Annotated in this window: 49 protein-coding genes (2 of these 49 cut by a window edge); 14 read left to right on the top strand and 35 right to left on the bottom strand. The window is 66.8% G+C overall.

Annotated elements, in window-relative coordinates:
• From AC1C2N_RS02160 to melA, 3 genes are all read right to left on the bottom strand, one after another.
• A protein-coding gene (locus tag AC1C2N_RS02160; RefSeq protein ID WP_483405384.1) for an ABC transporter substrate-binding protein crosses the window boundary here: on the bottom strand, positions 1 to 290 show its 5' end (the start). The gene continues 1,045 nt to the left of window position 1, outside the view; the window shows 290 of its 1,335 coding nt (coding positions 1-290); the start codon lies at positions 288 to 290; the stop codon falls past the left edge of the window.
• Positions 291 to 341: 51 nt separating this feature from the next.
• The gene (locus tag AC1C2N_RS02155) at positions 342 to 1,295 is read right to left on the bottom strand and encodes an SIS domain-containing protein (protein ID WP_495432677.1); all 954 of its coding nucleotides are present in this window, start codon (positions 1,293 to 1,295) and stop codon (positions 342 to 344) included.
• A 175-nt stretch (positions 1,296 to 1,470) separates the two neighbouring features.
• Positions 1,471 to 2,799, bottom strand: coding sequence for an alpha-galactosidase (gene melA, locus AC1C2N_RS02150; protein ID WP_483405382.1), 1,329 nt, complete (start codon positions 2,797 to 2,799; stop codon positions 1,471 to 1,473).
• Positions 2,800 to 2,903: 104 nt separating this feature from the next.
• Between melA and AC1C2N_RS02145 the strand changes: the two genes are divergently transcribed.
• Entirely contained in the window at positions 2,904 to 3,719 is an 816-nt protein-coding gene (locus tag AC1C2N_RS02145; protein WP_495432675.1) for a DeoR/GlpR family DNA-binding transcription regulator, read from the top strand.
• A gap of 148 nt (positions 3,720 to 3,867) precedes the next feature.
• Here the strand turns inward: AC1C2N_RS02145 and AC1C2N_RS02140 are convergent, their stop codons facing one another.
• The 4 genes from AC1C2N_RS02140 to AC1C2N_RS02125 all read right to left on the bottom strand — a co-directional run bounded on the left by AC1C2N_RS02140 (position 3,868) and on the right by AC1C2N_RS02125 (position 8,176).
• Positions 3,868 to 4,884, bottom strand: a complete 1,017-nt coding sequence (locus tag AC1C2N_RS02140) for a LacI family DNA-binding transcriptional regulator (RefSeq protein WP_495432673.1) — start codon at positions 4,882 to 4,884, stop codon at positions 3,868 to 3,870.
• Positions 4,885 to 4,910: 26 nt separating this feature from the next.
• Entirely contained in the window at positions 4,911 to 5,804 is an 894-nt protein-coding gene (locus tag AC1C2N_RS02135; RefSeq protein ID WP_108390236.1) for a carbohydrate ABC transporter permease, read from the bottom strand.
• 1 nt (position 5,805) lies between these two features.
• Positions 5,806 to 6,798, bottom strand: a complete 993-nt coding sequence (locus AC1C2N_RS02130; protein ID WP_232528894.1) for a carbohydrate ABC transporter permease — start codon at positions 6,796 to 6,798, stop codon at positions 5,806 to 5,808.
• A gap of 70 nt (positions 6,799 to 6,868) precedes the next feature.
• Positions 6,869 to 8,176, bottom strand: a complete 1,308-nt coding sequence (locus AC1C2N_RS02125; protein ID WP_483405378.1) for an ABC transporter substrate-binding protein — start codon at positions 8,174 to 8,176, stop codon at positions 6,869 to 6,871.
• A 234-nt stretch (positions 8,177 to 8,410) separates the two neighbouring features.
• Here AC1C2N_RS02125 and AC1C2N_RS02120 point away from each other — a divergent pair, with 234 nt between their 5' ends.
• The 5 genes from AC1C2N_RS02120 to AC1C2N_RS02100 all read left to right on the top strand — a co-directional run bounded on the left by AC1C2N_RS02120 (position 8,411) and on the right by AC1C2N_RS02100 (position 13,382).
• Positions 8,411 to 10,399 (top strand): beta-galactosidase, encoded by a 1,989-nt coding sequence (locus AC1C2N_RS02120; protein ID WP_495432671.1) that lies wholly within the window; start codon positions 8,411 to 8,413, stop codon positions 10,397 to 10,399.
• 284 nt (positions 10,400 to 10,683) lie between these two features.
• On the top strand, positions 10,684 to 10,968 hold the full coding sequence (locus AC1C2N_RS02115) for a hypothetical protein (protein WP_483405376.1): 285 nt from the start codon (positions 10,684 to 10,686) through the stop codon (positions 10,966 to 10,968).
• Between the two features lie 288 nt (positions 10,969 to 11,256).
• Positions 11,257 to 11,919: a cyclodeaminase/cyclohydrolase family protein gene (locus AC1C2N_RS02110; RefSeq protein ID WP_495432670.1), complete on the top strand. Its 663-nt coding sequence runs from the start codon at positions 11,257 to 11,259 to the stop codon at positions 11,917 to 11,919.
• A gap of 3 nt (positions 11,920 to 11,922) precedes the next feature.
• Positions 11,923 to 12,579 carry a putative glycolipid-binding domain-containing protein gene (locus tag AC1C2N_RS02105; RefSeq protein WP_495432669.1) on the top strand — a complete coding sequence of 219 codons (657 nt, stop codon included), beginning with the start codon at positions 11,923 to 11,925 and terminating at the stop codon, positions 12,577 to 12,579.
• A 56-nt stretch (positions 12,580 to 12,635) separates the two neighbouring features.
• Positions 12,636 to 13,382 carry a CPBP family intramembrane glutamic endopeptidase gene (locus AC1C2N_RS02100; RefSeq protein ID WP_495432668.1) on the top strand — a complete coding sequence of 249 codons (747 nt, stop codon included), beginning with the start codon at positions 12,636 to 12,638 and terminating at the stop codon, positions 13,380 to 13,382.
• Positions 13,383 to 13,450: 68 nt separating this feature from the next.
• Here AC1C2N_RS02100 and AC1C2N_RS02095 read toward each other — a convergent pair whose 3' ends face one another.
• Genes AC1C2N_RS02095 through AC1C2N_RS02065 form a run of 7 tightly spaced genes read right to left on the bottom strand, consistent with a single transcriptional unit; the run spans position 13,451 to position 21,330 of the window.
• On the bottom strand, positions 13,451 to 14,542 hold the full coding sequence (locus tag AC1C2N_RS02095; protein WP_495432667.1) for an Lrp/AsnC family transcriptional regulator: 1,092 nt from the start codon (positions 14,540 to 14,542) through the stop codon (positions 13,451 to 13,453).
• Positions 14,470 to 15,384: an alpha/beta fold hydrolase gene (locus AC1C2N_RS02090; RefSeq protein ID WP_495432666.1), complete on the bottom strand. Its 915-nt coding sequence runs from the start codon at positions 15,382 to 15,384 to the stop codon at positions 14,470 to 14,472. The genes AC1C2N_RS02095 and AC1C2N_RS02090 overlap by 73 nt, the downstream gene beginning before the upstream one ends.
• 47 nt (positions 15,385 to 15,431) lie before the next feature.
• Positions 15,432 to 16,628: a M24 family metallopeptidase gene (locus AC1C2N_RS02085; RefSeq protein WP_495432665.1), complete on the bottom strand. Its 1,197-nt coding sequence runs from the start codon at positions 16,626 to 16,628 to the stop codon at positions 15,432 to 15,434.
• 7 nt (positions 16,629 to 16,635) lie between these two features.
• Positions 16,636 to 17,541, bottom strand: coding sequence for an ABC transporter permease (locus tag AC1C2N_RS02080; protein WP_483405370.1), 906 nt, complete (start codon positions 17,539 to 17,541; stop codon positions 16,636 to 16,638).
• The gene (locus tag AC1C2N_RS02075; RefSeq protein WP_108962439.1) at positions 17,538 to 18,500 is read right to left on the bottom strand and encodes an ABC transporter permease; all 963 of its coding nucleotides are present in this window, start codon (positions 18,498 to 18,500) and stop codon (positions 17,538 to 17,540) included. Before AC1C2N_RS02075 ends, AC1C2N_RS02080 begins: the two co-directional genes overlap by 4 nt.
• A 17-nt stretch (positions 18,501 to 18,517) precedes the next feature.
• Complete coding sequence (locus AC1C2N_RS02070; protein ID WP_495432664.1) at positions 18,518 to 20,122, bottom strand: ABC transporter substrate-binding protein; 1,605 nt, start codon at positions 20,120 to 20,122, stop codon at positions 18,518 to 18,520.
• Positions 20,122 to 21,330, bottom strand: coding sequence for a dipeptidase (locus AC1C2N_RS02065; RefSeq protein ID WP_483405368.1), 1,209 nt, complete (start codon positions 21,328 to 21,330; stop codon positions 20,122 to 20,124). Before AC1C2N_RS02065 ends, AC1C2N_RS02070 begins: the two co-directional genes overlap by 1 nt.
• 177 nt (positions 21,331 to 21,507) lie before the next feature.
• On the opposite strand from AC1C2N_RS02065, the gene AC1C2N_RS02060 reads away from it, so the two are divergent.
• Together AC1C2N_RS02060 and AC1C2N_RS02055 are read left to right on the top strand one after the other, a co-directional pair.
• Positions 21,508 to 22,518: an ABC transporter ATP-binding protein gene (locus tag AC1C2N_RS02060; protein WP_495432663.1), complete on the top strand. Its 1,011-nt coding sequence runs from the start codon at positions 21,508 to 21,510 to the stop codon at positions 22,516 to 22,518.
• Complete coding sequence (locus AC1C2N_RS02055) at positions 22,515 to 23,540, top strand: ABC transporter ATP-binding protein (protein ID WP_495432662.1); 1,026 nt, start codon at positions 22,515 to 22,517, stop codon at positions 23,538 to 23,540. The genes AC1C2N_RS02060 and AC1C2N_RS02055 overlap by 4 nt, the downstream gene beginning before the upstream one ends.
• Before the next feature lie 72 nt (positions 23,541 to 23,612).
• On the opposite strand, the gene AC1C2N_RS02050 is transcribed toward AC1C2N_RS02055, so the two are convergent.
• From AC1C2N_RS02050 to AC1C2N_RS02010, 9 genes are all read right to left on the bottom strand, one after another.
• Entirely contained in the window at positions 23,613 to 24,197 is a 585-nt protein-coding gene (locus tag AC1C2N_RS02050) for a hypothetical protein (RefSeq protein ID WP_495432661.1), read from the bottom strand.
• A gap of 91 nt (positions 24,198 to 24,288) precedes the next feature.
• Complete coding sequence (locus AC1C2N_RS02045) at positions 24,289 to 24,852, bottom strand: hypothetical protein (protein ID WP_495432660.1); 564 nt, start codon at positions 24,850 to 24,852, stop codon at positions 24,289 to 24,291.
• Positions 24,853 to 25,315: 463 nt separating this feature from the next.
• Positions 25,316 to 26,689 carry a hypothetical protein gene (locus AC1C2N_RS02040; protein WP_495432659.1) on the bottom strand — a complete coding sequence of 458 codons (1,374 nt, stop codon included), beginning with the start codon at positions 26,687 to 26,689 and terminating at the stop codon, positions 25,316 to 25,318.
• A gap of 97 nt (positions 26,690 to 26,786) precedes the next feature.
• Positions 26,787 to 27,611 carry an ABC transporter ATP-binding protein gene (locus AC1C2N_RS02035; protein WP_495432658.1) on the bottom strand — a complete coding sequence of 275 codons (825 nt, stop codon included), beginning with the start codon at positions 27,609 to 27,611 and terminating at the stop codon, positions 26,787 to 26,789.
• 70 nt (positions 27,612 to 27,681) lie between these two features.
• A complete protein-coding gene (locus tag AC1C2N_RS02030) occupies positions 27,682 to 28,761 on the bottom strand; it encodes a FecCD family ABC transporter permease (RefSeq protein WP_495432657.1) in 1,080 nt (359 codons plus the stop codon).
• A gap of 595 nt (positions 28,762 to 29,356) precedes the next feature.
• Complete coding sequence (locus AC1C2N_RS02025; RefSeq protein ID WP_483405360.1) at positions 29,357 to 30,391, bottom strand: FecCD family ABC transporter permease; 1,035 nt, start codon at positions 30,389 to 30,391, stop codon at positions 29,357 to 29,359.
• Between the two features lie 18 nt (positions 30,392 to 30,409).
• On the bottom strand, positions 30,410 to 31,444 hold the full coding sequence (locus AC1C2N_RS02020; RefSeq protein ID WP_483405359.1) for an iron-siderophore ABC transporter substrate-binding protein: 1,035 nt from the start codon (positions 31,442 to 31,444) through the stop codon (positions 30,410 to 30,412).
• A gap of 113 nt (positions 31,445 to 31,557) precedes the next feature.
• The gene (locus tag AC1C2N_RS02015; protein ID WP_495432656.1) at positions 31,558 to 32,544 is read right to left on the bottom strand and encodes a siderophore-interacting protein; all 987 of its coding nucleotides are present in this window, start codon (positions 32,542 to 32,544) and stop codon (positions 31,558 to 31,560) included.
• A gap of 121 nt (positions 32,545 to 32,665) precedes the next feature.
• A complete protein-coding gene (locus AC1C2N_RS02010; protein ID WP_495432655.1) occupies positions 32,666 to 33,220 on the bottom strand; it encodes a hypothetical protein in 555 nt (184 codons plus the stop codon).
• Positions 33,221 to 33,434: 214 nt separating this feature from the next.
• Between AC1C2N_RS02010 and AC1C2N_RS02005 the strand changes: the two genes are divergently transcribed.
• Complete coding sequence (locus tag AC1C2N_RS02005; protein WP_483405356.1) at positions 33,435 to 34,352, top strand: DUF808 domain-containing protein; 918 nt, start codon at positions 33,435 to 33,437, stop codon at positions 34,350 to 34,352.
• Positions 34,353 to 34,452: 100 nt separating this feature from the next.
• On the opposite strand, the gene AC1C2N_RS02000 is transcribed toward AC1C2N_RS02005, so the two are convergent.
• The 7 genes from AC1C2N_RS02000 to AC1C2N_RS01970 form a co-directional block, all read right to left on the bottom strand.
• Positions 34,453 to 35,073 carry a thymidine kinase gene (locus AC1C2N_RS02000; protein ID WP_483405355.1) on the bottom strand — a complete coding sequence of 207 codons (621 nt, stop codon included), beginning with the start codon at positions 35,071 to 35,073 and terminating at the stop codon, positions 34,453 to 34,455.
• 67 nt (positions 35,074 to 35,140) lie between these two features.
• Positions 35,141 to 36,646: a S8 family serine peptidase gene (locus tag AC1C2N_RS01995; protein WP_495432654.1), complete on the bottom strand. Its 1,506-nt coding sequence runs from the start codon at positions 36,644 to 36,646 to the stop codon at positions 35,141 to 35,143.
• 16 nt (positions 36,647 to 36,662) lie between these two features.
• Entirely contained in the window at positions 36,663 to 38,891 is a 2,229-nt protein-coding gene (locus tag AC1C2N_RS01990; protein WP_495432653.1) for a glycosyltransferase, read from the bottom strand.
• The gene (locus AC1C2N_RS01985; RefSeq protein ID WP_495432651.1) at positions 38,888 to 39,484 is read right to left on the bottom strand and encodes an acyltransferase; all 597 of its coding nucleotides are present in this window, start codon (positions 39,482 to 39,484) and stop codon (positions 38,888 to 38,890) included. The genes AC1C2N_RS01990 and AC1C2N_RS01985 overlap by 4 nt, the downstream gene beginning before the upstream one ends.
• 13 nt (positions 39,485 to 39,497) lie before the next feature.
• Entirely contained in the window at positions 39,498 to 40,859 is a 1,362-nt protein-coding gene (locus AC1C2N_RS01980; protein ID WP_495432650.1) for a wax ester/triacylglycerol synthase domain-containing protein, read from the bottom strand.
• Positions 40,849 to 41,853 (bottom strand): glycosyltransferase family 2 protein, encoded by a 1,005-nt coding sequence (locus AC1C2N_RS01975; RefSeq protein WP_495432649.1) that lies wholly within the window; start codon positions 41,851 to 41,853, stop codon positions 40,849 to 40,851. The genes AC1C2N_RS01980 and AC1C2N_RS01975 overlap by 11 nt, the downstream gene beginning before the upstream one ends.
• A complete protein-coding gene (locus AC1C2N_RS01970; RefSeq protein WP_495432648.1) occupies positions 41,837 to 43,216 on the bottom strand; it encodes a glycosyltransferase family 4 protein in 1,380 nt (459 codons plus the stop codon). Before AC1C2N_RS01970 ends, AC1C2N_RS01975 begins: the two co-directional genes overlap by 17 nt.
• Positions 43,217 to 43,449: 233 nt before the next feature.
• Between AC1C2N_RS01970 and AC1C2N_RS01965 the strand changes: the two genes are divergently transcribed.
• Genes AC1C2N_RS01965 through AC1C2N_RS01945 form a run of 5 tightly spaced genes read left to right on the top strand, consistent with a single transcriptional unit; the run spans position 43,450 to position 50,898 of the window.
• Positions 43,450 to 44,364 (top strand): YveK family protein, encoded by a 915-nt coding sequence (locus tag AC1C2N_RS01965; RefSeq protein WP_495432647.1) that lies wholly within the window; start codon positions 43,450 to 43,452, stop codon positions 44,362 to 44,364.
• A 6-nt stretch (positions 44,365 to 44,370) separates the two neighbouring features.
• Positions 44,371 to 45,909: an O-antigen ligase family protein gene (locus tag AC1C2N_RS01960; RefSeq protein ID WP_495432645.1), complete on the top strand. Its 1,539-nt coding sequence runs from the start codon at positions 44,371 to 44,373 to the stop codon at positions 45,907 to 45,909.
• Positions 45,906 to 47,189, top strand: a complete 1,284-nt coding sequence (locus AC1C2N_RS01955) for a glycosyltransferase family 2 protein (RefSeq protein ID WP_495432644.1) — start codon at positions 45,906 to 45,908, stop codon at positions 47,187 to 47,189. Before AC1C2N_RS01960 ends, AC1C2N_RS01955 begins: the two co-directional genes overlap by 4 nt.
• The gene (locus AC1C2N_RS01950) at positions 47,186 to 48,862 is read left to right on the top strand and encodes a lipopolysaccharide biosynthesis protein (RefSeq protein ID WP_495432643.1); all 1,677 of its coding nucleotides are present in this window, start codon (positions 47,186 to 47,188) and stop codon (positions 48,860 to 48,862) included. Before AC1C2N_RS01955 ends, AC1C2N_RS01950 begins: the two co-directional genes overlap by 4 nt.
• Positions 48,863 to 48,897: 35 nt before the next feature.
• Entirely contained in the window at positions 48,898 to 50,898 is a 2,001-nt protein-coding gene (locus AC1C2N_RS01945) for a GDSL-type esterase/lipase family protein (RefSeq protein ID WP_495432642.1), read from the top strand.
• A 614-nt stretch (positions 50,899 to 51,512) separates the two neighbouring features.
• Here the strand turns inward: AC1C2N_RS01945 and AC1C2N_RS01940 are convergent.
• From AC1C2N_RS01940 to AC1C2N_RS01920, 5 genes are all read right to left on the bottom strand, one after another.
• Positions 51,513 to 52,334: an endonuclease domain-containing protein gene (locus AC1C2N_RS01940; protein ID WP_495432641.1), complete on the bottom strand. Its 822-nt coding sequence runs from the start codon at positions 52,332 to 52,334 to the stop codon at positions 51,513 to 51,515.
• A gap of 752 nt (positions 52,335 to 53,086) precedes the next feature.
• Positions 53,087 to 54,058, bottom strand: coding sequence for a glycosyltransferase (locus tag AC1C2N_RS01935; protein WP_483405342.1), 972 nt, complete (start codon positions 54,056 to 54,058; stop codon positions 53,087 to 53,089).
• A gap of 39 nt (positions 54,059 to 54,097) precedes the next feature.
• Entirely contained in the window at positions 54,098 to 55,666 is a 1,569-nt protein-coding gene (locus AC1C2N_RS01930) for a sugar transferase (RefSeq protein ID WP_495432640.1), read from the bottom strand.
• Between the two features lie 170 nt (positions 55,667 to 55,836).
• Positions 55,837 to 56,565 carry a polysaccharide pyruvyl transferase family protein gene (locus AC1C2N_RS01925; RefSeq protein WP_495432639.1) on the bottom strand — a complete coding sequence of 243 codons (729 nt, stop codon included), beginning with the start codon at positions 56,563 to 56,565 and terminating at the stop codon, positions 55,837 to 55,839.
• A gap of 68 nt (positions 56,566 to 56,633) precedes the next feature.
• Positions 56,634 to 57,671, bottom strand: the 3' portion of a protein-coding gene (locus AC1C2N_RS01920) for a glycosyltransferase family protein (RefSeq protein WP_495432638.1). It continues 186 nt past the right edge of the window; 1,038 of the gene's 1,224 nt are visible here — the last part of the coding sequence; its start codon lies beyond the right edge, outside the window — the gene reads right to left on this strand; the stop codon is at positions 56,634 to 56,636.

Below are 57,671 nucleotides of genomic sequence, written 5' to 3'. Positions count from 1 at the left end.
GACAGCTTCTGGAGCAGGTCCTCGGTGGACGAGGCGCCGGGCGACAGATCGATGGTGACGTTCGGGTGTTCTTCCTCGAACTCCTCGGCCAGGGACTCCAGGATCTTCTGGGCGTCGTCGGTCTGTCCGCTCCACATCGTGATCGTGACGTCAGCGTCCTCATCGAGCGTCGTCGCGCCCTGGGAAGATCCGCCGCAGGCTGTCACTCCGATCAGAACCGCGACGGTGCCGAATATAGCGGAGACGCGCCCGATACTCCGGGCAGTGCGTGTGTGGCGTCCGATCCTCATGGTGTCCTCTGTTCCTGGTGGGTTGGCGTGTGGGGTAACGAGCGGGGCAGCTCAGGTGAGCACGATTGAACGGGTGAGATGACGGGGAGCGTCGGGGTTGAGGCCGCGTGATTCGGCGAGCGCAACGGCCAGTCGCTGGGCCTGAACGAGTTCGACCAGTGGGTCCGCGACGGAGGTGACGACGTGAGCGCCGGTCGCTTCGATCTGCTCGACGAGCGCAGGATCGGTGTCACCGAAGATCCAGACGACGGATGCCTCGCTCGCGACGGCCAGAGGGCCGTGACGGAAGTCGAGAACGGGATACGACTCCGACCAGGCCTGGGCGGCCTCACGGATCTTGAGCGCGGCCTCCTGGGCGAGGCCGTAGGTCCAGCCGCTCCCGAGGTAGACGAAGTGGCTCTTTCCTTCGATGCTGACCGGAAGAGGTGCGCTCAATGCGGCCTCGGCCTGCTCGACAACCCCGGAGATGTCGTACCCGAGCGCGGCCCGTGCCAGAAGGAGGAATGTCGTCGGGAATCTGGTCTGGACGACGGATTGCTCATCGGCGAAATCAAGGCCGAGCACCGTGTCAGCGAGCTCGGTGACCGGGGATTCCGAGACCCCCGTGACCGCAATGCGGTGGACACCGGACGGAACCTCGCGCAGTGCGTCGAGTACTTCGGTCGTGGTGCCCGAGCGGGTCAGCGCAATCACGGTGTCGTAATCCCGCCATGCCCGCGGTTCTGACGCGTACGCGGCATCCGTTCGCCCCCAGCCGCCCTGCTCACGCAGTGCCGCAAACGACTCGGCGACGTACGCCGACGTGCCGCACCCGATGACGAGAACATTCTCTCCCCGGCGGCAGAGCGCATCGCGCGCCGCGTCGAGGCCGCCGAGGGCTTCCCGCCACGTGGCGGGCTGACTGGAGATCTCGAGCTGGGTGATCGTCATAGAGAGTCCGATGGTCGAGGGAGCGATCCGTCGAGCGAGGGAGAGAGCGTCCTCGACCCGTCGTTGGGTTGTCACACAGTCTCGGGGAGAACTGCTCACCTGACAAGAAAAATGTCTGAGTTAATCATTTCGAGTGATTGATTGCTACAGGAAGGTTTCGGCGGGCGAAACGGGCGCGACAAACGGCGCCTCCCCTTCCTCGATCGATCGATCGTGGAAGGGGATGACGATTCCGACAATGCGGAGTCGGTTACGCTCCGACCGACGTCAGGTCGTGGTCGAGGGTGCCTCCGAGTTCACGAGGCAGGTATTGCGCGTGCGCCGCGGTGAGCTCGTCGCACAGCGCCCATATCTGCGCCGGGGTGAGCGTCGAGGAGGCGTTGGGATCGATGAGGACCGCCTGCCGCACCCGCTCCGGATCGCCGTGGCGCGCGGCCTCGATTGCCAGGGCAGCGACGGAGAGGTAGGTGCGGTTGAGTGCGGCCCCCTGCTCGGCGATCGAACCGACCGCGATCGGGTGCACCCCTTCCGCGTTCACGAGCGCGGGCACCTCGACTACGGCACCCTCGGGCAGGTTGTCGATGAGCCCAGCGTTGACGACGTTGACGTGGATGACCCGCTCGGTCCCTGTGAGGATCGAGTGGATCACCTGTGGCGCGTACTCGGCCGCTCCGTCATCGAGTTCGAGATCAGCGCCGGAGTCGAGCGCCTCGCGGGCGGCGTGGAACTCCGCGACGTTATCGTCGCTGATGCCGATGTACTGCAGCGGTTCGATCCGGAAGTGTTCGATCTGTGCCGGATCGCGCAGGAACCACGACAGGTATTCGGACGAGTGCTCACTCGTCTCGGTCGGATAGAAGCCGATGCGCCGGAAGATCTCGGCGCGCACCCGGCGCTGCAGCTCGGGGTCCGACTCGATGAGCGCACGGAGTCGTGGATAGAGGTCTTCACCGTTGTGCGACCACTCGTAGAGCCAGGACTGGTGGTTAACCCCGGCCGCGCGGTAGTGGGTTTCCTCGAGCGGAACACCGACGAGATCGCAGAGATCGTTGACGGTCCAGTAGACGCTGTGGCAGAGGCCGAGCGTTTTGATGTTCGGCGCGACCACCGACGTCCACCAGACGTTCATCGCCATCGGGTTCGTGTAGTTGAGGAACCAGGCGTCAGGGCACAGGTCCTGCATGTCGCGGGCAATCCCGCTGAGCACGGGGAACGTGCGCAACGCGCGGAACACTCCGCCGACGCCCGTCGTGTCGCCGATTGTCTGGAGCAGGCCGTGCTTCGCCGGGATCTCGAGATCGACCTTCGTGGCGGCGACGCCTCCGACCTGAATCATGTTCACGACGAAGTCCGCACCGGCAAGCGCAGCTCGACGATCCTCCGTGACCTCAAGGTCGAGCGCCCTGCCGCGCCGGCGCGCGACCTGACGCGCTGTGCCCTCGGCGACAGCCAGGCGCTCGGCGTCGATGTCGTGCAGCACGATGTTGAGCGTCGGCAGGTCATCGAAACGCAACAGGTCGTTGAGGAGCTGGCGGGTGAAGACGACGCTTCCCGCGCCGATGAAAACAATTCGAGGCATGCCGAGAGTCTGGCCCGCCTTGCGCGAATCGTGCAACCAATTGAGCGAAAAATGGCTAAAGTGAACAACCGTACTGCTCGCTCATCGACCCGACGGAGGTTCCCGTGACACTGCCCTGGACAGGAACTCCGCGGCTGCGAGCCGCCTCAGGCAAGCGATCGGAGCGCATGCTTTCCATCCTCGAGGTCGTGTCAGAGCGCGGAACGATTAGTTTGAGCGATCTCGCTGAGACGCTCGATGTCTCAGCCGCGACTGCTCGGCGCGATCTCGCCGAGCTCGAAGCCCAGCGACTCTTGCTGCGCACCCACGGAGGAGCGGCCGCAATCGAGTCTCATCCGGAGCTTCCCGTTCCCCTTCGCGACTCGAAATTCCACGAGGCCAAGCGCGCGATCGCAGCCCACGTTGGGAGCCTCATCCCGAATGGCGGTCGCCACGCCGTCGCGCTCTGTGGCGGCTCAACGACGTCTGCCGTTGCCCACGCGCTCTCAAACCACCGTGAGCTCACCATCGTCACCAACTCGCTCACCATCGCGGGACTCATCACGACCTACCCACAGCTGAGCGTGGTGATGACGGGCGGAACGCTCCGGGCCGAATCGCTCGAACTCGTCGGTGTGCTCGCCGAGCGTACGTTCAACGCCATGAATGTGGGCACCGCCATTCTCGGGGCCGACGGAATCTCGGCATCCGGTGGGGTGACGACGCACAACGAGACCGAGGCGCGCACGAACAACGCGATGATTCAGAACGCGCAGTTCGCCATCGTCGTCGCCGACGGGTCGAAGGTTGGCAGGCTCGCCCTCGCCGAGGTCGCGCCCATCACCGATATCAACCTGCTGGTGACGGATGCCTCCGCTGACGCAGACGCCGTGGCGGCGATCCGCGCTGCCGGTGTCGATGTGCACATTGTGGCGGCCTGAAGCCCCGCGCCCCCGGCATCCGCGCGCACCCGCCCGCATCCGCGCCCTCCCCGCCCGGCGCTGCACATCCATGCCCGCGCTGCAGAAGCTTCTGTAGCGCGGGCATGGAACTGCCGCGCTCGCGCGACGGAGACCGCGTACGCGCGCCCTACGCCGAGCCGCGCCGCACCATCTGGGTCGGCAGCGTCATCGCTGCAGCCGGGTTCCCGTCGATCACCTCGAGCAGGAGCCGCACCATCTCCGAGCTGATCCGGTCGAACGGCTGTTTCATCGTCGTCAGCTGCGGGTTCGTCTGGGTGGCGACAGGAGAGTCATCGAAACCAACGACCGCGACATCCTCCGGCACCCGCCGCCCCGCCTCTGCCAGCACATCGAGCGCGCCCGCAGCCATCAGGTCATTGCCCGCGAACACCGCATCGATCGACGGGTCACGCTCGAGCAGTTCGCGCATCCCGCGCATCCCGCTCGCCCGCGTGTAATCGCCAATGGCAATGAGCGACTCGTCTACCGCGGCACCGAGCTGGTCGCGATACCCAGCAAGCCGGCCGATCCCGCCCGATGTGTCCTGCGGTCCGGTGATCGTCGCAATCCTCGTGCGCCCGAGGTCCTGCAGGTACTCAACGGCGGTCTGCGCCCCGTGCTGATCGTCGGCGGCGACGTAGCCGATCTTGCGTTCAAAGCCCAGCGGGATGCCACAGGCGATCGCCGGCACCTTCGACCGCACGAGCTCGGACAGAAACCCCTGCCGACCGGCGTGCGAGGAGACGAGCAACACCCCGTCAACGTGCCCGGCGGTGATGAAGTCGGTGACCCGGCGTTGCTCCGCCTCGGTCCCGGCCATGAGCAACACGAGGGGAATGTCGCGCTGCTCGAGCGCCTGCGCTGCACCGCGCATCAGCAGCGAGAAGTTCGGGTCTTCGAACAATCGCTCATGCGGTTCGGTCAACAGGAACGCCACCGAGTTCGCCCTGCTCGTCGCCAGGCTCCGCGCGTGCGGGTTGATCCGGTAGCCGGTCTTCTTGATCGCAGCATTCACCGCCGACAGCGAGTCAGGGCTGACCCAGTGCCCGCCGTTGAGTACGCGCGACACCGTGCCGCGGGACACCCCGGCTTCAACGGCGACGTCGTCGATCGTCGGCCTGCGACGCGGTCCCTGGGTGCTCACGCCCCCAGCATAGGTGACCCGGTTCGTCACGCCTTCACCGCGCCAGCGGCGAGGTCCACCTTCCAGAAGCGCTGCAGCAGCAGGAACAGGAGGATGAGCGGGATGACGGAGAGCAGCGCCCCGGTGATCACAAGCGTGTAGAGCGCAGGCGCCGTCGCACCCTGGTTGAGCAGACCGCTGAGCCCAACGGTGATCGGGAACAGGTTGTCGTTTCCGAGCATGATGTACGGCAGCATGAAGTTGTTCCACACAGCGACGAACTGGAACAGGAAGATCGTGACGAGCCCGGGCAGCATCATCGGTGTGGCGATCTTCGCGAAGATCCCCATCTCCCCCGCACCCTCGGTGCGTGCGGCTTCGATCACGTCGGTGGGTACGGATGCCGCGGCGTAGATCCTGGCCAGGTAGATGCCGTACGGGCTGATGAGCTGCGGCAGCAACACGGCCCAGTAGGTGTTCGTCAGCCCCACTTGCGCCATGAGGAAGTACTGCGGAATCGCGAGGATCACGCCGGGGACCAGCACTCCCATGAGCAGGATCTTGAACACCATCGACTTGCCCGGGAAGGTGAACTTCGCGAGCACGTACCCGGACAGTGCCGACACCCAGGTGCTGATGAGCGCACCGACGCCAGCGTACAACGCGGTGTTCAGCATCCAGCGCCAGAACAGGCCGTCGCGATACTGCGTCAGCTCGACGATGTTCTCCCACAGGTGGGTGCTCGGCATCAGGGTGAACGTGGAGAACAGCTCTGCGCCGTTCTTCGTCGACGCCATGACGACCCAGAGCACCGGGAAGAGGCAATAGAGGGCGCCAAGAATCAGGATGCCGGTCGAGACGAAACTGATCGGCTCGCGTTTGGCCTTCGCGTGGGGCGCGGCGCCGGTCGACCGGACCCGGGGTGCGGAGAGAGTGGTCATGTCAGTCTTCCTGTCCGAAAGCGCGCTTCTGGACGATGCGGAGGAATAGGAACGAGAGCGCGAAGGTCGCGATCGCGATCACCATCGAGGTCGCTGCCGCCGAGTAGATGTCGTCGCGGGTGAACGCGTCACGGTAGACGAGCATGAGCGGTGACCAGCTTGTTGAGAGGCTGTTCGACAGCGGACGGAGGATCGTCGGCTCGCTGAACACCTGGAGCGTGGCGATCATCGAGAACAGACCGGTCATCACCAGGGCGGGCGCGATAATCGGGATCTTGATGCGGAGCGCGATCTGCACCTCGCTCGCGCCGTCGATCTTCGCGGCTTCGTAGATCTCGGTTGGCACGGCCTTGAGCGACGTGTAGATGACGATCATGTTGAAGCCGACGCCGCCCCACAACGCGATATTCGCGATGCCGAAGAGCACGAGGCCACTCGACAGCATGCTCGGCACGTCCCAGCCGAGCAAATCGAAGATGTAGTAGAACGGGCTGACCGCCGGCAGGTAGAGGAAGCCCCAGAGCAGTGAACTGATTACGGCGGGCACCGCGTACGGCAGGAAGATCGAGATGCGGGAGAACCCGGCTGCCCGGGTGCGCTTCGAGTCGAGCAGCAATGCGAACAGCAGGGCGAGCGCGAGCATCGTCGGGATGAGCACGACCCCGTAGAGCAGGACCCGGCCGACGCTGGCCGCGAACTCGGGGTTGGTGAAGGTGCTGATGTAGTTCTCGAAACCGGCGAAGACGCGGGTCTGTCCACCGGAACCGAGCCCGAGACCGACGACCTTCTTCTTCTGGAAGCTGAGGAAGAGCGTGTACACGATCGGCGCGAGCATGAACAGGGTGAACAGCAGGATGCCCGGCGCGAGCATGAGATACGGGGTGAGCACCCGCGTGCGGAAGTTTCCCGGCCGCTTTCGGGCGGCATCCGTTCGCCGGCTCTTTCCAGGTGCGGATGGCGCCTTCTTCGGCGCGGGTTCAGCGAGGGATGTCACGGAGATCTCCGGGGGTTGAGGCCACCGGGGCGCTTGAGGCGCCCCGGTGGCGGGTGTTAGTGCGGGCGACCTATTTGACGGTGAAGCCGCTCTTGGTGAGGTCGTCCGTGGTGATCTTCTGCATGGCAGCGACCGCGTCGAGGAAAGCCGTGATGCTCTTCGACTCGGCAGCCTTCGCGAACTCGTCGTTATATGCGCTGAACGTCACGTTGACGTTCGGTCCATAGCTGAACGGGGATACGCTCTCGGCTGCCTTGGCGGCGACATCGTAGAAGTCGGCCTGATTGCTGAAGAATTCAGGTGATTCGGTCAGCGCTTCGGCCGCGGCCTCGGTCGCCGCCGGATAGATGCCCGACGTGTCGATGAGGGCCTGGATGGCCTCAGGGTCCGTGTTCAGCCACTCGATGAACTCCATCGCCTGCTCCGGGTGCTTCGACTGCGTGGTCACTGCGGTCGACGAGCCGCCCCAGTTGCCGTTGGATGCCTCACCGGACTCCCAGTTCGGCAGCTCGGCGGCGACCCACTTGCCGGCGGTGTCGGTCGCGTTGCCCCCGAGTACGCCCGGTCCCCAGACGGAGCTGACCCAGCCGGCCTGCGTTCCGTCGTTGAGACCGGCGTTCCACTCGGGGGTATACATCGGCTTGTTGTCGATGACGCCCTCTTCGACGAGACCGCCCCAGTACTCAGCGACCTTCTGCGTGGGCTCTTCGTCGATCTCGACGCCCCAGCTCTCACCGTCAATGGACCACCAGGAGGCGCCGGCCTGCTGCGCGAGTCCGGTGAACCAGCCCGCGTCGTTGGCCGAGAACGTGCCGAGGTACTTCGTCGGGTCTGCGGCGTGCAGCGCACGGGCGGTTTCGGCGTACTCCTCCCACGTGGTCGGGATGCTGAGGCCGTGCTGGGCGAGGATGTCCTCGCGGTAGTACGCCATCATGGGGCCGGTGTCCTGCGGGATCGCGTACACGGCGTCGGAGCCGAGGGTGACGGAATCCCAGACGGATGCCGGGAACTGGTCGGCAACGTCACTTGCGCCGCTCTCGGAAAGGTCAGCGAGAGCATCTGATGCCACGAGTGTCGGGATCTTCTGGTACTCGGCCTGGATCAGGTCGGGAGCGCCGCTGCCCGCCTTGATCGCGGTGAGCAGCTTCGTGATCGCGGGGTCGCCGCCGTCCTGCTTGTTGACGGTGACCTGAATGTCGGGGTTGTCTTCGTTCCAGATGTCGACGACCTTGTCGAGGTTGGGGGCCCAGGCCCAGTAGGTGAGCTCGACCGGACCGGAGCCTCCGCCAGCGGAGTCGCCTCCGGCGGAGCATCCGGTGAAGAGCATGGTTGCGGCGGCTACGGATGCCAGCGCTCCCATGCGGACTGATGAACGCATGTCGTTCTCCTTGTGGCTGTGATGTTGTGCAGGGGCGGTGCAGCGCGTGCTGCAGCCTGCGAAGTCGGATCGTTGACTTCGAGCGGAGAACGGCACTGTACCTGTGAGCGGTTCTAGTAAGGCACACAGCCGATCGAGTTGTCAAACAGCTTGTCTGCGTCATTGGCCGCAATATATGCTGTGATAGAACTGGGAGCGCGCACAGTGGGTGCGTGTGTCAAAGGAGATCAGTACATGTCGTGGATTCCCGGTTCAAAAGGCCTTCGTTACGGTGGCGACTACAACCCCGAACAGTGGGACCGCGAGACCTGGCTCGAAGACATCGCACTCATGAAAGAGGCGGGCGTCAACCTCGTCAGCATCGGCATCTTCTCCTGGGTGGTACTCGAGCCGCGTGAGGGCGAATACCACTTCAGCTTCCTCGACGACATCATCGGCCTCCTCGCGGATGCCGGTATCGACGTCGACCTCGGAACCCCGACTGCCGCTCCCCCGGCCTGGTTCTGGAAGAAGTACCCGTCCGCCCACCCGGTCACCCGCGACGGCCGCACGCTCGGCTTCGGTTCGCGAGGAATGGTGAGTCCGAGCTCACCCGAGTACCGGCGCGCGAGCGTTGCGATCGCGACAAAACTCGCCGAACGCTACGCGCAGCATCCGGCCGTCGTGATGTGGCACGTGCACAACGAATACGGTGCGCCGATCAGCGACAGCTACGACGATTACTCGGTGGCCGCATTCCGGGACTGGTTGCAGGCCCGCTACGGCACGCTCGACGCGCTCAACCGCGCCTGGGGAACGCGGTTCTGGGGCCAGTCCTACGGCGAGTGGGACGAGATCGACGCGCCGCGGGTCTCAGCGAGCACGTCGAACCAGGCCCAGCGACTCGACTTCCAGCGATTCACCTCCGACGCCCTGCTCGCCTGCTTCATCGGCGAGCGCAACGCGATCCGGGCATTCACCGACGCACCGATCACGACGAACTTCATGGCAACGAACTGCCCGTCCATCGACTACTGGAAGTGGGCGAAGGAGGTCGACATCGTCGCGAACGACCACTACCTCGTTGCCGAGCGCACCGACAACCACGTGCTGCTGGCGATGGATGCCGACTTCACGCGTTCGCTCGCCGGGTCCAGGCCCTGGATCCTGATGGAGCACTCCACCTCGGCGGTCAACTGGCAGCCGCGCAACATCGCCAAGCGCGCCGGCGAAATGGCCCGCAACAGCCTCTCCCACGTGGCGAGAGGGTCGGATGCCGTGATGTTCTTCCAGTTCCGTGCGAGCCGGTTCGGCGCCGAGAAGTTCCACTCGGCGATGCTGCCCCACGGCGGCACCGGCACGCGCATCTGGAAGGAGGTCGTGCAGCTGGGCTCCGACCTCCGGGCACTTGAGCCTGTCGCCGGATCGCGGGTGACGGCATCCGTTGCCATCGTCTGGAGCATCGAGTCGTTCTGGGCGCTCGACCTGGAGTGGCGGCCCTCCGTCGAACTCGGACACCGCGAGCGCATCGAGGCGTTCTACGGCGCGCTGTGGGGCTTGGGCGTCACCGTCGACTTCGTGCACCCGAGCTCGGACCTGTCGGGGTACGACGTGGTCTTCGCGCCGAACCTCTACCTCCTCGCTGAGGCAGACGCTGCGAACATCGACAGCTACGTATCGAGCGGCGGCACACTCGTCGTCTCGTACTTCTCCGGCATCGTCGGCGAGAACGACGAGGTCCCTGCCGGTGCGTCGCCGGGAGCGCTGCGCGACGTGCTCGGCCTGTCGATCGAGGAGTTCCTTCCGCTCTACGCCGAGCAGTCCGTTGCGCTCAGCGACGGGTCGACGGGCAGCGCGTGGGCGGACGACATCGTGCTCGACACGGCCATGACTGTCGCGACCTACGTCGACGGCCCCGCCGCCGGCAAGCCCGCGATGACCCGAAACGACCGCGGATCGGGCACCGCCTGGTACGTCTCGACGAAGCTCACCGGCTCCGACCTGCGCGGGTTCGTAACCGCGGTGCTCGGCGACAGCGGCGTCGCGGTCGACGCGCCCCCCGCTGGCCTCGAGGTCGTCACGCGCTCGAGCGATTCCGAGAGCTTCACCTTCTTCATCAACCACGCGGATGCCGCTGCTCCGGTTTCGATCGAGGGCACAGACGTCGTCACGGGTGAACCGGTGTCGGCCGGTTCGGTGGTTCCGGCCGGCGGGGTGCGCGTGGTGGCGACCGCGCGGCGGTAGCCTCCCCGGGCATCCGCCCCGCCCCGGGCCGCGGCATCCGTGCGCGCCCTCATCCGCCCGGCGCTGCACATCCATGCCCGCGCTGCAGAAGCTTCTGTAGCGCGGGCATGGAACTGCCGCGCTGGGCCGCCCTCCCGCGTACGCAGACAGCCTCCCGCGTACGCGAATGGCTTATACACCCGTCGATGTCAAGGGGCAACAGGCAATTCACACATCCTGCCCACCGGCTGCTTACATAGCTCAGGCGCAAGTGCGCCACGATCGTCACATGAAAGAGGGACATCATGAGCAACACCACCACGAACGGCCGCGTCTCGCGCCTCTCCACCGAGACCAAGGCTGCATTCAAGACCACTGAGTTCATCGCTTACGTCGTCATCCTGATCTCGATGTTCATCGCTTCCGCGATGGTCGACAACGGCGAAGACGGACAGGGCTTCGGCGCTCAGAGCGTTTGGCTTTACGCAACGCTCCTCACCATCGGCTACATGATCAGCCGCGGACTCGCCAAGTCCGGAAGCCGCGAGTTCTACGACCGCGACGCCAACAACACCGACGCTCGTCGCTAGGTCTCACTGACTTAACACACAGCGTTACTGTGAAAGGCCCCCTGCTGAGCAGGGGGCCTTTTCGCGTGCCACGGGCGCGTTGAGCGCAACCGGAGCTCAAGCGCGAGCGGACTCAAGCGCGAGCGGAGCTTGCGTGAGGCGGGCACCTGCATCCACCGCTGCAGATCCATGTTCGCGCTACAGAATCTTCTGCAGCGCGGGCATGGAAATGGAGCGCTCGGCGGATTGGGTGCGGCTGCGGGGCGGGTGGGCCGTGCGCTCCGAGGCCTGAAGGACCAGACTTGACCCATGAATGACCGAGCGAAAGTCTCCGCCACCGCCTCCACCATCGAAGACTGGACGGATGCGCTCGCCCGCGCCACCGGCTCACCAGGGGGCGGGGCCGCCTCGGGCGTCATGCTCGCCATGGCGTACGCACTGACCTCGATGGTCGCCGGGTACACCGAGGTCGACGGCCCACTCCAGCAGGAGCTCGACGCCCTGAAGGACCGCGCGACCGCCGGCCGCCGCGCCGCCCTGCGTCTGGCCGACGAGGATGCCGCCGCCTCGAAGTCGTTCGGCAGCGCGTTCCGTCTCGAACCGGGCGAGGAGCGGGAGAACGCCATCCGCGAGGCATCCGTCAACGCCGCCGAAACCTCCGCCAATCTGGGCCGCACCGGCGCAGACGCGGTCGGCGACCTGGAGTGGCTCGCCAGGCACGGTAACCCCGCTCTCGTCGCCGACGTCGCCGTCGCTTGTGGGGCGCTCCGGGCGGCCGTCGCCGGAGCGCGCACGAACATGAGTTTCGATCTCGGCTCCCTTACCTCGGGCGGCGAATCGCTCGATGACGTTCGCGAACAGCATCCGGTGCTGTGGGAAACCGTGCGGCAACTCGATGAGATCCTCGGTCGGATCGATCGACTGACCACTGACATCGAGGGCAAGGCCGTGCCCGCGGAGCTCCAGGGCTGACCGATGTCGCCCGCGCATCGCCGAACGCCGCCGGTTGTGCTGATGTGGGTGCGCACCGATGTTCCCGGGTCCGAGGTCGTCACACTCGACACATCGACCGGGCTCTACGCGCGTGGTTCGCAACACGCGGTCGATCCGCTGCCCTATCGACTGAGCTACGAACTCTGGGCGGATGCCACCTGGGCGGCAATGCGGTTGGTCGCGCACGCGGAGGGGGCGGGATGGACTCGCGATCTGGAGCTCTCTCGCACCGGCTCGAGGTGGACCGCTGTGGGAGAGGCCGACGGGGTGCCCGCTCTGGCAGCGTTTGACGGCAGCGGTCTGCGAACCCCGGCACCGCCCGGTATTTCGGACCAGGAATCCCTGTCCTCCGCGGTCGACCTCGACATCGGTGGGTCACCACTCACTAACGCCCTGCCGGTGAACCGCCTTCGGCTCCTCAACGCGCCGCGCGGCTCTCACGCCAGCCTCGTCAGCGCGTGGGTCTTACCTCCGACGCTTGAAGTGGTGGCATCCGCACAGACGTACACGGCCCTCGGTGAGGGTATCGTCCGGTTCGGCGACGGGGCGACCGGCGCAGACATTCGTTACGACTCACACGGATGGGTCGTCGACTACCCCGGCCTCGCGCGGCGCGTGACTGTGGCGACCGAACGCTAAGCGATCCGTCCGCCCGCCTGATCCCCGACCGTCAGCGCGCGCCCTATCGTTGGGGTATGAGTACGACTGTCCCCGGCACAGCCGACGACCGCCCGGTGAGATGGGGGCTCAACGACGCGACCGTCGGCGTTGGGCTCGCCGTTGTTCTCGTGTGGGCTGTTGGCTGGGCTGCGCTCCGCGGCTGGCCGGCGTCGCCGGAACTCCGCACCGCGCTGAGTTACCTCGCCGCGTGGGTCCCGCTGATCGGTGCGATCCTCGCCGCCTCGTACCTGCGGGGCCGCCGGTCGCTCGCGCGCGACTTCGGTTTGCGGTTCGAGTGGATCGATCTGTTCTTCGGCCTCGTCGTCGGCGGGATGATGCGCGCGGCGACGACACTGATCGAGATTCTCCTCTACGGCCGGGTCGCGAGTGGCGGGGCAACGTTCGGCCCCGTCGTCTACGACGTCTGGTGGTTCGTGTTCGCCATTCTCGCGCCGGTGCTTGCCGCACCGGTCATCGAGGAGCTGTTCTTCCGCGGGCTGATGCAACGGGCGCTGGTGCGAGCATCCGCCCGTGCGCTCTCACCGAGGGCTAATGCCGCCCGGGTCCCGGTCATCGTCGCCATCGGTGTGACGGCCCTCGTGTTCGCCGGCGTCCACATGTTGCAGACCGACGGCGGGCTGGAGGGCGCTGTGGTCGGAATCTCGACGCTCGTCGTCGGAATCGGCACCGGCATCCTCGCCGCGACAACGGGCCGGCTCGGTGCCGCCATCATCGCGCACATCACCTACAACGGGCTCATCGTCGCCTGGTCGCTGCTCTAAACCGCTCAGAGTCAAGCTAGCTCGAGGCGCGACAGCGCACCCCAGTCCCCGGCCCTGAATGCGCGGCCCTACACCTGCGGCTTTCCGACCTGCGTCCGCCACCACGGCGTCTCCACGAACCCGCGCTTGAGCACGAGCAACTCCATCGCCGCGGTCCAGCCACGCACACCGACGAGTGGCGACACCGTCGACGTCATAAAGCGGTGCAGATCATCGGTCGACGCGGTGATGATCTCGCAGAACAACGAATTGCGGTCAAGGGTCGCCGCCACGTAGCGCACCGCAGGGTAGGTCGCGAGTTCCTGTGCCACCGACTCGAGCCGCTCGGGGTCAACGTCGACGGTGAGCAGGGTTTCAGCCCCCATCCCCAGAGCGGATGCGGGGACGAGCGCCAGCGTGTCGACGCACCCGTTCTGCCGGAGACGCTCGAAGCGACGCCGCACACTCGACTCGTTCATCCCGAGACCGTCGGCAACCGACTTGAACGCCATCCGTCCGTCCTGCTTGAGGAAGTCGAGGATCTTGCGGTCCTGGTCGTCGAAGTGGTCGGGCGCGCACCCCTTGCCTATCCCTGCAGCGTGAGTCTCAATCGGCTGAGCGGGAAGGTGCATGGTGCGGTCGAACAGCTGGCGGCTCCAATCGAAGCTCACCTTGTAGACGTGCATGATGAGGTCGCTTCGCCAGCGCTCGACGCCGCGGATGGACTGCAGCTGCTGAATGAGCTGTGGGTAATGGGCGGCGCCACCGTGAACGACGAGTTCCGCAATGACGTCGTACCCACCGGTGACGATGGTCAGGAACCGCACGTCGCGGTTGCCGGCCAGTTCCTCTGCCACCTGCAACTGGGTGCCCGGCGCGCAGTTGATGCGCACCAGGAAGGAGTCAACGGCGCCGCTGCTGCCGAGAGTGGGCATCACGACGATCTTCACCACCCCGGAGGAGAGCAGGTGCTGCCCCCTCCGGGTCACGGTCGGCACTGTTCCGTCGACCATCTCAGCGATGGCACGCCAGCTCGCGCGGCCGTCGTGCTGGAGTGCAACGATGATGCGCCGGTCGAGATCGCTCAGTTCATCGAGCAGCTTGACGCTCACGAGGCTGTTGTCGGCGTTCCCGTCGCCGGAAAGACTCGGTGCAGGAAGTTCCGCACGTGCGTCGTCCATGCTTCTGCTTCCTCGATCTGGGGCGAATGGCCCGACTTCTCGAAGATTACAAGCGTGGAGTCGGGAATCAGACTGTCAATGGTCTCGCTACACGATACTGGCGTAATCCAGTCAGTACGGCCCACGGTGATCAGTGTCGGAGCCGTGATTTTAACCAGGTCCGACTTGATGTCCCATCCGGGCAGGTTGTGGGCGAACGCGAAGTTGTGTGCCTCGAACCGGTACGGGGTCGCCTCGACCTTGCGCTCGACAGCCGCCGGGTCGTAGTCGAAGTCATACAGCGGGAGGATTTCGCGCCAGCAGTCACGGAGGTCGTCGTTGTCGCGGACCTGGCCGAAGTCAATGCGGTCGAACTTCTCCATGTCGATCGTCACTCGATCGGTGGCGAGCGCGTTTTCGCGCGCAAGCTCGCTGTGGCTGTTGTCGGCGGCAGTGTCACGCAAGACGAGCGCTGAGACCCTGTCCGGGTATCGGATCGCGTACTCCATCGCCATGAAGCCACCGTACGAGCCGCCAGCCATGACGATCTTCTCTGCGCCGATCCACTCGCGCAGTCCTTCGATGTCTGCGGCCCACTGCTCGTGAGTGTACGGACCAGCACCCTCGCTCTGGCCTGACCCGCGTGCATCGAAAACGACAACCCGGTATTCGTCGGCAAGCCGTCCGAAACTCGCGCGAGGCTCAGCGCGCGAGCCCAGCCCGGGTGCGCCGTGGTGGGTGATGATCACCGGTGCGCCCTCGGGGCCAAGGACCTCGACGGCGAGCTTGTTGCCGTTGATCTCCACCATCTCGGCTTCGGTCGTTGCCCTGGCGAACTCGGGCGACACTGTCTCGTTACTCATGGGCGTCTTCTCTCTCTGTACATAATCGAACGGATGCCGTTGGGCGGCTAGATCGGGATCGTGCAGTCCGCGAGAGTCCGCGGATAACTGGTGAGCGGCCTGGCCCCGTCCGCTGTGACGAGCATGCTGTCACTGATGCGGTAACCGGCGTGGCCCGGGACGTAGATGCCCGGTTCGTTGGAGACGACCATGCCCTCACGGAGCACGGTGGCGTCGCCGGCTTCGAGCCAGGGCGCCTCGTGCATGCCGAGCCCGATGCCGTGTCCCTGGCGGTGAAGGATGAAATCGCCGAACCCCGCTTCACGGATCACGTCGAGGCAGGCCGCGTTGGCCTCGCGGCACTCGACACCGGGACGGATGGTGTCCAGCCCCCTCTGCTGTGCATCGCGGATGGTGTCGTGAAACAGGCGCTGCTCCGGCGTTGGTTCGCCAAGCACAAAGGTGCGCTCACCCTCGACGAACCTCCCGCCGACGGCGCAGCCCAGCGACAGCATGAAGGTGTCACCCTTCGACAGCCGGTAGCTCGACGGAAGGCCGTGCGGAAGCGAGCTGTTCGCACCGGCATAGACCAGGCCGCCAGCCATGAACGACACGACGACGACATCGCGGTGCTGGGCATACATCATGCCCGTCCCGACACTGCCGACGTGGGCAGCGAGTTCTGCCTCGCTCGGCAGCTCAGAGCCGTCGGCAATGGCGCCGGTGATGAGTTCGACCCCGGCGACGATCATGGCATCCGTGATGCGTGCCGCCTCCTGATGGAGCGCGACCTCGCCCGGGTGCTTGATGTACCTGGCCTCCATGATGAGACCGGAGGGAATCAGGGTGACGTCCTCAAGCGCGTCGGTTGCTGCCGCCAGGCGTTCGTACGAGATCGTCGTCGAGTGCCCGACCCGGCGCACCGCGGGGTCGATCGCGCGCGCGAGGACCGCGTAAGGACTCTCCAGACCGGGGAACTCCGCATAGTCGATGATGTCTGCGTGGGCGTTCTGAGACTCGGCGTGGTCGCGTTCGAGCACGGGAACCAGCAGCAGGCACCGCCCCGTCGCTTCGAGCCAGACCGCTACGGGCCGCTCGCACGGGTGGTGGAAGAAGCCGGTCAGGTAGGCGACGTCTTCGGGATCGACGGTGAAGATCGCATCGAGCCCTGCGTCACGCATCCGTCCGATCACATCCGATTGCACCGCGTCGAAGAAGCTCGCGTCGAGCCGTTGCGAGAAGAGTCCGAGAGAGGGTTCCGTCATGGTTTCCTTACCTGCGCCGCGACTTGGGGTTGCGGGCGTCGTTGTACGCGATCGAGAGCAGCGTCGCGGAGAGCACGAGCGCGAAAATGGCGATCGAGGGGAAGAGGGTGAGCCACCACGCACTCGACATCGCACCGGACTGCTGTGCTTCGTAGAGGATCCGGCCCCACGACCAGGTGGTCGGGTCGCCGAGGCCGAGGAAGGCGAGGCCTGCGGCGGAGAGGACGGCGCGTGACGCCGTGACAACGACCGAGACCACGATGACCGGCGTCACGGCGGGGATCACGTGTTTCGTGATGATCCAGACCGGCGAGGTCGTCATGAGCCGGGCCGCGTCGATGTACGGCAGGTTCACGACGGTCAGTGCCTGCGAGCGTACGAGCCTCGTGACCTCCGGCCAGCTGAACGCGGCGACCACGAGGATGATCGTGGTCGTGCTCGGCCCGACCAGTGCGGCGATGAGGATCATCAGGGGCAGCACCGGCAGCGAGAGCATCAGGTCGACGAAGACGCTGATCGCACCGTCGAGGCGACGGAAGTACGCGCCGATGACGGCGACGAGCGTTCCTACGGCGATCGCGATAACGCTCGCGGCGACGGCGACGAGCAGGCTCTGCTGCGTACCCCAGATCACCTCGCCGAAGACGTCCCGCCCGAGCGGGTCGGTGCCGAACCAGTTCTCGGCGCTCGGCGGTTTGAGCACCGCGGTGCCGTAGCTGGCGGGGTATGGGGCGAGGAGAGGCGCAGCAACGGCGACGAAAAGCAGCACGAGCATGACCACGGCGGCGATGATGCCGAGCGGTTCCTTGCGGAACGCCCGCCAGGTGGCAGCACCGGCGCGGCCGGATTCGGTTGCAACGGGTTCGGAGCCGACGTCGGGGATCGGGACGCCAACGGCTTTGTCTATGCTCATGCTGTTTTCACCCGGGGGTCGAGGAGTCCGTAGACGATGTCGGTGATCATGTTGATGACGACGACGGTGACCGCCAGCATCAGGAAGGCACCCTGGAGCACCGGGAAGTCGAGTTGGGTGACCGCCTCGAAGATGCCACGGCCGATGCCTGGGTATGCGAAGACGGTCTCGGTGAGCACGGCGCCGCCCACGAGGAACCCGAGCTGAAGGCCGATGAGGGTGGTCGTCGGCAGGAGCGCGTTGCGAAGGGCGTGCTTCCACAGCACCCTCCGCGGCGGAACGCCATTGGCCTGGGCGAGGGTGGTGTAATCCTCGCCGAGGGCTTCGATCAGGGTCGAGCGCATGGTCAGCACGTAGGAGCCGAGCTGGATGAGAACGAGCGAGACGGCGGGAAGCACCAGGTGGCTGAGCACGCTGAGGTACCACTCGCCACCGTATGTACCGTTCGTGTACGCGCCACCGATCGGGAACCAGCCGAGCACGAGACCGAAGGTGTAGAGGAGCAGAACGCCGACGCTCGGCACAAAGAGGGACTGGCCGGTGACCCCGATGACCTGGACCAGTCGGTCTGCGAACCTGCCTCGTTTGGCCGCTGCGAGAACGCCGAGCGGGACGCCGACGATCACCGTGAAGACGAGGGCAGTTCCGGTGAGGAGCAGGGTCCAGGGCAACCGCTGCATCAGCACGTCAAGCACAGGGATTGACTGTGTGAAAGATACACCGAGGTTGCCCTGGACCAGTTGCCAGAGATACAGCCCGTACTGGACGAAGAGTGGCTGATCAAGGCCGTACTGGACGAGCAGGGCCGCGCGGGCCTCTTCCGTCATGTTCGGGCTCGCCACCGCGAGCGCCGGGTCACCGGGAAGCAGGCGCAGCAGGAGGAACGTCACGGTCACGGCGAACCAGATCGTGAGTATTCCCCGCCCGAGGCGACGAACAATGAATGAAGAGAGAGACACGCGCGGCCCTTTTCTTTCTACTTGAGGTGGGCGCTTGCGACCGACACGGGATGGACGATCGAGAGCAGCTCACTTGGTTTGCTCTCGAAGCCCGTCCACTTGTCGCTGTGGGCGAAGTAGAGGTTCTGCGTGTACATGATGTTGTCGTACACGTTCTCGTTCACGATCGCCGCGGCATCCCGCATGAGGTCGATCTTGGTGTCCTCATCGGTGGTTCCCATCGCGGCCATGATGGTCTCGTTCAGCTCGGGGTCATCGACGTAGGTGTAGTTGATCGCTCCGTCGCGCAGGTACGACAGGGCCATGTTGGTGACCGGGTCGTCCATGATGGCGAAGTTGCCCGCGTAGATGTCGAAGTCACCGGCGTCCGTCTGAGCCAGGTAGGTGTTGCGCTCCGTGCCCTGCAGCTCGATGGTGATTCCCGCTTCGGCGGCGCTGTCCTTCACCAGTGTCGCCCACTGGCTCGTGACCGAGTCCTGGAGCGAGTAGATGAGCCGGAAGCTGACCGGGAACATCCCGTCTGCCCCTGCGGTGTATCCCGCCTTCTCCATCAGTTCGCGCGACAGGTCGGTGTCGAACTCGTACTCTTCGATCGACTCGTCGTAGTACTTCTCGAGCACGGGCATGAGCGGGCTTGACCCCGTCGACACTGCCTGGCCCTGAAGTACGACCTCGCGGATGGTCTCGTAATCGACAGCGTGGGCAAGCGCCTGGCGCACCTCGAGCTTGGCCAGGTCCGGCTTGGTCATGTTGTACGTCATGTGCGCGTAGCCGAGACCGACAGACTCAGCGACCTCAATGCCCGGGGTGTTTCGGAGCGTCTCGACCTGCGCTGGCGGCAGTGCGTTCGCGATCACATCGACCTCGCCGCTCTGCAGCGCGAGGATCTCGGTGTTCACGTCGGGGAACACCCGGTACACGACCTTCGCCGCGAACGGTGTTCCACCGTCGACGAGTGGGTAGTCCTCCACGCGTTCCATCGTGTAGCTCTGGCCGACCTGAACGTCGGTGAGGACGTACGGCCCTGCGCTGACCCAGCCGCCGTCCGATCCGTCGTTCGGGAAGTTCGCGACGGAATCCGCCTTCTCGAAGATGTGCTTCGGCAGGACGTTGCCCCAGAACCCGATCTCGTCAACGATCGAGGAATCGCTCGTCGCGAGGGCGATCTCGACACGGGTGTCTGACACCGCTTCGGCCGACTCGAAGTTCGCGAGCTGCCCATAGAAGGTGCCTGACGGCTGGTCCTTCTTGACCGCGTTCATAGTCCAGGCGACGTCTTCTGCCGTGAGCTTCTCGCCGTCGCTCCACTCAAGGTCATCACGAATCTCGTAGAAGCCTGTCATGTCGTCGACGTAGCCCCAGTCCGTCGCGACGTGGGCTTCCTTGGAGCCGTCGTTCGCGATCGACAGCAGGTTCGGGTACATGAGACTGGTGATCCAGCGGTCGCTCCGGCTGTTGCCGATGACCGGATTGAAATTCACCACGTCAGTGGTCGTCGCGATGGTCAGCGTTTCGCTGCCGGCCGTCGCTTCGGTTTCGGCGGGGGCACTCGGAGCGCAGGCGCTGAGTGCGAGCCCGGCGGTGAGGACTATGCCTACCGCTGCGAGTCGTTTCCGTAACATTAAACCCATACCTCTTTCAGGACGCGCAGGGTGTTTCCGCCGACAACGGCGCGGATTTCGTCGTCGGAATAGCCGTGCTTCACGAGCCAGCCAATGATGTTGAAGAACTCCTCAGCGGGGTTCTCGAGGCCGTCGACGTACTCGACCTTTTCGTACTCGACGGTGCCGTGGGCCTGACCGAGTGAGAGGTTTGAGCTGAAGGCGTCGTGCAGGCCGACGTGGTCACCGAAGAGGGTGTCGGGGCCGAAGCTGACGTGCTCGAGGCCAACCAGGTCGACGCAGTACTCGAAGTGGTCCATCACGGACTCGAGCGAGTGACGGGGGTGCTTCGGCGACAGGGTCGTGTGCGGTGCGGCCTCGAGGCCGATCACTCCGCCACGCTTGGCGCACTCGACGATCGTCTCGTCGGTCTTCATACGGTTGGTGGGCCAGACGGCGCGCGCGCCGGCGTGGGTGATGAAGACGGGCTTGGTGGATGCCTTGATCACGTCGACCGAGGTGCGGTCGCCCGAGTGCGACACGTCGATCGCGATGCCGAGCTTGTTCATCCGCTCGACGGCGCGCTCACCGAAGTAGGTGAGTCCACCGTCGCCGCGCTCCTTGAGGCCAGAACCGAGCGTGTTGGCCTCGGAGTACGCGATGCCCATCTGGCGAACACCGAATCCGTAGAGGACGTCGAGCCGATCGACCTCATTCTCGATCATCGTGGCTGCCTCGAGTGCGAAGATGTGGGCGATGCGGCCCGTCTCTGCCGCGTACTCGATGTCCTTCACGGTCTCGCCCTTGATGACGAAATCCTGGTGAGCGAGGTCTGCCATGCGCACACCGAGGTCGAAGAGCACGTCCTGGTACTTCCAGCCTGCGTCGCTCGAGATGCAGCAGGTGCCGTCCATTCCGTTGTCGAAGACGGCGGTGAGGCCCGAGCGGGAAAGCCCCTCGTAGCCCGTTGGTTCGCGACCCTGGCGGATGTGGTCGCGCAGCTGCGTCATGTCTTCGGGGAACACCTGGACGTGGTCATGCAGGGAGATGACGGTCTCCTGACTGAGCAGGCGCCGCGTGCGCTCCTCCTCTGCGTCGCTGAGGTCGAGTCCGGCATAAGCGGGAACCCGCCCGATCTGCTCCGAGTAGGCGAACTCTCGATAGTCCTTGCCTGCCTCGAGGTAGTCATATGCCTTGTAGCCGGTGTAGCGCTCTGCGGGTTCAAGCACGCGTGATCTCCTTCGTCGTTCCGTCACCGCAGTACGCGGTGCGCACCAGCCTTCGGCGGCGCGATACATCACAATCTCGCGGATGATCGGTGCCCATGTCAAACCAAATAGATAATTTCGGCAGGATGTTTACGAATTTGAAACATATCGGCGCGAATTGCGTGCAAGGATGTTTCTGTGAACACCGAACGATCCTCCGAGCCCATGCCCGCCATGCGCGTCTCAGGGCTATCCGTCACCTTCACGGGTGGCGAAGCTCCGATTCCCGCCGTCCGCGACGTGAGCTTCGACGTCAAGCGCGGCGAAGTAGTCGCGCTCCTCGGCGAGTCCGGCTCAGGCAAGTCGGTCACCGCGCGCGCCCTCATGGGCCTCACCGATGAGTACACGACGATCACGGCGAACGCCCTGGCACTCGGCGCTACCGACCTCCTCTCCCTCAGCGACGACGCGAAGCGACGCCTTCGCGGCGAGCGGATGAGCCTCGTGCTGCAGGACGCCCTGTCTGCGCTCAACCCCGTGCTGTCGATCGGTGACCAGATCGGAGAACTGTTCAGGGTTCACCGCGGTGCCAAACGCAAGGATGCTCTCGCACAGGCCGCAGAGCTGTTGGCGCTCGTCGGCATCCCCGACCCGAAGAACCGGGTGAACGACTACCCGCACCAGTTCTCGGGCGGCATGCGCCAGCGCATCCTCATCGCCATGGCCATCGCGCTCGAACCCGAGTTCCTCATCGCTGACGAACCAACCACCGCTCTCGACGTCACGGTTCAGGCGCAGATCCTCGAGCTGCTCGACGGACTCCGGTCACAACTAGGCATGGGCATCCTTCTGATCACCCACGACCTCGGAGTCGTGACCGAGGTGGCCGACCGCCTGGCCGTGATGTACGCCGGCCGCATCGTCGAGCGCGGCGACGCAGACACGGTCCTGGCCAACCCGGCCCACCCGTATACCCGCGCCCTGCTCAGGTCTGTGCCGCAGGCGAGCCTCCGGGGTGGCGAGTTGCTGACAATTCCCGGCTCGCCACCCAGCCCCGGCCAGGTTCCGCCGGGCTGCTCCTTCCACACCCGCTGCCAGTTCGCCATCGATATCTGCCGGACGGAACGCCCCCCACTCGAGCTCGTTGCGCCTGAGCGCCAGGCTGCGTGCCACCGCGCACACGAGGTCCTCACCGGAGCCATCTCATGACCACACCGCTCACACTCGGCCCCACCCGCACCGAAGCGAAGGTCGTGCTCGAAGCGCGCGACCTCGTCCGCACCTTCACCGGCGGGTCGAGGCTCAAACCGAAGACCGTCTCCGCGGTCGACCGGGTAAGCCTCACGCTCCGCGCGGGAGAAACCCTCGGCATCGTCGGCGAATCGGGTTGCGGCAAATCAACCCTCGCCCGCATGCTTGTCGGCCTCGAACGCCCGGACTCAGGCACCCTGTCCTACCACGGTGAGGATGTCACCGCCGGCCGGGCCCGTGATCGCCGTCTCCTGCGCCGTGGGGTGCAGATGATCTTCCAGGATCCCTACACGTCGCTCGACCCGCGAATGACCGTGGCCGATCTCATCGCCGAGCCGCTCGCAGCGACCCGAACCGGCACAGCGGCTGAGCGTCGCGCCCGGGTGGCAGAGCTGCTCGAAATGGTGGGTCTCTCGCCGCAGATGATGGGTCGCTACCCGCACCAGTTCTCCGGCGGCCAGCGCCAGCGGATCGGGATCGCCCGGGCACTCGCCCTCGATCCCGAGGTGCTGGTCTGCGATGAGCCTGTGTCTGCCCTCGACGTTTCGGTCCAGGCGCAGGTGATCAACCTCCTCCGCGACCTGCAGAAGCGCCTCGGCGTCTCAATACTCTTCATCGCGCACGACCTCTCGGTTGTGCGGCACATTGCCGACCAGGTCGCCGTCATGTACCTCGGGCGGATCGTCGAGAACGGTGAGACGACGGCCGTCTACGACAACCCGGCGCACCCGTACACGCAGGCCCTGCTCTCCGCCTCACCCACCGTCGATCGGGCCGAACGCGGTCGACTTGGCCGACGCCGCGTGCTCGGCGGCGAGCCCCCATCGCCACTCAACCCGCCCACCGGCTGCCGGTTCAACCCGCGCTGCTGGCTCGCGACCGACGAGTGCCGCGTCGAATACCCGGAACGCCGCGTCTTCCCCCACGGGGCGGACCGGGCGGTCGCCTGCCACCACGCTGAGCAGGCCGCCGAGCTGTAATGGTCGCACCTGCAGGCCGGTAGTCAGTGCTCCCCCACGGTGCCGGCCTGCAGGTTTCCCCGGTGACCGGTATCACTTCAGGCAGGGAGGCACGCCAGGATCTTCGTCTCCCGGACGAAGCCGCCGCTCCTGGTCTGACGTGTCTCTGGAAAAGGTCTCGTCAGTGGAGAAGGCGGTATGCCGAAGATCGCTCAGGGGGATTGCTCCGTCACACGGCAGGGCGAGCAGGTCGCCAACGTCGAGGTCGACCGGAAGTCGAACGCATCCGAGTTCGACAGACGAAGCGGAATACACGGCCACACGCCGTCGGCGCACCGCGGTCTCTCGGCCGAGCAGGCGAGCTGCCCCGAAGTTCGGGTGACACCGATCGAGGTCAGCGTCGACCCGAATCGCGAGTCGCCGGTTACCGAGGGTCAGATCGATCTGCTCGACCCGGGTGAGCAGCACCGTGACAAAGCGTTGGGGCGTTCCCGGTGCTGGCCCCCACCCTCCTGCCGCTCCGATCCGCACGAGCGGCGTGGGAGCTGACGCCGCTGCGTGGACGAGGGACGACCTGTTGACGATCACATCCGTCGCGGTATGAACTGTGCCCTCGGGCCAGCACGCGAGCACGGCCGATCGACGGGCGAGGCTCCAGCTCGCTGAGATGCTCTGCATGAGTGTCACCCCTGCCCGTCCCCATCCACGCCCCAGCCCGTCGTCGCCCGCCCCGTCAACGCTGCCCACGCCATCAATGCCGCCCGCCCGCTCATTCCAGCGCCGTCAACCAGTCCGGCCGGTCACCGAACTCCGCCTCGGCCCCCTCGACCGGACGGATGTCACGACGGGTCAGGATGCCAGCGCACGGCACAGCGAGCAGGTCGCCTTCCCGGAGGTCCCCGGGCAGTGTGATCACTCTGCGGCCAAGGCCGGGACTCTGGTGCGCCTCACCGGCCAGCACCACAGCCGAGGCATCCTTCACGGTCGACACCCGGCCGATCAGCCGCATCTCCGCCCACAGGACGGGGACCGAATCGAGGCAGGCGTCGATAAGCACAACGCGTTCTGCGTCCCAGTTCGTCAGGACTGCGGTGACGCGCACGACGATCACGGCGGCATCCCGTTTCGGGTTGGCCTTACCGTTCGTGCCGGGAAGCACAGCAACCCCGGTGTGCACGCAGGGCGTCTGGCAGAGTTCGACGAGGCGGACCATCGACACCCCGGCGACCGTAAGGTCGGTGACGGTTGCGCTGGTGTGCTGCGGCCAGGCGTCGACCCTCAGCGGGTCGGGAATGGACCGCCGCAGGGTCGGCAGAATCGAGGTGAGGGTCATGCGACGACTGCAGCGGCGGGGTGTTCGATTGGCAGGGTTAACGGGCCGGTAAAAGTGGTCATGACTCAGTAGTAGCCCGCGCCGGGGCGGCAGACATCGACTCTCACGGAATCCATACGACGCCCCGCACGATACACACGAAAGCGCAACGGATGCCGTCCCGTCGCCGCCGCCCAGCGGAGCGTCAACGGTGGAATATCACGCCATCAACCACTCCGCCGAGCAGCCTGTTCCTCTCATCCGCTCTGGCCGAATTGGATGCCACCCCGCCAGGACAGACCACGTATGCCGCGCGACCCGTCGAAGCGAGCAGGCATCAGATCGATGAATGCGGAGGAACGTGACCGGTCCATGACATCCACCCCCAACCTGCGCCTGTTACCCCTGCTTACTCCTCGATCGCCCCGGTCGAGCACCGTTGATTGATTGCGCTGGTGGTGGTATAAGCGGGGATGCCGCCCGGTCAGGCTTGTGGTTCGCCCGGGTCCGGGTCTGGGTCTGGGTCCCCGCCGGTCCCACCCTCGTCAGCGGGAGGGGTCGTGTCGTCGACCGGTGGCGCGGTTGCGGGCGGCGGAGTTACGGGAGGCGTCGTCGACCGGGGGCGGCTCGGCGTTCGCGGGGCGACGCGAGGAGTGGGTTCGGCATCAACCTCGGCGTCCGGTTCCACCTCCTCGGTCACCGCCTCCGAATCGAGACGAACCTGCTCGGCCTGCAGCGCGGTCGCCGCGTTCGCGTACGCCTGCAGCTCCGCCACACCGGGTTGCCCGGCTTCCAGCGCCGCGGTCAATGCGGTGACGGCCGTGGTGACGGCATCCGCGAGGGCGGAATCAGCATCCGCATTCGCGTCGATGACGCCGTCGGCGGCCTCGGGAATGGTCGAACCGAAGGCGATCATCGCCGCGACGAACGTGTCGCGGGCTGTGGTGAGGCTCGTGAGCGCCGTGGCAGCGGTCTCGGCCTCTGACTCGAGAAGCAAGGCCTCGGCGTTGAGCGTGTTGATGCCGCGGGCCAGGTCCTCCACACTCGATTCGGCGTCGAGTGCCTCGTCGGCATCGGCGTCGGTGTCACCGGCCTGCCGCGTCGGCGACTGGGCTGCGATGCTCGACTCGAACGCAACCCGGGCCGTCTCGGCGGTGAGTCGCGCTGGCTCGTCCGCGAATCCCGTCACGGCGGTCAGGGCGGTTGTGGCCGCCGCGTTGAGAGCGGAAGCCTCGCCATGGAGTTCGGCGAACGATTCGATATCGGATGCCGCAGCGCCGGCAATCGAATCCAGCTCGCGCTGCTGGGACTGGTATGCCTCGAACATCGATCGCTCGAGAGTCGGGTTCTGGTTCTTCGTCCACAGCAGGATGCCGACCACGATCAGCGAGAGGACGGCGAGGCTCGCGACGCTCACGGTCAACGCGCGGTTCCCGTCGAACCGGCCGGGCCCGCGGCTCTTCCTGCCCGTGGGCCGCTTACCGGCGCCGGTCCCGGTCCCAGCGGCGGGCCTCGACGCTTTCCCGGGCCCGGACGCTTTCCCGGACCTGGACGGTTTCGGAGACGCCACGGCGGCGGACGCTCTCGACGCCTTCCCCGGCCGAGCCTGCTTCGGAGCCTTCGCCGGCCTGGCCGGCTTTGGCTTCTTTCCGGTCACTCCGTGCGGCCGCGTCGGGCTGAGTTCGGCGTTCGCGCGACGGGCCTCCCTGGTGGCGAGCGTCGACGGAAGCCGGGGTTCGAGCGGTCGCGCGAATGCCGCCGCGTCGCCCGCGAGCGGTCGCTGCGCTTCTCCGCGCGAGGTCTGCCGTGGTTCGCCGCGTGCAGGCTGTGGCCTGTCGCCATCGAATATGCCGGTCACCGGTCCCCTCCCCCGTCGAGCGCGAGCGACGCCGAGGTGCGCTCACCGAGCCAGACTACCGCGACCGGAACCGGCCGGGCAGACACCGGTCCGGGGGTTACGCCTGAGCGTGTCCCGCCTGTGGCACCACCATGGGGGTGCCTGTCACCGGGTCGGCGATGATGACACAGGAGAGACCGAACACGTCGTGCACGAGCTCCGCCGTCAGGATCTCGCCGGGATCGCCGGATGCCACAATGCCGCCGTCCTTCATCACCACGAGATTGGTGGCGTACCGGGCGGCCTGGTTCAGATCGTGCAGCACGGCGACGAGGGTGCGTCCCTCGCTGTGGAGCGCCGCGCACAGCTCGAGCACCTCGTACTGGTGCGCGATGTCGAGGAACGTCGTCGGCTCATCGAGCAGCAGCAGTTCGGCTTGCTGGGCAAGCACCATCGCGATCCAGACCCGCTGCCGCTGTCCGCCGGAGAGCTCGGATACGTAGCGCTCCGCCAGGTCGGCACACCCTGTCGAGTCGAGCGCATCGGCCACGGCACGCTCGTCGGCGTGCGACCACTGCTGAAGCAACCCCTGGTGCGGGTAGCGCCCGCGCCCGACGAGGTCGCGCACGGTGATCGCCTCCGGCGCGATCGGGCTCTGCGGCAGCATCGCGAGTTCGCGCGCGACGGCCTTGCTCCGATACGAGGTAATCGGCTTGCCGCCGAGCAACACCGTGCCTGACTCCGGAGCCAGTGTCCTCGCCAGCGCCTTGAGCAGCGTCGACTTTCCACAGGCGTTCGGCCCGACGATGATCGTGAACCCGCCGTCGGGCAGGTCGATCGAGAGATCCTCGACGACGACCCGCTTGTCGTACGCGAGGCGCAGGTTGCGCGCGGCAAGTCGGCTTTCGCCCTCCCGCGCGTTAATCAGTGCAGCGGATGCCATCAGCCTGTCCCCTTGTCCACGTTTGCAATCTGTCCGGATTCTCTCTCAGCACGACGCACCAGCATCCGCATCAGATCGTTCCCTTCCGCCACTGTGCCACCAGCAGGTAGCCGAGATAGATACCGCCGAGAACCGCCGTGAGCACCCCGACCGGCAGGGTCACGGGGATGGGCAGCTGCTGCGTCAGCAGGTCGGCGAGACTCAGCAGGAACGCGCCCATGAGCGCGCTCGCGAGAATGTTCGGGCCGGCGCTGCGGCTGAGCCGCCTGGCGATCTGCGGAGCGACCAGTGCAATGAAGGAGATCGGTCCTGCGACACTGACCGCCGCTGTCGCGAGGCCGATGGCGACCAGGATCGACAGCGCTCTCGCAGAGGTGGAACGTGCGCCGAGGGCATCCGCCTGCTCATCGCCCATCTCGACCAGCTGCAGTCGGCGGCTGAGCAAAAGCGCGCACGGAATCAGCACGACGATGGCGACCCAGATGGTCGCGGCGTGGTCCCAGTCGCGGGCTGCGAGGCTGCCGTTGAGGTAGGTGGCGAGCACCGTCGCCTGCTCACGGCCGGCACGGACAAGCACCCATTGCACGAACGCGAGCGACATGGCGGAGACGCCGATGCCGATCAGGAGCATCCTCGAGGGTGAGGAGAAGCCGGTGCCTGTGCCGAAGAAGACGAGGGCCATCGCGGCGAAGGCACCGACGAGGGCGCCGACGGGCAGCGGCAGGATGCCTTGCCAGAGCAGGCCGAAGGCGGCGGCGCCCGCGGAGGCGCCCGCGGTGAGTCCGATCACGTCGGGGCTGCCGAGCGGGTTGCGCGTGACGGTCTGGAACAGCGCGCCCGAAACGGCGAGGGCTGCGCCTGCGGCGATTCCGACGATCAGCCGTGGCCCGCGGAATGCGGTGAGCACGACCTCATCGCGACGCTCACCCTCGCCGAGCAACGTCGGCACGAGGTCGCCGAACGCGATCCCGAGTTTGCCGAGGGTGAGCGTGAGCAGCCCGGTGACGAGAATCGCCACGATCAGGATGCCGCCAAGCGCGAGAGAGCGCGGCCGCACCGCGAGGCTCAGCCAGGTGCCCACCCGGAGCACCGGCAAGGGCGTGCTGCGGGTCGCGACCCGTGCCTCACCGGTGAGCGACGCCCCGGTCATGCGGTCACCTCCGCGTGCGGGCGCGCCGGGGCGGTGGCGCCTGCGCGGGGTGCGGCATCCGCTCGGGTGGCGGTTGCCGCGGTTGGGGCATCCGCTCGGGTGACGGCTCGAGTGACACTTGTCGCGGGTGTCGCGCCCCACGACCCACCCGAAGTGTCACCTAAAACCCGGGCCCCGCTCACAGCGCTGGCTCGAGTGACAGTTGCTGCGGGTGTCGCGCCCCGCGACCCACACGAAGTGTCACCCGAAGACCGGGCCCCGCGCGCGGCGCTGGCTCGAGTGACACTTGCGGCGGGTGTCGCGCCCCAAGACCCACCCGAAGTGTCACCCGAAGCCCTGGCCCTGCGCGCGGCGCTGGTCGGGCGCGCCGGGGCGGTGACCTTGGCGATGCGTGCGGCATCCGCTCGGGTGACGGCTCGAGTGACACTTGCTGCGGGTGCTGCGCCCCGCGACCCACCCGAAGTGTCACCTAAAACCCGGGCCCCGCTCACAGCGCTGGCTCGAGTGACACTTGCTGCGGGTGCTGCGCCCCGCGACCCACCCGAAGTGTCACCTAAAGCCGAAGCGTCGCGGCGACCGTCCGCCCACGCCCCGGTCATACGGCGGCCTTCATCCGGCGCACCGCGAGCAGCAGGATCGGCCCGCCGACGAACGCGGTAATCACGCCGACCATCAACTCGGCAGGACTGACGATGATGCGGCCGAGGATGTCGGCGGCGAGCAGCAGCGCTGGGCCGGCGACGAGGCAGTACGGCAACAGCCAGCGGTGGTCGGCCCCCGTGAAGCTGCGGACGATGTGCGGCACGGCGAGTCCGACGAACGAGATCGGGCCGACCGCGGCGGTCGCCGCCGCGCACAGCAGCGTCGTCGCGACAGCGCCGAGGAGCCGGGTCCGCCCAACGTGGGCGCCGAGCGCCCGCGCCGTGTCATCACCGAGCGCAAGCGCGTTGAGCGAGCCGCACAGTGCGATCGCGAGAACGAGCCCGACGACGATGAACGGCAGGACATCCAAAATGACATCGGGATCGCGACCGGCGAGCGAGCCGATCACCCAGAAGCGGTACGTGTCGAATACCCGGGGGAGGCTGAGCGACACCGCCTGGATGTACGCGGCCAGCACGCTCGACACGACCACTCCGGCGAGCACGAGCCGTACCGGTGTCCCCCGGCCGCGGCCGGTGCCGATGAGGTAGACGATGACGACGGCGATGAACGCGCCCGGCAGAGCGATCCACACGCTCATCGCACCGCTCACACCGAGCGCTGTCGCGGTGACGATGGCGGCTGCGGCACCGGTGTTGACGCCGAACAGCCCGGGGTCCGCGAGCGGGTTGCGGGTGAGCCCCTGCATCACACCGCCGGCAACCGCGAGAGCGGCGCCGACGAGCAAACCGAGGATCGTGCGCGGAATCCGGCTGGCGACGACGGTGTCTGCGTAGGTGTCGCCCGGCGCGAACAGGGCGTCCCAGACGTCGGGCAGCGGAACGTACTTGTTGCCGACGGCGAGGCTCAGCATGGCGATGAGCACGAGCGCGACGAGAGCGATGACCAGCCCGGTCGCGAGCTTCGGTGTACGCCGACGAGCGCCGGGGGTCAGCCCGGCGCTCGTCGGCGCAACCGTCGCGGTCATCTCAGGAGCAACGTGAGGTTACTTGGCGACCTTGGTGACAGCATCCTCAATGAAGGGAATGTACTTGTCGAGAGCCCACGGCACGCTCAGCGGCGTGATCATGCTCGACGCCATGCCCAGCTGGTTGTCGACGCTCGGCACGTAGGCGCCGCTCTGGAAGGCGGGAATCTGCGCGAAGAGCGGCTGCGCCTCGATGAGCTTCTGGTTCTCCTCGTCGTTGAACCAGGTGAAGAGCACGTCGACGTTGTCGAGCAGGTCGGCGCGTTCGAGGCCGACGGTGGAGCTGAAGCTGCCCTCCGTGAGCGGAACCTCGGCGACCGTCTCGTCCATCGTCAGGCCGAGGCCCGAGATGAGGTCGACGCGCGAGTCGCCCGCCTGGTAGAGCGAGAGTGCGCCGGGCTCAGCGGTGTAGACGTAGGCGAAGCTCACGTCGGCGAACTCGGGGTGCTCGGCTGCGGCCTCGGCGATGTCGTCTTCGATACCGGTGATGAGGTCGGCTGCCTCGTCGCTCTTGCCGAGCGCCTTGCCGATGATCTCGATCTGCTCATCCCAGGTGGTGCGCCACGCGGCGTCCGGGTATGCCACGACAGGAGCGATCTCACTGAGCGTCGCGAACTCGTCCTCGGAGATGCCGGACTGCGGCGCGAGAATCAGGTCGGGAGCGAGTTCGAGCACTGCCTCGACGTCGATCTCCGGGTAGACGTTGAACGTCGCCGGCAGCTCGTCGCCCTTTTCCTCGATCGCTTCACGAACCCACGGGAAGTACAGGTCCTCGTCGCCACCCCAGGTAGCGGCCTCGACACCCACCGGTGTCGTGCCGAGAGCGATTGCCGTGTCGGCGGAACCCCAGCCGATGGTGACCACGTTCTCTGGTGCGCTTTCGATGACAGCGTCGCCGAGCGCGCTTTCAATCGTGACGGGGAAGGCTGAACTGTCGGATGCCGTGGCATCCTTCTTCTCGTCTCCGCCTGTCGCACAGCCGGAGAGTACAAGCACGCTCGCGGTTGCCGCTGCGAGAACGGCTGCGCCTCGCGTGAATGGGGTGGTGCGCATCGGTGTTTCCTTTCGAAAGATGCGGGTGGAATCGAGACGGATGCCGTGCGGCAGGACCGTCAGGAAAGGGGGTTGATGGAGCTGAGTGGGCGCTGCGCGCTGGTCAGCTGTGGTTAGCTTTCGGCCCGCCCGACGCGCCAGTAGCCCATGAAGGCGACCTGGTGCCTGTCGAGTCCGGTCTCGGAGACCAGGAACCGGCGGAGTGTCTTGATCACGCCGGCTTCACCGGCGAGCCAGGCGTACAGTCCACCGGAGTGGCTTGCCGGATCAGGGACTTCCCAGAGGATCCCGTTGTCGATGTCGACATCGGCGAGGCGTTCGCCCCGGTGACCGTCTGTAATGAAGTTGTCGGTCCAGGCCCGGACGGCCGGGTCGAGTGCCGAACCGTGGGCAGCGTCGCCGCGGGCCAGCCAGGTCACGTGGATGCCGTCGGGGGCGTCGATCGGGAGAGCATCCGCAATCGTCGGCACCTCGATGAAGGCACAACCCCTGGCGTCGCGCGGAAGCGACGAGACGATCGAGCAGATGGCGGGCGCGGCGGTCTCATCACCGGCAAGCAGGACGCTCGTGGCGTCGCCGGGCTTCCATTCGACGCCGGAAACCAGTCCGTCTGTACGCACGGTGGGGCCGACGACGATGAGCTCGTCACCGGGCTGGGCGTGAGTGACCCAGCGGGAGGCCGGACCTGAATCGCCGTGCGCGACGAAGTCGATGTCGATCTCGCGGAGTTCGGGGCGAACGGCGCGGACCGTGTATGTACGGAGCGGGTTGCGCTTCTCGTCGGGCAGTTCGCGCCAGGCGCCGTACCAGTTGTTCGCGTCCAGCGGGGTGAAACCGATCCCGGGGAGAGGCAGCATGACCTTGACCCTCTGGTCGAGGCCGTCAGTGCCGAACTCGTGGAGTTCCGCCCCGGTGAACGTCACCCGGCGGAACGTTGGCGTGAGTTCCTCGATGCCGGTGACGGTGACGGCATACGGGCGCGCGGCCGGCTTCACCGCGCGCACCGGGACGCCACCCGCCGCCGTCGTCGCGCTGGTCCGCACCCGTGAAGGTGCGACACGGGCCGACGCGGCGACCGGGACATCCGTGGTGGTAAGCATTGCCTAAGTATGGCATGCCTAACCTATGTAGTGTCCAGCTTTATTCGACGTCGAGGTAGCCCCGGGCGTGGCGAGCGATGAGTCCCCCGCCACGCCCGACGACCTGAGCGCCCCGCGACGCCTAGCGCCGGAACATCCTCGCGGTCGTCTCGTAAAGACCCTTCACCGGTCGCTGCTGCTCCCCCTGCTGGGCACCGAGCACGATCATCACGAGCGTGAGGGCCGGCGTCACCCACTGCAATACCTTCTGCACCCGCTGCGCGGTCTGCAGGCTGTCGGATGCCTCCGGCGCCGGTTCGGTGATCCCCTCGGCGCCCTCGTCTGCGTGCTTCGCGATAATGCCGCCCAGAATCCCGGAGATCACGGATGCCGCACCCGCGGCAATCGTGATTCCCAGCTTCACCGCCGTGTTGGTCCGGCTCTCCTCCTGGTTCTTGAGGCGTTCCTTGTTCCCGCCGATGAGACCGATGCCGCCGATGCCGTGCATCACTATCGCGGCGATCTCGACGGGAGCCCAACGTGCCCAGCCAATGGAAGCGAGCTTCAGGCCCTCGGCCGATGAACTGGCTTTCGCCGTGGCGCCGTTGAGGCCGACGGCCCCCATCAGCGACCCGCCGAACCACGCGGCGAGGCCGATGTCGTGCATGCTGCGGACTACAGTGTTGCGACTTGGCATGGAAGTGTCTCCTTCGAAGGTGAAATGTCCGAGGGAAGTTACGCCGAGAAAGAGGACGCCGGCAGGGACTTGACACACCGCGGCGATTCCTCTGCCCACGCGCGACGCTGTCGCCGCTATCACACAGAGGCGGCGGTGCGGGAGCCCCCTGCCCTTGCAGGAAACGCCGGATAACGGTCGGTAGAGTTGTCCTCCCACCATTCGAAGGAGACCCATGTCGGTAGGCTTGCTCGCCGTCGTCGATGACATTCTGACCGCCGCACTCAAGGCGTCAGCAAAAACGGCCGGCGTTGTGATCGATGACGCCGCCGTGACCCCCCAGTACGTGCAGGGACTCACGCCGGCGCGAGAGCTGCCGGTCGTCGGGAAGATCGCGCTTGGGTCCCTGCGGAACAAGTTCATCATCATCATCCCGATCGCCCTCCTGCTGACGGCGTTCGCGCCCTGGGTCCTGCCGTATCTGCTGATCATCGGCGGCGCATACCTCTGCTTTGAAGGCGCTGAGAAGGTGCTCGAGTGGTTCGGCCTGCACCACGGCCATGCCGACGAGGGTGCGCGCGATGAGAAGAAGCTGGTCGGCGGCGCTGTTCGCACCGACCTGATCCTCTCCACCGAGATCATGCTGATCTCGCTCGCGAGCCTCGACCCCGACATGGGTATCTGGGCGACCCTCGGCGTCCTCGCCGTGATTGCGCTCATGATGACCGCCGTCGTCTACGGCGCCGTTGCCCTGCTGGTGAAGATCGACGACATCGGCTTGAGCATGGTGAAGAACCAGGACAAGCGCGTCAGGCACACCGGTGTCCGGATCGTCCGCTCGATGCCCGCCGTGTTCCGCATCATCAGCATCGTCGGGACCGTCGCGATGCTCTGGGTCGGAGGCCACCTGATCCTCGAGAACCTCAGCGAGGTTGGCGTCCCCCTCATCGGTGACTTCATCCACGGCATCGAGCATGCCCTCGCACCCCTCGGCGCCGTGGTCGTCTGGCTCGGCGACACCCTCGTCTCCTTCATCGCCGGCCTCGTGCTTGGCCTGGTCATTGTCGGCCTGATCCTGCTGATCGGTCGACTTCGGGGCAAGGAGCCGCGGTTCAACAGCGGCGCACAGTCGCCGTCGAGCGTTCACGTCTAGCTCTCGGTCGACCGCGGTCTCAGACAGACGCGTGGGCCGTGCACCGCTGATCCGGTGCACGGCCCACGAACACTTTGTGGCGCGAAAACCGGCTCGCGCGTTACCGTGACGGGCGCGGGGCGAGCTTTCCGCCGGACTCCTGCAGGTAGCACGCACCGCAGAGCGACTCGTACTCCACCTCAACGCCGTCGATCGCAACCTGGTCACCCGAGAAGATGAACCGGTCACCGACCCGTCGGCCGTTGAAGATCGCCTTGCGGCCACAGCGGCAGATCGTCTTGAGCTCCTCGAGGCTGTGTGCGACCTCGAGCAGGCGGCGGCTGCCAGGAAACGCCATGGTCAGAAAGTCGGTACGGATGCCGTAAGCCATCACCGGTATCCCCTCGAGCAGCGCAATGCGGAGGAGATCGTCCACCTGTGCGTCGCTGAGGAACTGTGCCTCGTCGACGAGCAGGCAGGAAATGTCGGTGGCCGACTCGGCCAGCGCGCGCGCCCGGTGCAGCGCGAACAGGGCGTACGCGTCAGCATCCGGTTCGATGATGAAGTCGACGGGGCGGGCGACGCCGAGCCGGCTCTCAATGTTGTTGTTGCCCTTGGTGTCGACGGCGGGCTTGGCGAGGAGGACCTGGTGGCCGCGCTCTTCGTAGTTGAACGCCGCCTGAAGGAGAGCCGTGCTTTTGCCCGAGTTCATCGCGCCGTACCGGAAGTAGAGTTTTGCCACGGCCTCAGTTTAGCGGCGAGAGGTCGGCGACGGTCCCGGATGCCGTGGGGCGGGCGGGTGGTCTGCGTCAGTTCACCACCCGGAACGACAGGGCCGGACTGACACCGACATTACCGGCAGCATCCGTTGCCCTCGCCGTCGCCTTGTAGCTTCCGTTGGCGTACGCTCCCGAGGAGATCGTGGCTTCCCAGATGCCGGGGGCGACCTGCACTCCGGTCGCCACCCGCACCGTCCCGACCCAGAAGGTGACGCCCGTCACGCGGACGTTGTCACTGGCCTGCGCCCTGACGAGAACCGTGCCCGAGACCGTCGCACCGGATGCCGGCGACGTGATGGTCACGGAGGGTTTGGTCGTGTCCGGCGTCGGCGTGGGCGTCGGACTCGGCGTCGGCGTGGGTGTCGGACTCGGCGTCGGGGTTGGGGTCGGTGTCGGTGTCGGTGTCGGCGTGGGTGTTGGGCTTGGCGTCGGTGTCGGCACAGATCCGGCGGGCACTGTCGATGCGAAGTATCCGAAATACTTGTTGCCCACCTGGCTCAGCGGATCGCCGGCGAATACCCGCCCACGATTGACCGCGGCGGCCCGCGCCTGTGCGATGACCGTCTGTCGCACCTCAGGCACTGACTTTCCGACACAGGCGCCGCCGGGCCTGAGGCAATTGAGCACAACGCCGGTCACCGCTGCGCTCGACATGCTCGTGCCCGACTGGATGAAGTCGTATCCGTTGCCCTTCTTCGTCGTATACGGGCAGGTGCCGTTGGCCGCTATCGTGTGCGCCCTGTCTGCGGTGGAGACGGCGTAGTTGCTCTTCGAGGCCGGTTTGTCGTCGGGCGCGGTCACTCCCGAGCAGGGAGGTGAGCCGAGGCCGCCGGGCTTGCCGTCGTAATTCACGACGTTTGTCGCCGCAAGCACCTCGTCGTACGCGGCGGGGATGGTCGATGCGAGGTCGGTTGCGCTGTTGCCGGCACCGGCGACCACGACAATCCCCGCCGCGGTAAGGTCGCAGATCTCCTGGTGTGCAACGTCGTTGTTGGTGCGGCCGCAGTTGCCGTCATCCGAACCAGGGAACCCGATGCTGAGGTTCGCCACCCGGATGTTGTACCGCGCCGCGTTCGCCTTCAGCCAGTTGGTCGCGCAGACGAACATCTCGGGCGTCCCCCTGTTCTTCGCGTCGAGAATCCGGATCGAGTAGATCGGCACCCCGGGAGCGACACCGACGATCCCCTTGTCGTCGTCGATGGCGCCGATGAACCCGGACACGCCTGTTCCGTGGCCGTTGGCATCGGCCGCCGTTCCCGACCCCGTGCAGTTGATCTGCGCGGCGACGTTGAGGTCGGTATGCACGCTCACACCGCTGTCGATCACGGCGACGGCCGGACCATCCCACGGCCGGTTCGCCGACCCCGCCGAGACGGGTGGCTTGTCCGCCTCGTGCGACGCGATCACGGAAGGGATCGTCTCAGCACCCCACGCGGGCGTAGCGACGGTGAGTGGGATGCTGAGCGCAAGAATGCCGATGGCAACGGATGCCGCACGGCGCGACCTGGTACCTCCAGCCGGTTGTGAACGTGACATGAGAGCTGGTCCTTCGTCAGTGAGGGTGGTGTTCGGCGGGTGGGCCGAATCGGGTGAGTGGGCGGTGCCGGGCGGATGCGCCCCGCACCGAGCGATAGGCCGCGACGGTCTGGCCGGCAACGGTGGACCAGTCCAGGGCTGAGAGGTCAGGGCTCTCGCCGCGGTCGGTGTTACGCAGCCAGAGAACGACATCGTCGAGCACGTCGGCGGTGAGCTCGCCCTCAAAGGTGTAGACCCAGTCGGCGCCGACCTGGTCCCGCAGCTCAGCCATCCCCCCGAGCGCGGGAACAACGACCGGTCGGTCCGCACTGAGCGCGAGAATCGCCGAACCCGAGTTCTGAATCTTCGAGTACGGCAGCACAACCACATCGGCGGCGCGCAGCCAGGTCGCAAGGCGGTCGTCCGGGAGGAACGCGAGGTCGAGAACCACGTCGTTCGAGGCGGATGCCGTGATCGCGGCCCGCAACGCGTCATCCGCCGGTTTCCCCGCGATCGCGAGGATCTCCCTCTGGCTGGCGTCGGACTCCGCGCCGGCCAGAACCCGGACACCGCGGCGGGAGAACACGTCGACGAGATGCGGCACGTTCTTGTAGTGCCGGATCTGACCGACACTGAGCAACACGGTGGCGTCGATGGACTCGGGCGGCAGGAGACCGAGCGCCGCGCGGGCGTCTTCCCGGGTCGCCGACAGGCCGTAGCTGTCGCGGTAGTGCCCGTGCGGTGTGACGAACGCCGGAACGCGCCCGAGTTCGGGGTAGCCGTTCCTCGCCGCGCTGATGCCCTCGCTCGTCAGGGCGATGATCCCGTCGACGTTCCGGACCAGCAGCCTCGAGTACCAGGCGCGGATACGCGGGGTGGACCGGCTCTCGTGCGACGACACGTTGTGCACGGTCCAGACCAGCTTGGTGCCACGCAACCGCGCGACCCGGAGAAAAGTGAAGAAGAGCACGAGCCTGGCGACCTGCCGCCACCGGCGGGGACCGGAAAGGAAGGTGAGATCGGGCCAGTGCAGGTGCACGATGTCGGTCCTGCCGACCAGCAGACGCAGGTAGCTGAGATCGCGCACCTCGGCATCGTCCGGTGACATGGCCGAGTAGAGCGCCGCGTTGTACGGGTTGGCGTGCCGAGTCCGGAACGCGGGTTCAGCTTCAACCCGCAGCGGACGGTCGGCGCGCCACCGGGACCGGGCCGTGCCAGGAGGTGCGCCAGCGGGCGTGCCAGCGGGCGCGGTATCGGACATTCCCCCGCCTTTGTCCTGCGGTGTCCGTCCGAACAGCGTCGCCTCGGCCTCCGGGTAGCCCTGGCGCCATTTCGCCCGCGACCGCCACACGGTGAGCCAGGTGCGTTTGGGGCTCCGGCTCACTACCTCGAGCGCTCCGCGAACGAGGGCCCCGACCTGCAGCAGCGCGATTCCAGCCCGAGCGCGGGCCGGCGTCCAGGAGGTGCGCAGCAGTGTCGCTTTGCCCGCCATGACGAGGCTCATTTTTCGGCCGGAGTCGCCGGTCGACCCGCCGACGTCGTGCACGATGACGGCCGTCGGGACGATCACCGGGCGGAGGCCCGCCCGGCGTGCGCGCACCGAGAACTCGGCGTCTTCGCCGTAGAGGAAGAACCGTTCGTCCATCCCGCCGATCGCCAGGAACTTCTCCCTGAGGATCAGGGCGAGACACCCGGTGACGATGGGCACTTCGCGAACGCTGTCACGCTTCCACGTCCCGAGCGATTCCGGATCGAACAGCAGCGAGTGCTTGAACGCCGTCGACAGGCCGAGCGCAAACGAGGTCAGCGACCACAGGGTCGGCTCCCCCCAGCAGGAACTCGGGTCGACGACCCCATCCGTTCGGAGTGTGCGCCCGCCGAAAAGTCCGTACTCCGGATGCTCGACGGCGAACGACACGAGCGTGCGAAGGGAGCCCGGAAGAACGACGGTATCGGGGTTGAGCAGCAACACGTAGTCGTCCGTCGACGCGGCGACTCCGCGGTTGACGCCGCGGGCGAAACCCAGGTTCTCCCCCGCTTCGATGACGACCGTTGCGGGAAACCGCTCCCTGATCACATCAGCGCTGCCGTCAACGGAGCCGTTGTCGACGACAATCACCGTGAGCCCGTCGAGCGGGGGTGGAAGAGCAGGGTCTGCCCCGGTCGCTGCGACGGTTTCAGCGAAGACCGATTCGATGCACTCGAGCGTGGCATCACGGGTGTTGTAGTTCACGATGATGACGGAGACCGTCGGCTGGCCGGTCATGAGATCCCCGCCCGGTCCGCGCTGAGGGCGTGGCGTGCTGGCGCCGATTCGCCTCCCGGCTGGACGACATCCGTCGCTTCACGCTCATCCGACCGGGGACGGTGCCCGAGCACTTTCGCCGGAACGCCTCCCGCGATGCAGTTCGCCGGAAGATCACGTGTGACGATCGCGCCAGCGCCGACGATCGCGCCAGCGCCGATGGTGACGCCGGCCGTGACGACAACGTTCGCGCCGAGCCAGGCGCCCGGCCCGATCACGATGTCCTTCTCGATTTTCGCCTGGTCCATCACCGGCGTTCCCTCGACGATGCCGTAGTTCGACGCGGTGATCGTCACGTGCGGCGCAAGCAGGCACTTCTCCCCGAGGATCACGCGCGACCGGGAGTTGCCCGCCCAGATCACGCTGCCCTCGCCGATGTGCGTGCCGGAACCCAGGAAGATGCGCTCAGCGTTGCGGAACGACACGGTCGGGGCGAACGACACGGCGTCTCCCCGGTTCAGCTTCCGCACCTGCTGCACATGGCTGTACCCGTAAAAATGCGCAACCCTGATGAGATGCAGCGCGGTCCGCGGGTCGAGTACGGACCGCAACACACCACGTATTCCCTTAGACGCCACCTGGCACCACCTCTGTTCGTTCGACGGGAACTGACGCCCCGGCTGGAACCTCGGACGGATCGAAGACGCGAGCCAGGGCATCCGTCACCCGATCGATGTCTGTTGCCGCCGTCGTCACAACGGCGACGGCAAAGCTCGCGGCGTAACTCGTGGTGAATACCGCCATCCGGTCGTCGAGGTCGAGAACCGGCCAGAGGGTGATCGACGTCACCTCCGCCGGGCCGAAGTACTGGCGGCGCGGGTGCATCGGCAGGTGGGACGCGTACCCGGCCTCATCGACTGGCGACATCGCGGTGGTCCTGCCGGTGCTCCCCGGTGTCCTCACCGCCGAGCTGAGGGAGTCGGAGACGGATGCCACGACACCGGCGAAATCCGTCACCTCGCCCACGTCAATCCTCACCATCGAGATGTGGTTTCGTGCGGAGGCCTCCCGTTGGAGCGACAACGGCACGGACAGCGCATAGCCCTCCCGCTCCGGTTCGACGGCGGCGAGCGCGCAGAACGCGGCGGAAACCGTGAGCGCGGTCGGTGACACTCCGAACCGGGATGCCAGCGTCTTCACGACCGGGGCTGGCACCACGAACATACGGAACTGCCGTGGCGGGATGAGTTGCTCCGCCCGTCCCGACCGCACCAGGTAGAGATTCTTGAGCGGGCGGGTCAGGCGTCCGGCGGTGCGTTTGAGCCGTTTGGCGACCGGCTTGCGGCGGAAGTCACGCCACGCATCGCCCACCGTTGCATGCTGGGACCGCCAGGCGGCGTAGTGTCCCCTCACCAGTTCGAGTTGCGTTCGGGGCGCCCGGCCGACGACGGTACCGGATACCGTGCCGTCCGCGTCCCGCACACCGGCGGGCATTGCCGGTTGGTCGGCGAGCAGGCTCGAGACCATGCGCACGCCCTGGATTCCATCGCCGACACTGTGGTGGATGACCCCGACGATCGCGATCGTGCCGTCGTCGAGGTCGGCGACCGTGAACGACCAGAGCGGCCGGGAGAGGTCGAGCCTGTTGGCGGCACCCGCGAGGAGGCTCGCGTCCGGTCCGCTCGGGTGCGTCCCCGGCAGGATCGTGACGTGCCAGTTGAGGTCGACGCTCCCCGCCGGCACCCACGCCGGGGTGGCGAGGCCGAACGCCACACGCATCAACCGCTGCAGCATGGCCGGCTCCGCCGGAATTCGCTCGGCGACGATCGCGCGAACGAGATCGGCATCGATGGTGCCGTCGTCTCGCCGCAGCCCGGCCCCGTCGAGAATCATGGTGAGGGCAGGCCGAGCCAGGCGGAACGCCACCTCGTTGACGAGAAATTTCTCGTCGAGCACCCTCAGGGGTTGCACGATAACGTCAGGAGCCATCGATCTCTCCTTGCGCTGAGGTCGACGCGGCGACACCGGTGGAGGTCGCGACGGAGCGGTCCGTGCGCCCGCCGTCGGCGACGGCATCCGGCAGCACGATCGGCTCTGGACGGGTGGTGTCGACGAAGAGCTTCCCGTCGAGCGGAAGGCGCGACGCCAGGGCGAACCCGCGCAGAATGCCGGTGAACATCGCCAGTTCGGCCCTCGCTCTCGCCCGGTTCCGCGGGAACGCCCGAGCAGCCTTCCTGAGCTGGCGGGAGAGGACAGTGGGCAGCATCACGAGGCCCACCGCACTGTCGAGCCTCAGCCACTTGTTGACGAGCGCGCCCATGCCGAGGCCGTAGCCGTGAAGCAGCTCCCGATAGTTCTCCCCCACCCGGGTGAAGGTATGGTGCACGACGCTCTCCGGCTCGTGCACGACCTTCCAGCCCGCATCGATCATCCGGCAGAACGCGTCGAGATCCTCAGCTCCGGCGAGATCCCTCCCTGCGCCCAGGACGTCGTCGAAGCCGCCGATCGCGAGAATCGACGCCCGCCGAAAGGCCATCAGCGCACCGTGCCCCGCGTCGAGACCGCCGGCGACGTCAGAGAACTCGAGCTTGTGGCGATACACCTCGTCCGATCCCACCTTGGTGTGATCGAGCATGCGCCCGGTCACGACTCCGATGTCTGGTGTATCGAAATGGTGCAGCATGGCGTCGATCCAGCCGGGGGTCGCAACGCAGTCGTCATCCGTGTAGACCACGATTTCGCGATCGGATGCCTCGAGGCCCAGGTTGCGGGCGATGCTCAGCCCCTTCACGTCGGTGCGCACGCTGCGAACGCCGGCATCCGCTGCCACCTGCCCCGTGGCATCCGTCGTCGATCCGGAATCGACAACGAGAACATCGACATCGGGCGGCGTCGCGGCCGCGATGGAGACGAGCGCGTCCCTCAGCAGTTCGGGGCGTTGACGCGAGCAGATAACGAGAGTGACGTCAGCCGGAAGCACCATGCACCCTGCCCCCTCGACTCGGCAGCCACGGGGATCCCGATCGTGCACATGGCACGGTTCCGGTCGCCTCACGGGTGTTCGTGAATCCCTCATCGAGGTCGGGGTATTCGCCCGTTCCCGGGTGAAGTTCCGAGGGCCTGCCGCGATCTCCGCCGGGGCGGAGCCCGTCGATCACCCGACGGTAGCCGTCGACGAGCACAGCGTTCGCGGCCTGCCAGGTGAGGCTCGGCGCCTGGGAGAGGACGCCACTACGGAGCGCTCGGCGCCAGCGCTGGCTGCCATAGACGAGGTCGATCTGTGAGCCGAGCGCGCTCACGTCGCCTGCCGGGTGGATCAGCCCATTGACCGCGTGCTGAACCACCGCACCGCTCGCCTGCGAGACCAGCGGAATCACCCCGGCGCCCTGCGCCTCGTAGGTGACGAGCGCGCTGCCCTCCTCGACCGACGGCAACAACAGAACATCCGCCTGCGCGTACGCCCTGGCCGGCCGGTCGGTGAACCCCCTCACCTCAACCGATGGGTGAGCCAGTCGTTGCGCGAGCAGCTCCCGATAACCCGGTACAAAGTCGCCGTAGATGAGGAACTTCCCCGACTCGCTTGCCCTCGAGGAAAGCCACGCGTCGAGCGCGTAGTGGAGCCCCTTGCGGGGTTCGCACCTGCCGAGGAAGACCGCGGTGAATGGCCTCGCCGTCTCGTCACGGGCCGGAACCCGGATCGTGGCGGGATCGAACCCGTAACGGTGGCGCACAAGCCGCGATGCGTCGAATCCCCTGGACAGAAAGGTGTCTGCGACGGCATCCGACGGCACGAGCAACCCGTGTGCCGCGGCGTACTCGCGGTCTTCGATGACGAGCCGCTCACCGTCGAACTGGTGCGACCAGCCGTTCGGCACGGAGAGGCCGAGTCTCGCGTATTCGCGTCCAACGACGTCGTAGGCGTGTGCCGTGTGCGTGTTCGGCACCTCCCGGAGTCCGGCGACGCCCTTGGCGCGTGCGGCGTGCAGGGTACGGGAGGATGCCAGCGGCCAGGCGTGGACGGCGTCGAAGGTTCCGCGCTGCAACAGGCGCGCGGCAAGAAGATCGTGCCATCCGAACGCCCGCATTCGACCGATTGCCCGGTGCGGTACGCGCCGCCCACCGACGATGAGGGTCTGCTCGAGCGCCGTCAACCGGAGAATGGGACGGGCTACGCTCGCGGTCACGAGGGTGACGTGGTGCCCGGCACGAATGAGTTCATTTACCTGATTCCACGCGGTTTCACCGATGCCCTGGCTGCCGATGGCGTGCGGGAAGCTGTACAGCACGCGGAGCGCGTCACCACCGCGTTGCGGCGCGGGGCGCTGACCATCGGTCTGCCTCGTCATGTTCCTCCCCGCTCGGGCCAGGTGCGCTCTTCGCATCCCAGGAGGGGACGTGAGTATCTGTCACGAAATTTACAAGCACTGATGGCGTGTTTGACCGTGGCCGATCGATTGTTAATATACTCGTAATACTGAGGGTTCCTCAATTTTACAACGCGCGTCCACGATGGAAGAGGACACAGCGGTTCGCCCACCCGCGGGACATCCGTGTCCCACCAAGCAGAAAGTCGATAAGCATGGATGTTCCTCTCTACCTTCGAGTCCTCTGGAGCTACAAGTGGTTGCTCCTCGTTGGGCTGATCGTCGCCGGCTTTGTGGGCGGGATCGTCGGATACAGCTACGTTGACGGGCAGCTGCAGCCGCGCGCCGTCCAGACCTACAGGGCGTCGACGACGGTTCTCGTCGGCAGCCCGCAGCAGCCGCTCTACCAGTCAGTGATTCCCGGTGCCCCCGTGCAGGAGGGAGTCGCTCCGGATGTCACCCGCGACCTCGTCTCCACCACGGTGGTCTACGCATACATCGTGTCCGGCTCGGAGATCCGTGCCATGGTCGAGGATGTCGTCGGGCCGCTTTCCGACGAAGAACAGGTCACAGCGGTTCGACGCACGACCCAGCCAGCCGGAGACGAACAGTTCCCCGGCCGCCTCACGCTGCCGATTCTCGACATCGTCGGCTCCGCGAATTCCCCCGGCCGTGCCGAGGAGATCTCGCGGGCGGCCAACACGGTCTTCCAGGAGTATGTGCGGGCGGAGCAGGACACCACCGCGGTGCCGGAGGGCGAGCGGGTTCAGCTGCAGACACTGCGCGAGAGCGAAGCGACCGAGGTCGAAGGTAGCAATCCGCTGATCCCGGTCGTGCTCACCGCTTTCGGCGTCCTGATCCTCGTGGTCGCGTTGATCTTCGTGCTGTACAACATCCGGATCAGCCGCGAAAAACGACGCGCAGCATCCCGCCGATCCCAGGCCGTAAGCGCCGCAGGAAAGAATGACGACAGCGATTCGTCGTCGATCGACACGGGATCATCGGTGACCGCAGGGGCGAGGGGAACATCGACGCCAACGGACGCCGACGGCGCCGGGCAGCCTGTCGGTGATGGAGACCCGGATCACGACGAGCACAAGCGGTCCGACGACACTCACGCATACGTTTAGGCCGTCATGACGACGACCCTCCCTGGGCCAGGCGCCCCACCGACACCGGCAGAGCGCGGCGTGCCGCAACTGCCGGCCCCCGCGAACGATGCAGGCCAGATGGCGATGATCGGCGAGCGCGTGAGGGACGCCGTACTGAGCTTCCGGCCGAGCCGCTCAGGAATTGCGCTCACCGTCCTCGCTGCCGTTGTCCTGTTCATTCCCGTTCGGCGGTACGCGATCCCGATCCCGCTGTCGTTCGCCCTCGAGCCCTATCGCGCCGTGATCGTGCTGCTCATCGTCGCTGTCGGGGTGGCCCTCCTCATCGACCCGCGCTTTACCTGGCGCCCGATCGCCTTCGGCGCTCCGCTCCTCATCTGGCTCATCACCATGATCGTGTCTGTCGCCGTCAACGCGACGATTCTCACCGAAGAGGGCCTGGCATCCGGAGCGATCGGCGCCCTCGGCAACTACGCGATCGTCGTCGCGCTGCTCTACCTGACCCGCCAGCTGCTGCGCTCTGCCCGGACCGTGAACACACTGCTCACCGCCCTCGTCATCTTCTCGGGAATCGTGGGCTTCTTCGCTCTCGTCGAGAAGGTCACGAGGGAGAACGTATTCATGAAGCTCTCGAGCGTCCTGCCGCTCGAGCTGCTGCGTGACGGAGGAGAGGCATTACGCGCTGGCGGGGCTCGCGCGTATGCGTCAGCGCAGCATCCGATCGCGCTGAGCGTCATGCTGTGCATGCTCATCCCGCTCGCGCTCTACCTGGCGAAGTACGCGGCCTGGCCACACAACATCTACAACCGCAAGATCTTCTTCGGCGGTATCGTTGCGCTCCAGCTGTTCGGAATCGCCGCAGCCGTCTCGCGCACCGCCGTTGTCACGCTCGCCGTCATGTTCCTGATCATCCTGATCACGAGGCCGATCCTCGGGATTGTGCTCGCGAGCTTCGCCCTGCCCGCCGTCGTGGTCGCGGCCGCCATCATCCCGAAACCATTCGAGGCCATGTTTGGCGGGTTCCTCGACCCGGAGGCCCTCATCGCCTCTCAAAAAACATCGCCGGGGTTCACGGGGGCCGGCCGCCTCGCCGACCTCGACCCCGCGCTCGAGATCGTCTCGCAACAGCCGTTCTTCGGATCGGGACTGGGCTCGCGGATCGTCATCGGCGACACGGCGAACTCGTTCATCCTCGACAACCAGTGGCTCGGAACGCTCATGGAGGTGGGCGCGCTCGGTGTGATCGGCGTGCTCGCCCTGCTCCTCATTCCGGCGTCACGGCTTGTCGCATACGCGTTCAGCCCAGCGCACTCGCCGCAGTACGCGGCGCTCGCTCTCGCGCTGGCCATCTCGATTGCCGGCTACGGCACGGCGATGTTCTTCTACGACGCGTTCGGATTCTTCCAGACCTTCATGCTGCTGTTCATGCTGCTTGGGGTCGGCGCGTGGGTGCTCACGGAAGCACCGACGCGAAACACTGTGGCCGGGTCGGCATCGGGGCAGGTGCCGGCCCGGTCACGCCCTCTCGACGGGCTACGGCCGCGACGGCGGCGGGAGCTCGCGTGAGCGCGCCGCGGGCGTCCGGTGCCGGGATGAGCGTCATCATCCCGGCACACAATGAAGCGGCGGTCCTCCCCCGTCTGCTCCGCGAACTCCGGGCGGATGCCGACCTTCGCGTCATTGTCTCCGCCAACGCGTGCACCGACGACACCGTCGCTGTGGCGCGGGCGGCAGGCGGTGATGGTGTGCGCGTGGTCGAGACCGCTGAGCCCTCGAAGACTGTTGCGTTGAACGCCGGTGACGCGATTGCCGGCGACCACTATCCGCGTGCCTATGTCGACGCGGACGTCGTCGTCTCCGCCGCGACGCTGCACGCCCTCGCCGCCGCCCTCAGCGCGCCGGGCGGTCCCCTCGTCGCGGCACCGACGCTCTCGGTCGACACGTCGGCGGCGAGCTGGGCTGCCCGCGCCCACTACCGAATCTGGGAACTCAGCGATTACCGCCTGGCCGGTCACGTCGGATCCGGCATCTACGCCCTGTCAGCCGAGGGACGGGCGCGCTTCGGCGCTTTCCCCGATGTCATCGCCGACGACAGGTTCGTCCAGCAACTGTTCTCACCGTCGGAGCGGCTGACCCTCGATGAGACGTTCGTCGTTCGCGCGCCCGCAACGCTGCGGGCTCACATCCGCAGGGCAACACGCATCGCCGCGGGAAACCGACAGTTGCGCCGACGCGCCGAGGTGGCGCGGATCGCGGGAGTGCCGGGCGCAGCAGCGGGCGCCTCCGTTCCGACACAGACGGGCGCCGCAGCGGGCGCCTCCGACGCGGCACAGACCGGCGCTGCACCGACCGCCGCCCAGGCACAGACCGGCGCTACACCGGCGTCCACCCTGGCGCCCGGAGGACGTTTCGGGAGGAAAAACCCGGCACCCGGCCACCCATACCCACCGGACCCCCCGATCCACCTCCCGAAACCCGCCGCCGACCCGGTGCCCGGCGCCACAGCGGGCGCCTCCGACGCGGCACAGACCGGCGCTGTACCGACCACCGCCCAGGCACTGACCGGCGCGGCACTGGCGTCCACCCCGGCGCCCGGACGACGTTTCGGGAGGAAAAACCCGGCACCCGGCCACCCATTCCCGCCGGACCCCCCGATCCACCTCCCGAAACCCGCCGCCGCGTCGGGCTACCGCCACCTCCTGGCTCGGGTCGCCGTTCGCCCGCCCCTGTGGCCGTCGTTCCTCGTCTATTGCGTCGGGTACGGCGTCCCTCTCGTTCTCGCGGCGCTGTCGGAACGACGCGGTCGGCTGCCCGGCTGGAACCGAGACGAAACGAGCCGCGCATGAGGCCGCCCCGCACACCAACGGCTCCGGCGTCGGCACCGCGCGTTGAGGCGCCGGCGTCCTCGGCAACATCCGCGTCAGCGAATGACCGGCTCGGCCACCAGGCCAGCCGCGGCGTCCTCGTAACGATGGGCGGAACCTGGTCGAAGACCATTCTGCAGACCGTGTCCACGGTTGTCCTCGCTCGACTCCTCGATCCGTCCGACTTCGGACTCATCGCCATGATCATGGCCATCGTCGGCATCGCCGACCTCGTCCGGGACTTCGGCATGACCGGCGCCATCATCCAGGCGAAGAAGCTCAACGACAGGACCTGGTCGAGCGTGCTCTGGCTCAGCGCCGGAGTCGGCGTGATCGGCACCGCGCTCATCGCCCTCGCGGCTCCCCTGATCGCGTCGATCTACGACGAGCAACGACTCGTGCTGCTGAGCATCGCCGTCGCACCGACCCTCCTGATCAACGGCCTCGCGATGCCGCTGCAGGCGAAGGTTCAGCGCGACCTCAAGTTCGGCGTGCTCGCGCGCATCGACGTAATCTCCATGGCGCTTGGCGTCGCACTCTCCATCGCCGCTGCCCTCGCTGGCTGGGGTGTCTGGTCGCTCGTCGTTTTCACCGGAGCGGCGAGCGTGTATCGACTGATTGCGCTGTGGGTCGCGGCCCGCCCCCACTGGGGACGACCGCACGTCGACCGCGAGGTACTTCCCCTCCTCACCACGGGTGGCTCGATCTTCGGCGTGCAACTGCTCAACTACCTGGCGCGCAACGTCGACAACGTCGTGATCGGCCGCCAACTCGGCTCGGACGTACTCGGCCAGTATTCGCGGGCATATGCACTCTTCATGCTCCCGCTCCAGCAGCTCAACGGACCGCTCGGCCGTGTCGCGCTGCCCGTGCTGAGCCGCCTGCAGGATGACGGGCCGCGCTACCGGCGATACGTCCGCGCCTCGCTGATGGTGATCGCCTACCTCACGCTGCCCGCGTTCGCGATCGCCGCCGCGCTGGCGCATCCGCTGGTCCTGCTGCTTCTCGGTCCGCAGTGGGATGCCACGGCGTCGATTTTCGCGCTGCTCACCATCGCCGGCGTTGCGCAGGCCATCGGCAACGTGCAGGGCTGGATCTATATCTCGCTCGGTCGTGCGCACCGGCAACTGGTCTACTACATCGTCTCGCGGCCGATCATCATCGCCTCGTTCTTCGTCGGGCTGTGGTGGAACGGGGTCGACGGGCTCGCCCTCGCGTACGGCCTCGTGTCGCTCGCGGTTCTCGTTCCCGGGTTCGCCTGGGCGATCCGCGGCACCTTCGTCACCGGGCGCGATGTCGTCCTGCCCGTGCTTCGGCCCGCCCTGCTCGTGCCGTTCGCCTTCGGAGCGGCGTGGGCGACGACGCTGCTCGCGCTTCCGGCGATCCTCCAGGTGCTGGTTGGCGGTGTGGCTGGACTGGTTCCGCTCGGTCTCGCCATGGTCATCCCCGCCTATCGGCGCGACCTGGCGCAGATCATCGAGTTCGTGAAGAAAACCCGCAAACCACAGCCCCCGGCGGAGTCCGCGGATAGCGTTGACGACACAGGCCGCGACGACGATGAGCGCCGACCCGCGGGGACACCACAGGTTTCGCCGGTGGCAGCGCAGGCTACAACGCCGGCCACATCGGCGAAGGATCGGGGGACGTCAGCGTGAGACACCCATCAAGGATTCCAGCCGTTCGGATGCTGATGGCCGGCATCGCAGCGGCTCTCGTGCTCGCGGGATGTTCGGCACCGGCACCAGCGCCGACTCCGCCACCGTCCACGGCATCCGCACCGTTCGAGATTTCGGCGATCGCGTCGCTCGGCGATTCCATGAGCCTCGGCGTGAACGCCTGCGACGGCGGCGGCCACTGCCCGGAAGCGTCGTGGGCGACGGGAACCGACCCGATGGTGCAGTCACTCGCCTCCAGGGTGGCGGAGACCAGCGGTGCCGTTCCCACCACCGAGATTCTCGCCGGTGACGGCGCCGGCGTCGAAAGCCTGCCGGACCAGGCGGCCAGAGCCGTGGAGCTGGGCCCGGACCTGGTCACCGTACTCATCGGCGCGAACGATGTCTGCGCCCCGTCCTACGACGACATGACACCGGAGGCCGCGTTCGCTGAGAACGTCACGGCGGCATTCGACACCCTCGCCGCCGGGCTCCCCGACGCACGCGTGTATGTGTCTTCGCTGCCGAACCTCGTCCGTCTCATCGATGCCAAGAAGGACGACCCGACGGCGGTCGCCACCTGGAAGAAAATCGCGCAGTGCCGCTCGCTGTTATTCAACGCGACAAGCAGCGAACCGGCCGATGTCGACCGCCGAGCGTCGATCTCCGCCCTCATCGAGAAATTCAACGGCGTACTCGCCGACGCGTGCGCCACGCATCCGCATTGCATCTGGGATGGCGACGCTGCGTTCGAACTCGAATTCACCGGCGACGACGTCTCGTCGATCGACTTCTTCCACCCATCGACGCTCGGGCAGCAGAAGCTTGCCGCCGTGGCGTGGGACGTGATCACCAGTTCGGGTGAGCTCGCCACGTCTTCAGGCACCGGCGTCGACGGCGGCGCGGTCGACGCGTCGAGCACCGTTCTCGACCCGCCGGGCGCGACGGGATCGCGCCTGGCATCGACCGGAAGGCTCGACAGCTCGAATGCTTTGGCCGCCGCGCCGAAGGGATCGGGATCGGCGTGCTCGACCGGGTCACCGTGCTCCCTTGAGACAGCGCTTGGCAAGGCCGGCGCCGGCAGCGTCATCACCCTGGCCGACGGCAATTACGGCAGCAAGAACCTCACGGGCATCGACAACCTCGCGTCGCTCGGTTCCGCTGTGGTCGTCGCTCCTGCCGCGGGCGCGACGCCCACATTCGACAGGCTCGAGGTGGGGATCCCGTCGGTGACCTGGCGCGGCATCACCGTCACCGGTGTGATGTTCGTGAACAAGCCGGCCGTCGACACCCGGCTCGAGAACGTGCACCTCTCTGGAACCGGGTTGTTCGTCCGGTCGCAGCATGTCACCGTCAGCGACAGCCTCTTCGAGGGTGGATCGAGCGTTGATGGAATCCAGGTGGGGGGAGCATCCGATGTTCTGATCGAGAACAACGAGGTGCGCGACTTCGACCAGAACAAGGACAACGGGCTGCACGCGGATTGCGTGCAGATTTTCGACAGCGCGAATGTGACGCTTCGGGCCAACAAGCTCAGCAATTGCTACAACGCCGGCATCATCCTGTCGTCGGGCAAGGGCACCGGGATGAAGAACATCCTGATCGAGTCGAACTTTGTGCAGGGGTGCATCGTGAAGACCGATGACTGCCAGGGCGGGTCTGCTGCCGACCTGCGCTACGCCAAGACGAAGAACCTGGTCGTGCGAAACAACTCGTTCTCGGGCGGATCGCTGCGGCTCGACCCGCTGCCTGGGCTTGTTTTCGATCGCAATATTGTGGCCTACCTCGCCGACTGTTCGAGCCCGATGACGAACTCGATTGTCGAGAAGTGGAATGAGAAGTCGTGTTCAGAACCGGATGCCGTGGGCGCCGGGGGCAACCGCACAGGGGATGTGCTCTATGTGGATGAGGAAGCCGGCGACCTTCATCTTCGGGATGCGGGCAGTGCGGCGATCAGTCCGGCCGGCCCCCACGTGCCGGCGAGGGCCGACATCGACGGGCGACCGCTCCCCGCTGAGGTGGCGGGGGCGGCGGGGTAGCCGGGAGTCTTCGCAGCGCGGCGTTCCGGGTTTGCTCGAGTGACACTTCCTGTGGGTGCGCCGCCCCAGCACCCACCACAACCGTCACTCGAACGTCGGGACCACGTCCCCGAGCCGCCCGCTCGAGTGACACTTCCGCCCCTGGCCGCCCGCTCAAGTGACACTTCCCGCGGGTGCGCGGGTCCAGCATCCACCACAACTGTCACTCGAACGTCGACACCGCCTCCCCTCCGTCCCGAGCCGCCCGCCCGCCCAAGTGACCCCACCACCCCGGGCCGCCCGCTCAAGTGACACTTCCCGCGGGTGGGCCGCCCCAACACCCACCACAACTGTCACTCGAACGTCGACACCACCTCCCCGCCGCCTCGAGCCGCCCGCCCGCCCGCCGGAGTGACACTTTCAGTGGGTGCGCCGCCCCGGCACCCACAACAACCGTCACCCGGATGTCGACACCACGTCCCCACCAGCCATCGGGCCGCCCACCCAAGTGACACTTCCCGCGGGTGGGCCGCCCCAGCACCCACCACAACTGTCACCCGAACGTCGCGGCGCCCGCGTGACAGCAGGAGCGCGCGCCACACGCATCCGTGCCGGCCCGATAGTCTCAGGCGGGTTCAGGCATCCGGCGACCAGCCGCGCGCGATGAGCGCGACTCTCACGCGGCGCACGACCTCTGTCGGATTCGAGCCGAGCAACGAATCCCGAACGCGAATGAAGCGCCATCCGTGCTCCACGAACCGGTCGATGCGGTCGATATCCCGATCGAACTGGTACCGACTCTCCCTATGCTGCTCACCGTCGAACTCGACGATGACCTTGTACTCGGGATAGGCGAGGTCCGCCCGTCCAAGGAACGTCCCGCCGGCCGTATAGATGTTCGCGTTGATCTCCGGCTCCGGGAGGCCGGCATCCACGAGCGTGAGGCGCAGTACCGTCTCCTTCGGTGACTCGACCCCTTCTCTGATGCGATCCAGTGCCTCCCGAAGCTTCGCGGCCCCGCGGCGACGGCACCAACTGGTGGCCGTCTCGAGCTCCGCCCGGGTGGCGAGCGGGGTGTACACGGGTCGGTACCCGTACTTCTCGAGCGGATCCACACCGCGGAGGATGAAATCGCCGACCGCCACAAGTTCGTAAGTGGTTAATGCGCTCGCCAGTTGCGTCCAGGTCGTCGCCGGCGAGGCCACCGGCAGGCCGAGCCACTCTCTCGTCGTTGCGGTTCCTGGTTTGAGGTGGTGCCCGACGGTGCCCGCGCGCCGTGTCGGTCGATTCGGTTTGAACGCGGAGACGTGAACCACCGGAGCTGCGCCGAGAGCCCAGGGCAATGGCATCCCCCAAATGAGAGCGGCCGTCTGATGGCTGAAGAACTGGCCGTTCTCGAGGACAGTGGCTAGTGCTTTCGCCCGCGCCAGTGGCTCGGCGACCATGGGCGCTGGCACCCGCACTCCCCGAAAGGGAGACTCGAGGTCCGAAGCCCTCAACCTGCCTGGCGAGACCCCAAGCTCCCGGGCCGCCTTCACGCTGACAGGGCCGGTGCGCGCGACCGCCGGAAGTGGTTGCCTTCTCGTCATGCGTCGATGGTCGCGCACTCGCGACAGCCGCGTGAGGGTTATCCACAGGCGAGAAACAGCCGCGGACGCGGCGGCCTCTTCGGGCTTGTCCCGCTCCTGACCGTTGGTGTGACGGATGCTGTGGGTGCGCAGTCGCGACACCCACATCAAGTGTCACCCGAGCGCCGACACCGCTGTGGACGGGCAACCCGGTTGGAGTGACAGTTTGTGTGGGTGCGCGGCCGCGACACCCACATCAAGTGTCGCCCAAGTGCCGCCACCGGAAGCACGGGCCGGTTGGAGTGACAGTTCGTGTGGGTGCGCGGTCGCAACACCCACATCACGTGTCACCCAAGTGCCGACACCGGCAACGGCAGGGCCGCCAGACGGACGGCGAGCTGGGTGGAGTGACAGTTTGTGCGGGTGCGCCGTCGCGACACCCACATCACGTGTCACCCGAGCGCCAGAATCGCGTCGGCGGGCCGCAGCACGGCGCGCGGCAAGGCGGCACCGCCTCCCGCGGCGCGGGGGACGAAGGAGGATGGACGAGGGGGGTGGACGGCGGCCCGGCCTTCGGGATGGTCCGGGCCGCCTGCCCCTCCGGCCGGAACGCACACGACGCCCGACCGGCAGGATTGGTCCTACAGAACTGCCATCGCCGCCGGCACCAGTCCATCGAGGTCGAAGCTCGGCGGTTCCACCCGCTGCGCCGTGCGCACGGATGCCGCGACCAGCGTCGCGAAGTCAAGTCGCTCGGGCGGGCAATCGATAGCGAGGCCACGCCGCGAGAGTTCGGCCGCGATCTGAATCTGGTGGTCGTCCACGTGCTCCCCGAAGCGCGCCAGCCGCGGCACAAGCACCGGGACCTTGCCCGCCTCGATGGCGGTCAGCGCCGCCCCGGTTCCGGCGTGGGCAACGACCACATCGGCCTCGGCAACCGCTCGAGCGAGCTCCGAGTGCAGCACGCTCGCTCGCCCGTCGATTCCGTACGCCGAGACATCCGCTGCGCCGACCTGCCACAGCACCTCACAGCCGTCGAGCAGCGGCACCAGCTTCTGGAACAACCGGTCGAACCCGTATGACTCCTGGGTGCCGAGCGACACCACCGCCCTCCGGATGGGCCGCTCCGGACGGTTGGGGCCAGGCGCAAACTCGTCGAAGATGCTGCCGCGGTACGCCCATTCACTGTCGCTCGCCCAGACGGGGTACTGCGAATACGTCTTGACCCCTGGCATCCTGGCCACAATCCGTCCACTGAGCGATGGCCCCTCCGCTCGCGCCGCGCTCTCGATGTAGTGGCACGGGATACCGCGGGCAAGGGCAACGGGGAACGTTGAGACCGCGGGCGACGAGCCGGTGCTGATCACCGCGGCGAAGTCCCTCTGCGCCATGACCTTCGCGGCGAGCACAGCGTTCCTCAGGATGTTGAATCCGTCACGCGGGGCAGCGAACCTGGCGAAGACCCGGTCGGTGCCGTCGGTGAGCGTACGGCTGAGCCCGTTATCAAAGGTGAACCAGAACTGGTCCTCCGGTGGGATACCGATACGGCGGGCAAGGGTGTGGAGCTGTTTAAGGTGCCCTCCGCCCGAACAGACGAACAGATATTGAGACATTGCGACCTCCCGAATGAGCACAACTGAAAACGGACATTGCTAGTACGCGCCCTCCCTCCTCAAAACGGCACGGACGGTGCGGAGCAGGATCATCAAATCCCCGGTCACTGACCAGTTCTCCACGTAATAGAGGTCGAGCTTCACGCTCTCCTCCCAGCTCAGGTTCGAGCGCCCGGAGACCTGCCACAGCCCAGTGATCCCTGGCTTGATGAGCAGGCGACGCGCGGCGGCGTCTTCATACCGGTCCACCTCGGCCGGCAACGGGGGGCGAGGCCCGATGAGGCTCATCTCCCCGCGCAGCACGTTGACCAGTTGGGGCAGCTCGTCGAGTGAAAATCGTCGGATGAACGACCCGACCCGGGTGACGCGCGGGTCGCTTCGCACCTTGAAGAGCACACCGTTGCCCTCGTCGAGGTGCGAGATCTCGGCACGCCTCGCGTCGGCATCCGGCACCATCGACCGGAACTTCAGCATCGTGAACGACGACCCGCCCACACCGACGCGACGCTGGCGAAAGAGCACAGGAGCGCCGTCCTCGAGGTACACGGCGAGCGCGATTGCGGCGAACACCGGCAGCAGAAGCACCGTGGCGATACCCGCAACGACGACGTCGATCAGGCGCTTCATCCAGTGGTTGAAACCGGTGTACCTGGGCAGCTGCACGTGCACCATCGGCAGTCCCTCGACGCGGCGCATGTGGATGCGCGGGCCGGCGACGTCGGTGAGGCTTGAGACGAGGATCAGTTCGGTGCTCGAGTTCTCGAGCGACCACCCGATCCGTCGCAACTGGTCGCTGCCGCCCGGCAGGTTCCCGGCGACCATCACCGCCTTGGTGCGCGACGAGCGGGACGTTTCCGCAAGAGCATCGAGCGGGATGACGGGCAATCCCTCGAAAACGGATGCCGTCCTGTCGGTGATCACAACGCCGATTGGTCGATACCCAGCCGTGAGGGTAGCGCGGAGCTGGTCGATCACCTCGCGTACGTCCCTCGTCGACCCCACAACGAGAGCACCGGTCAGGCAGCGGCCTCTGCGCCTCAGCTTCGTCAGCCGCACCCGCCAGAACTTTCGCCCGGCGAGGAGGAGGACGAGGCCAGCGGGCAGGGCGACCGCCAGGTAGCCACGGGCCAGGTCGATCTGGAACAGGAACGCGACAGTGGCAAGAAGGGCGAGCGTGATGAGAGTGGCGTTGGCGACGCGCTGGTATTCAGCGAGCCCGACACCGATGAGGCGCGGGGCGCGTGAGCGGGTCGCCGACAGGGCGATGAGCCACACCAGGGCGACAACGACGGCGATCACGCCGTACTCGATCCCGCCCTCGGAGATCCGGAGACTGTCAGGGCCGAACCTCACGAGTTGGGCGAGCAGGAGTGCCGTGAGGACGGCACCGGCGTCGGTGAGAGTGGTCGCGAGGAGATACCGGGTCGGCCAGCGAAGCTTGAGCGGCTGTGGCAGAACGCGCGGGGCCGTGTCCTCAGCCGGCCCCCCATCCAGCCGGACTTCCCCCGGTGTCCGGTCGGCGGGGCGCACCTCTTCTGCGACAGCGTCGATCGACCGTTCCGGCGCGAGCAGCGCACTTTTCCGAGTCGTCGCAAACGTACTGCGCATGAGTGAGAACCAATCATCGTGGGCAAAGATGACGCGGTTCAGGGCCGCATCGAGAACTGTTTCTCACGCTAGCGCAAAAGTGAGGTTTCGTCAGGTTTTTTCGGGGAGGTGTAACCCAACGTTCTTTCGTGTTTACGAACCCGACATCTGGGGTCGCACATCAGGCAGCGTCAGAGCACGCGAGGCCACAATTCGGCGGGAAACGAGTTCATCAACGGCAGCGGGTCCCAGGTCGCCCCCGGGGCGCCGCCGGCTTCGATCGCGACGTCCACCGTCGGAGCCAGGGGCAGCTCAGTGCGGCCCGTCGCCTCGAAGTAATCCCGGTACTTGAAGAGGTTCTCCTTCGCCGGGGCCACGAGCCGCGCCGGAATACCGAGCGATTCAGCGACGATGATGCCGTGCAGGCTCGAACCGACAACAAGTTCGCTGCGGGCTATCCGCTCCAGCACGCGCCAGGCGGGCGCCCGGGGCGACACGACGTTCGGCCGCCCCGCCAGATCGCGGAGGTCATGAAGGTTGGGAATGACGGTGACGCCGTACCGCCGGGGTTCGCTTGCCCAGTCGGACAACTCGGGAAAGAGAGTCGGCAGAAGCAGCGCAGGGTCGCCGTACACCTCCGGCACGGCGAACCCGTGCTCGAGCAGCCGGGCGCGAGTGCGCGGCCCACGGACCGCCCGGATGTCGAGGGAGTGGAGGGTCGCCCACGACGGGTCGACCTTGCCGTTGATCCCACTCCCCCACACGACGTCGGAATTCCTCGCGTAGTGCAGGATCGAACCCACCGTCAGCAACCGGCGGTCGGGAAGCCCGGCATGGATATCGAGACCGAGGCGTTCCCGCATCCGTTCCACGACCATCGGGCCGAGCAGGTCACCAAAGTTACCCACGGCCCGCTTCACGGGCACAAGCCTGCCCAAACGCCCGCGGAAGACCGGACGGCGCGGGTTCCAGTGAACGACCTCGACCGTCACCGCTGTCCCCTTGGCGCTGCGGAAGCAGACCCCGACCTGCCGAACTGGATCGCCGGGTACGTCAACCCCGCCGCCGCCCACGCCGTCGTGAGGATGGTTTCGTGCCTCGACTGCCACGAGTTCTCGCTGAGGAACCGCTGTCGCTCTGTCGCTGACGCGGCCCCGAGCGCCAGCGCCTCATCGAGCCGATCGGCGAAATCGGCGACCGAGCTGGTGAGCAGCACACGCTCGTCGATGTGACGCACCGGCGGCAAGTCAACGGCCAGCACCGGACTGCCTGCCGCCAAATACTCGTACACCTTGAGCGGGCTCATCGCTTCAGTGAGCCTCGTCACGCGGTGAGCGAGCAGGCACACGTCAACGTTGCGCATGGTGGCAACGAGCTCGGTTCTGCCCACCTTCGGACGCACGGTAATCGAACGGATGCCATCGATCGCGGCCAGATACCCGGGATCGGGCAACGGCCCGAGGAGGATGATCGACAGGTCAGGGCGGCGGCGAGCCAGCGCGGCCAGACCCTCGACATCGAGGCGCGTGTCGAGCGTTCCGACGTACAGTGCACGCGGCCCGGGGATCCCGGACAGCCACTCCGGCTCCGGGGGAACATGCCCCTCCCACTCAGCCGGCTCGACCGCGTTGGGGACGACGACGCCAGGACCTCGGGGGTTGATCCGTTCGAGCACCTCTTCAGACACGGCCGCCACTCCCAGACCGCGCTCGGCGATCCGGCGGTAGGCCTCCCGGTACGCGGGCCAGTACTCCTGGCGTGCCGGCGAGCTCAGCCAGTCATCCCTGGCGTAGAAGGTGACGCCGGACGCCCACTCGAGCGGCGCAAAGCCGGCGATGATGGGGTTCGCTGAAATGGTCACGGGCGCCGACTGGCCGAGTTGGGCGGAAGCACGCCGCAGCACCCGGTCGTAGGCGCGGTAGTCGCGCTCGAGGCTGGGGATCGAGATCCCATCGGCGCGCCGCAGGCGCACGGGAGACTGCAGCATGCGCTTCGGCGTCGCAGGAAACGGAGACTGGGATCGCGA

This window comes from Mycetocola sp. Y791 (assembly GCF_059445325.1).
Note: the sequence above shows the minus strand (reverse complement) of the source record. Positions and strands in the feature narration are given on the sequence as shown.

Coding starts and splice junctions, on each gene's coding strand:
- melA (WP_483405382.1), bottom strand. CDS start 2,799: ATGCCTCGAATTGTTTTCATCGGCGCGGGAAGCGTCGTCTTCACCCGC.
- AC1C2N_RS02135 (WP_108390236.1), bottom strand. CDS start 5,804: ATGACCACTCTCTCCGCACCCCGGGTCCGGTCGACCGGCGCCGCGCCC.
- AC1C2N_RS02125 (WP_483405378.1), bottom strand. CDS start 8,176: ATGCGTTCATCAGTCCGCATGGGAGCGCTGGCATCCGTAGCCGCCGCA.
- AC1C2N_RS02120 (WP_495432671.1), top strand. CDS start 8,411: ATGTCGTGGATTCCCGGTTCAAAAGGCCTTCGTTACGGTGGCGACTAC.
- AC1C2N_RS02115 (WP_483405376.1), top strand. CDS start 10,684: ATGAGCAACACCACCACGAACGGCCGCGTCTCGCGCCTCTCCACCGAG.
- AC1C2N_RS02110 (WP_495432670.1), top strand. CDS start 11,257: ATGAATGACCGAGCGAAAGTCTCCGCCACCGCCTCCACCATCGAAGAC.
- AC1C2N_RS02105 (WP_495432669.1), top strand. CDS start 11,923: ATGTCGCCCGCGCATCGCCGAACGCCGCCGGTTGTGCTGATGTGGGTG.
- AC1C2N_RS02100 (WP_495432668.1), top strand. CDS start 12,636: ATGAGTACGACTGTCCCCGGCACAGCCGACGACCGCCCGGTGAGATGG.
- AC1C2N_RS02095 (WP_495432667.1), bottom strand. CDS start 14,542: ATGGACGACGCACGTGCGGAACTTCCTGCACCGAGTCTTTCCGGCGAC.
- AC1C2N_RS02090 (WP_495432666.1), bottom strand. CDS start 15,384: ATGAGTAACGAGACAGTGTCGCCCGAGTTCGCCAGGGCAACGACCGAA.
- AC1C2N_RS02085 (WP_495432665.1), bottom strand. CDS start 16,628: ATGACGGAACCCTCTCTCGGACTCTTCTCGCAACGGCTCGACGCGAGC.
- AC1C2N_RS02080 (WP_483405370.1), bottom strand. CDS start 17,541: ATGAGCATAGACAAAGCCGTTGGCGTCCCGATCCCCGACGTCGGCTCC.
- AC1C2N_RS02070 (WP_495432664.1), bottom strand. CDS start 20,122: ATGTTACGGAAACGACTCGCAGCGGTAGGCATAGTCCTCACCGCCGGG.
- AC1C2N_RS02055 (WP_495432662.1), top strand. CDS start 22,515: ATGACCACACCGCTCACACTCGGCCCCACCCGCACCGAAGCGAAGGTC.
- AC1C2N_RS02050 (WP_495432661.1), bottom strand. CDS start 24,197: ATGCAGAGCATCTCAGCGAGCTGGAGCCTCGCCCGTCGATCGGCCGTG.
- AC1C2N_RS02045 (WP_495432660.1), bottom strand. CDS start 24,852: ATGACCCTCACCTCGATTCTGCCGACCCTGCGGCGGTCCATTCCCGAC.
- AC1C2N_RS02035 (WP_495432658.1), bottom strand. CDS start 27,611: ATGGCATCCGCTGCACTGATTAACGCGCGGGAGGGCGAAAGCCGACTT.
- AC1C2N_RS02030 (WP_495432657.1), bottom strand. CDS start 28,761: ATGACCGGGGCGTCGCTCACCGGTGAGGCACGGGTCGCGACCCGCAGC.
- AC1C2N_RS02025 (WP_483405360.1), bottom strand. CDS start 30,391: ATGACCGCGACGGTTGCGCCGACGAGCGCCGGGCTGACCCCCGGCGCT.
- AC1C2N_RS02020 (WP_483405359.1), bottom strand. CDS start 31,444: ATGCGCACCACCCCATTCACGCGAGGCGCAGCCGTTCTCGCAGCGGCA.
- AC1C2N_RS02015 (WP_495432656.1), bottom strand. CDS start 32,544: ATGCTTACCACCACGGATGTCCCGGTCGCCGCGTCGGCCCGTGTCGCA.
- AC1C2N_RS02010 (WP_495432655.1), bottom strand. CDS start 33,220: ATGCCAAGTCGCAACACTGTAGTCCGCAGCATGCACGACATCGGCCTC.
- AC1C2N_RS02005 (WP_483405356.1), top strand. CDS start 33,435: ATGTCGGTAGGCTTGCTCGCCGTCGTCGATGACATTCTGACCGCCGCA.
- AC1C2N_RS01995 (WP_495432654.1), bottom strand. CDS start 36,646: ATGTCACGTTCACAACCGGCTGGAGGTACCAGGTCGCGCCGTGCGGCA.
- AC1C2N_RS01990 (WP_495432653.1), bottom strand. CDS start 38,891: ATGACCGGCCAGCCGACGGTCTCCGTCATCATCGTGAACTACAACACC.
- AC1C2N_RS01980 (WP_495432650.1), bottom strand. CDS start 40,859: ATGGCTCCTGACGTTATCGTGCAACCCCTGAGGGTGCTCGACGAGAAA.
- AC1C2N_RS01975 (WP_495432649.1), bottom strand. CDS start 41,853: ATGGTGCTTCCGGCTGACGTCACTCTCGTTATCTGCTCGCGTCAACGC.
- AC1C2N_RS01970 (WP_495432648.1), bottom strand. CDS start 43,216: ATGACGAGGCAGACCGATGGTCAGCGCCCCGCGCCGCAACGCGGTGGT.
- AC1C2N_RS01965 (WP_495432647.1), top strand. CDS start 43,450: ATGGATGTTCCTCTCTACCTTCGAGTCCTCTGGAGCTACAAGTGGTTG.
- AC1C2N_RS01960 (WP_495432645.1), top strand. CDS start 44,371: ATGACGACGACCCTCCCTGGGCCAGGCGCCCCACCGACACCGGCAGAG.
- AC1C2N_RS01950 (WP_495432643.1), top strand. CDS start 47,186: ATGAGGCCGCCCCGCACACCAACGGCTCCGGCGTCGGCACCGCGCGTT.
- AC1C2N_RS01945 (WP_495432642.1), top strand. CDS start 48,898: ATGGCCGGCATCGCAGCGGCTCTCGTGCTCGCGGGATGTTCGGCACCG.
- AC1C2N_RS01935 (WP_483405342.1), bottom strand. CDS start 54,058: ATGTCTCAATATCTGTTCGTCTGTTCGGGCGGAGGGCACCTTAAACAG.
- AC1C2N_RS01930 (WP_495432640.1), bottom strand. CDS start 55,666: ATGCGCAGTACGTTTGCGACGACTCGGAAAAGTGCGCTGCTCGCGCCG.